Source organism: Plantactinospora solaniradicis, assembly GCF_042658085.1.
GTDB classification, from domain to species: Bacteria; Actinomycetota; Actinomycetes; order Mycobacteriales; family Micromonosporaceae; genus Plantactinospora; species Plantactinospora solaniradicis.
This window is the reverse complement of sequence record NZ_JBHSPR010000017.1, coordinates 297,211-352,706: the sequence shown is the minus strand read 5'-3', so window position 1 is coordinate 352,706 and position 55,496 is coordinate 297,211. Positions and strand designations below refer to the sequence as shown.

Annotated in this window: 57 protein-coding genes and 1 riboswitch (2 of these 58 only partly in view); of the genes, 37 read left to right on the top strand and 20 right to left on the bottom strand. The window is 70.7% G+C overall.

Features of this window, described 5'->3' with window-relative positions; translation table 11 throughout:
* On the bottom strand, positions 1-138 hold the beginning of the coding sequence (locus tag ACFP2T_RS21325; RefSeq protein WP_377424402.1) for a C39 family peptidase. It extends 1,224 nt beyond the left edge of the window; only the first 138 of its 1,362 coding nucleotides appear in the window; its start codon is at positions 136-138; the stop codon falls past the left edge of the window.
* Positions 139-415: 277 nt separating this feature from the next.
* Between ACFP2T_RS21325 and ACFP2T_RS21320 the strand changes: the two genes are divergently transcribed.
* The 9 genes from ACFP2T_RS21320 (at position 416) to ACFP2T_RS21280 (ending at position 9,697) form a co-directional block, all read left to right on the top strand.
* Entirely contained in the window at positions 416-2,299 is a 1,884-nt protein-coding gene (locus ACFP2T_RS21320) for a M14 family zinc carboxypeptidase (protein ID WP_377424533.1), read from the top strand.
* A 174-nt stretch (positions 2,300-2,473) separates the two neighbouring features.
* Complete coding sequence (locus ACFP2T_RS21315) at positions 2,474-3,259, top strand: helix-turn-helix domain-containing protein (RefSeq protein ID WP_377424400.1); 786 nt, start codon at positions 2,474-2,476, stop codon at positions 3,257-3,259.
* Positions 3,259-3,444: a DUF397 domain-containing protein gene (locus ACFP2T_RS21310; protein ID WP_377424398.1), complete on the top strand. Its 186-nt coding sequence runs from the start codon at positions 3,259-3,261 to the stop codon at positions 3,442-3,444. Before ACFP2T_RS21315 ends, ACFP2T_RS21310 begins: the two co-directional genes overlap by 1 nt.
* Before the next feature lie 120 nt (positions 3,445-3,564).
* Positions 3,565-4,092 (top strand): hypothetical protein, encoded by a 528-nt coding sequence (locus ACFP2T_RS21305; RefSeq protein WP_377424397.1) that lies wholly within the window; start codon positions 3,565-3,567, stop codon positions 4,090-4,092.
* 140 nt (positions 4,093-4,232) lie between these two features.
* The gene (locus ACFP2T_RS21300; RefSeq protein WP_377424395.1) at positions 4,233-5,033 is read left to right on the top strand and encodes an ABC transporter ATP-binding protein; all 801 of its coding nucleotides are present in this window, start codon (positions 4,233-4,235) and stop codon (positions 5,031-5,033) included.
* Between the two features lie 3 nt (positions 5,034-5,036).
* Positions 5,037-7,571: an FtsX-like permease family protein gene (locus tag ACFP2T_RS21295; protein WP_377424394.1), complete on the top strand. Its 2,535-nt coding sequence runs from the start codon at positions 5,037-5,039 to the stop codon at positions 7,569-7,571.
* 188 nt (positions 7,572-7,759) lie between these two features.
* On the top strand, positions 7,760-8,104 hold the full coding sequence (locus ACFP2T_RS21290; protein WP_377424393.1) for an ArsR/SmtB family transcription factor: 345 nt from the start codon (positions 7,760-7,762) through the stop codon (positions 8,102-8,104).
* The gene (locus ACFP2T_RS21285) at positions 8,101-9,222 is read left to right on the top strand and encodes an SRPBCC domain-containing protein (protein WP_377424391.1); all 1,122 of its coding nucleotides are present in this window, start codon (positions 8,101-8,103) and stop codon (positions 9,220-9,222) included. The genes ACFP2T_RS21290 and ACFP2T_RS21285 overlap by 4 nt, the downstream gene beginning before the upstream one ends.
* Positions 9,215-9,697, top strand: a complete 483-nt coding sequence (locus ACFP2T_RS21280) for a pyridoxamine 5'-phosphate oxidase family protein (RefSeq protein WP_377424389.1) — start codon at positions 9,215-9,217, stop codon at positions 9,695-9,697. Before ACFP2T_RS21285 ends, ACFP2T_RS21280 begins: the two co-directional genes overlap by 8 nt.
* Positions 9,698-9,751: 54 nt before the next feature.
* Here the strand turns inward: ACFP2T_RS21280 and ACFP2T_RS21275 are convergent, their stop codons facing one another.
* The 4 genes from ACFP2T_RS21275 to ACFP2T_RS21260 form a co-directional block, all read right to left on the bottom strand.
* On the bottom strand, positions 9,752-10,903 hold the full coding sequence (locus ACFP2T_RS21275) for a CU044_5270 family protein (protein WP_377424387.1): 1,152 nt from the start codon (positions 10,901-10,903) through the stop codon (positions 9,752-9,754).
* Positions 10,900-11,445, bottom strand: coding sequence for an RNA polymerase sigma factor (locus ACFP2T_RS21270; protein ID WP_377424386.1), 546 nt, complete (start codon positions 11,443-11,445; stop codon positions 10,900-10,902). The genes ACFP2T_RS21275 and ACFP2T_RS21270 overlap by 4 nt, the downstream gene beginning before the upstream one ends.
* An 80-nt stretch (positions 11,446-11,525) precedes the next feature.
* Positions 11,526-13,364: a DNA helicase RecQ gene (recQ, locus tag ACFP2T_RS21265; RefSeq protein WP_377424385.1), complete on the bottom strand. Its 1,839-nt coding sequence runs from the start codon at positions 13,362-13,364 to the stop codon at positions 11,526-11,528.
* A gap of 77 nt (positions 13,365-13,441) precedes the next feature.
* Entirely contained in the window at positions 13,442-13,864 is a 423-nt protein-coding gene (locus tag ACFP2T_RS21260) for a winged helix-turn-helix transcriptional regulator (protein ID WP_377424384.1), read from the bottom strand.
* A gap of 113 nt (positions 13,865-13,977) precedes the next feature.
* Here ACFP2T_RS21260 and ACFP2T_RS21255 point away from each other — a divergent pair, with 113 nt between their 5' ends.
* Positions 13,978-14,616 (top strand): NADPH-dependent F420 reductase, encoded by a 639-nt coding sequence (locus tag ACFP2T_RS21255; protein WP_377424382.1) that lies wholly within the window; start codon positions 13,978-13,980, stop codon positions 14,614-14,616.
* Between the two features lie 47 nt (positions 14,617-14,663).
* Here ACFP2T_RS21255 and ACFP2T_RS21250 read toward each other — a convergent pair whose 3' ends face one another.
* Positions 14,664-15,398: a phosphatase PAP2 family protein gene (locus tag ACFP2T_RS21250; protein WP_377424381.1), complete on the bottom strand. Its 735-nt coding sequence runs from the start codon at positions 15,396-15,398 to the stop codon at positions 14,664-14,666.
* Between the two features lie 29 nt (positions 15,399-15,427).
* Positions 15,428-16,276 (bottom strand): phosphatase PAP2 family protein, encoded by an 849-nt coding sequence (locus ACFP2T_RS21245; RefSeq protein ID WP_377424379.1) that lies wholly within the window; start codon positions 16,274-16,276, stop codon positions 15,428-15,430.
* Positions 16,277-16,472: 196 nt separating this feature from the next.
* Positions 16,473-16,563: riboswitch (cobalamin riboswitch) on the top strand.
* Between the two features lie 108 nt (positions 16,564-16,671).
* Here ACFP2T_RS21245 and ACFP2T_RS21240 point away from each other — a divergent pair.
* The 3 genes from ACFP2T_RS21240 (at position 16,672) to ACFP2T_RS21230 (ending at position 19,593) form a co-directional block, all read left to right on the top strand.
* On the top strand, positions 16,672-17,607 hold the full coding sequence (locus ACFP2T_RS21240; protein ID WP_377424378.1) for an ABC transporter substrate-binding protein: 936 nt from the start codon (positions 16,672-16,674) through the stop codon (positions 17,605-17,607).
* A 104-nt stretch (positions 17,608-17,711) separates the two neighbouring features.
* Positions 17,712-18,746 carry a FecCD family ABC transporter permease gene (locus ACFP2T_RS21235; protein ID WP_377424532.1) on the top strand — a complete coding sequence of 345 codons (1,035 nt, stop codon included), beginning with the start codon at positions 17,712-17,714 and terminating at the stop codon, positions 18,744-18,746.
* Between the two features lie 46 nt (positions 18,747-18,792).
* The gene (locus tag ACFP2T_RS21230; RefSeq protein ID WP_377424530.1) at positions 18,793-19,593 is read left to right on the top strand and encodes an ABC transporter ATP-binding protein; all 801 of its coding nucleotides are present in this window, start codon (positions 18,793-18,795) and stop codon (positions 19,591-19,593) included.
* A gap of 18 nt (positions 19,594-19,611) precedes the next feature.
* Here the strand turns inward: ACFP2T_RS21230 and ACFP2T_RS21225 are convergent, their stop codons facing one another.
* Positions 19,612-20,223 carry a dihydrofolate reductase family protein gene (locus tag ACFP2T_RS21225; RefSeq protein ID WP_377424376.1) on the bottom strand — a complete coding sequence of 204 codons (612 nt, stop codon included), beginning with the start codon at positions 20,221-20,223 and terminating at the stop codon, positions 19,612-19,614.
* 154 nt (positions 20,224-20,377) lie between these two features.
* Between ACFP2T_RS21225 and ACFP2T_RS21220 the strand changes: the two genes are divergently transcribed.
* Entirely contained in the window at positions 20,378-20,803 is a 426-nt protein-coding gene (locus ACFP2T_RS21220) for a hypothetical protein (RefSeq protein WP_377424375.1), read from the top strand.
* Positions 20,804-20,935: 132 nt separating this feature from the next.
* Here the strand turns inward: ACFP2T_RS21220 and ACFP2T_RS21215 are convergent, their stop codons facing one another.
* From ACFP2T_RS21215 to ACFP2T_RS21195, 5 genes are all read right to left on the bottom strand, one after another.
* Positions 20,936-21,673 (bottom strand): ABC transporter permease, encoded by a 738-nt coding sequence (locus tag ACFP2T_RS21215; RefSeq protein WP_377424373.1) that lies wholly within the window; start codon positions 21,671-21,673, stop codon positions 20,936-20,938.
* Between the two features lie 14 nt (positions 21,674-21,687).
* A complete protein-coding gene (locus tag ACFP2T_RS21210) occupies positions 21,688-22,665 on the bottom strand; it encodes an ABC transporter ATP-binding protein (RefSeq protein WP_377424371.1) in 978 nt (325 codons plus the stop codon).
* Positions 22,662-23,000 (bottom strand): winged helix-turn-helix domain-containing protein, encoded by a 339-nt coding sequence (locus tag ACFP2T_RS21205; protein WP_377424369.1) that lies wholly within the window; start codon positions 22,998-23,000, stop codon positions 22,662-22,664. Before ACFP2T_RS21205 ends, ACFP2T_RS21210 begins: the two co-directional genes overlap by 4 nt.
* Entirely contained in the window at positions 22,997-23,695 is a 699-nt protein-coding gene (locus tag ACFP2T_RS21200; protein ID WP_377424367.1) for a transporter, read from the bottom strand. Before ACFP2T_RS21200 ends, ACFP2T_RS21205 begins: the two co-directional genes overlap by 4 nt.
* 111 nt (positions 23,696-23,806) lie before the next feature.
* The gene (locus tag ACFP2T_RS21195) at positions 23,807-25,891 is read right to left on the bottom strand and encodes a HelD family protein (protein ID WP_377424365.1); all 2,085 of its coding nucleotides are present in this window, start codon (positions 25,889-25,891) and stop codon (positions 23,807-23,809) included.
* A gap of 269 nt (positions 25,892-26,160) precedes the next feature.
* Between ACFP2T_RS21195 and ACFP2T_RS21190 the strand changes: the two genes are divergently transcribed.
* The 3 genes from ACFP2T_RS21190 to ACFP2T_RS21180 all read left to right on the top strand — a co-directional run bounded on the left by ACFP2T_RS21190 (position 26,161) and on the right by ACFP2T_RS21180 (position 29,132).
* Positions 26,161-26,766: an ArsR/SmtB family transcription factor gene (locus ACFP2T_RS21190; protein ID WP_377424363.1), complete on the top strand. Its 606-nt coding sequence runs from the start codon at positions 26,161-26,163 to the stop codon at positions 26,764-26,766.
* 45 nt (positions 26,767-26,811) lie between these two features.
* Positions 26,812-28,209 carry an MFS transporter gene (locus ACFP2T_RS21185; protein WP_377424361.1) on the top strand — a complete coding sequence of 466 codons (1,398 nt, stop codon included), beginning with the start codon at positions 26,812-26,814 and terminating at the stop codon, positions 28,207-28,209.
* A gap of 74 nt (positions 28,210-28,283) precedes the next feature.
* Complete coding sequence (locus ACFP2T_RS21180) at positions 28,284-29,132, top strand: menaquinone biosynthetic enzyme MqnA/MqnD family protein (RefSeq protein WP_377424528.1); 849 nt, start codon at positions 28,284-28,286, stop codon at positions 29,130-29,132.
* A 72-nt stretch (positions 29,133-29,204) separates the two neighbouring features.
* On the opposite strand, the gene ACFP2T_RS21175 is transcribed toward ACFP2T_RS21180, so the two are convergent.
* Together ACFP2T_RS21175 and ACFP2T_RS21170 are read right to left on the bottom strand one after the other, a co-directional pair.
* Complete coding sequence (locus ACFP2T_RS21175; protein WP_377424360.1) at positions 29,205-30,155, bottom strand: serine hydrolase; 951 nt, start codon at positions 30,153-30,155, stop codon at positions 29,205-29,207.
* On the bottom strand, positions 30,152-31,108 hold the full coding sequence (locus ACFP2T_RS21170) for a hypothetical protein (RefSeq protein ID WP_377424358.1): 957 nt from the start codon (positions 31,106-31,108) through the stop codon (positions 30,152-30,154). Before ACFP2T_RS21170 ends, ACFP2T_RS21175 begins: the two co-directional genes overlap by 4 nt.
* 398 nt (positions 31,109-31,506) lie before the next feature.
* Between ACFP2T_RS21170 and paaA the strand changes: the two genes are divergently transcribed.
* The 6 genes from paaA to ACFP2T_RS21140 all read left to right on the top strand — a co-directional run bounded on the left by paaA (position 31,507) and on the right by ACFP2T_RS21140 (position 36,057).
* On the top strand, positions 31,507-32,586 hold the full coding sequence (paaA, locus tag ACFP2T_RS21165; protein WP_377424356.1) for a 1,2-phenylacetyl-CoA epoxidase subunit PaaA: 1,080 nt from the start codon (positions 31,507-31,509) through the stop codon (positions 32,584-32,586).
* A gap of 25 nt (positions 32,587-32,611) precedes the next feature.
* Positions 32,612-32,908: a 1,2-phenylacetyl-CoA epoxidase subunit PaaB gene (gene paaB, locus ACFP2T_RS21160; protein ID WP_377424354.1), complete on the top strand. Its 297-nt coding sequence runs from the start codon at positions 32,612-32,614 to the stop codon at positions 32,906-32,908.
* A complete protein-coding gene (paaC, locus tag ACFP2T_RS21155; RefSeq protein WP_377424352.1) occupies positions 32,905-33,651 on the top strand; it encodes a 1,2-phenylacetyl-CoA epoxidase subunit PaaC in 747 nt (248 codons plus the stop codon). Before paaB ends, paaC begins: the two co-directional genes overlap by 4 nt.
* Positions 33,648-34,136 (top strand): 1,2-phenylacetyl-CoA epoxidase subunit PaaD, encoded by a 489-nt coding sequence (paaD, locus tag ACFP2T_RS21150; RefSeq protein WP_377424351.1) that lies wholly within the window; start codon positions 33,648-33,650, stop codon positions 34,134-34,136. The genes paaC and paaD overlap by 4 nt, the downstream gene beginning before the upstream one ends.
* A complete protein-coding gene (paaE, locus tag ACFP2T_RS21145) occupies positions 34,133-35,257 on the top strand; it encodes a 1,2-phenylacetyl-CoA epoxidase subunit PaaE (protein ID WP_377424350.1) in 1,125 nt (374 codons plus the stop codon). The genes paaD and paaE overlap by 4 nt, the downstream gene beginning before the upstream one ends.
* Before the next feature lie 524 nt (positions 35,258-35,781).
* Positions 35,782-36,057 carry a hypothetical protein gene (locus tag ACFP2T_RS21140; RefSeq protein ID WP_377424349.1) on the top strand — a complete coding sequence of 92 codons (276 nt, stop codon included), beginning with the start codon at positions 35,782-35,784 and terminating at the stop codon, positions 36,055-36,057.
* Positions 36,058-36,354: 297 nt separating this feature from the next.
* On the opposite strand, the gene ACFP2T_RS21135 is transcribed toward ACFP2T_RS21140, so the two are convergent.
* The 4 genes from ACFP2T_RS21135 to ACFP2T_RS21120 form a co-directional block, all read right to left on the bottom strand.
* On the bottom strand, positions 36,355-36,966 hold the full coding sequence (locus ACFP2T_RS21135) for a GNAT family N-acetyltransferase (RefSeq protein WP_377424347.1): 612 nt from the start codon (positions 36,964-36,966) through the stop codon (positions 36,355-36,357).
* Between the two features lie 38 nt (positions 36,967-37,004).
* Positions 37,005-37,148, bottom strand: coding sequence for a hypothetical protein (locus ACFP2T_RS21130; protein ID WP_377424346.1), 144 nt, complete (start codon positions 37,146-37,148; stop codon positions 37,005-37,007).
* A gap of 215 nt (positions 37,149-37,363) precedes the next feature.
* Entirely contained in the window at positions 37,364-37,573 is a 210-nt protein-coding gene (locus tag ACFP2T_RS21125; RefSeq protein WP_377424345.1) for a type II toxin-antitoxin system HicB family antitoxin, read from the bottom strand.
* 50 nt (positions 37,574-37,623) lie between these two features.
* Entirely contained in the window at positions 37,624-38,142 is a 519-nt protein-coding gene (locus ACFP2T_RS21120) for a tetratricopeptide repeat protein (protein ID WP_377424344.1), read from the bottom strand.
* A gap of 138 nt (positions 38,143-38,280) precedes the next feature.
* On the opposite strand from ACFP2T_RS21120, the gene ACFP2T_RS21115 reads away from it, so the two are divergent.
* The gene (locus tag ACFP2T_RS21115) at positions 38,281-39,582 is read left to right on the top strand and encodes a phospholipase D-like domain-containing protein (RefSeq protein ID WP_377424343.1); all 1,302 of its coding nucleotides are present in this window, start codon (positions 38,281-38,283) and stop codon (positions 39,580-39,582) included.
* A 25-nt stretch (positions 39,583-39,607) separates the two neighbouring features.
* Here ACFP2T_RS21115 and ACFP2T_RS21110 read toward each other — a convergent pair whose 3' ends face one another.
* The gene (locus ACFP2T_RS21110; protein WP_377424342.1) at positions 39,608-41,011 is read right to left on the bottom strand and encodes a tetratricopeptide repeat protein; all 1,404 of its coding nucleotides are present in this window, start codon (positions 41,009-41,011) and stop codon (positions 39,608-39,610) included.
* A gap of 152 nt (positions 41,012-41,163) precedes the next feature.
* Between ACFP2T_RS21110 and mqnC the strand changes: the two genes are divergently transcribed.
* The 13 genes from mqnC to nuoI all read left to right on the top strand — a co-directional run.
* Complete coding sequence (gene mqnC, locus ACFP2T_RS21105) at positions 41,164-42,354, top strand: cyclic dehypoxanthinyl futalosine synthase (protein ID WP_377424340.1); 1,191 nt, start codon at positions 41,164-41,166, stop codon at positions 42,352-42,354.
* Positions 42,355-42,807: 453 nt separating this feature from the next.
* The gene (locus ACFP2T_RS21100) at positions 42,808-43,518 is read left to right on the top strand and encodes a demethylmenaquinone methyltransferase (protein ID WP_377424339.1); all 711 of its coding nucleotides are present in this window, start codon (positions 42,808-42,810) and stop codon (positions 43,516-43,518) included.
* A gap of 72 nt (positions 43,519-43,590) precedes the next feature.
* Positions 43,591-44,421, top strand: a complete 831-nt coding sequence (locus ACFP2T_RS21095) for a hypothetical protein (protein ID WP_377424337.1) — start codon at positions 43,591-43,593, stop codon at positions 44,419-44,421.
* 141 nt (positions 44,422-44,562) lie between these two features.
* Positions 44,563-45,840, top strand: a complete 1,278-nt coding sequence (locus ACFP2T_RS21090) for a geranylgeranyl reductase family protein (protein ID WP_377424335.1) — start codon at positions 44,563-44,565, stop codon at positions 45,838-45,840.
* 120 nt (positions 45,841-45,960) lie between these two features.
* Positions 45,961-46,326 (top strand): NADH-quinone oxidoreductase subunit A, encoded by a 366-nt coding sequence (locus tag ACFP2T_RS21085; RefSeq protein ID WP_196200262.1) that lies wholly within the window; start codon positions 45,961-45,963, stop codon positions 46,324-46,326.
* A 13-nt stretch (positions 46,327-46,339) separates the two neighbouring features.
* A complete protein-coding gene (locus tag ACFP2T_RS21080; protein WP_196200263.1) occupies positions 46,340-47,014 on the top strand; it encodes a NuoB/complex I 20 kDa subunit family protein in 675 nt (224 codons plus the stop codon).
* A gap of 73 nt (positions 47,015-47,087) precedes the next feature.
* On the top strand, positions 47,088-47,828 hold the full coding sequence (locus ACFP2T_RS21075; RefSeq protein ID WP_377424334.1) for an NADH-quinone oxidoreductase subunit C: 741 nt from the start codon (positions 47,088-47,090) through the stop codon (positions 47,826-47,828).
* On the top strand, positions 47,825-49,159 hold the full coding sequence (locus ACFP2T_RS21070; protein ID WP_377424333.1) for an NADH-quinone oxidoreductase subunit D: 1,335 nt from the start codon (positions 47,825-47,827) through the stop codon (positions 49,157-49,159). The genes ACFP2T_RS21075 and ACFP2T_RS21070 overlap by 4 nt, the downstream gene beginning before the upstream one ends.
* Positions 49,160-50,230, top strand: coding sequence for an NADH-quinone oxidoreductase subunit NuoE (nuoE, locus tag ACFP2T_RS21065; protein ID WP_377424331.1), 1,071 nt, complete (start codon positions 49,160-49,162; stop codon positions 50,228-50,230).
* Positions 50,227-51,546 (top strand): NADH-quinone oxidoreductase subunit NuoF, encoded by a 1,320-nt coding sequence (gene nuoF, locus ACFP2T_RS21060; RefSeq protein WP_377424330.1) that lies wholly within the window; start codon positions 50,227-50,229, stop codon positions 51,544-51,546. The genes nuoE and nuoF overlap by 4 nt, the downstream gene beginning before the upstream one ends.
* Positions 51,546-54,044 carry an NADH-quinone oxidoreductase subunit G gene (locus ACFP2T_RS21055; RefSeq protein WP_377424329.1) on the top strand — a complete coding sequence of 833 codons (2,499 nt, stop codon included), beginning with the start codon at positions 51,546-51,548 and terminating at the stop codon, positions 54,042-54,044. Before nuoF ends, ACFP2T_RS21055 begins: the two co-directional genes overlap by 1 nt.
* Before the next feature lie 2 nt (positions 54,045-54,046).
* The gene (nuoH, locus tag ACFP2T_RS21050) at positions 54,047-55,426 is read left to right on the top strand and encodes an NADH-quinone oxidoreductase subunit NuoH (RefSeq protein WP_377424527.1); all 1,380 of its coding nucleotides are present in this window, start codon (positions 54,047-54,049) and stop codon (positions 55,424-55,426) included.
* A gap of 1 nt (position 55,427) precedes the next feature.
* Positions 55,428-55,496: the start of an NADH-quinone oxidoreductase subunit NuoI gene (nuoI, locus tag ACFP2T_RS21045; RefSeq protein ID WP_377424328.1), read on the top strand. It continues 522 nt past the right edge of the window; the window shows 69 of its 591 coding nt (coding positions 1-69); the start codon lies at positions 55,428-55,430; its stop codon lies beyond the right edge, outside the window.

Below are 55,496 nucleotides of genomic sequence, written 5' to 3'. Positions count from 1 at the left end.
CTCGTCGTGGCTGATCGGCCGCTTGCCGGTCTGGTTCACGGTGGCTCCGGCCGGAACGGCGGTGCCGAGCAGGGCGAGTGTGGTGATGCCGGCGAAGACGAACGCCCGCCGGCTGGTCGGGAACGGGGGTCTGGCCATCGATGCTCCGCGGGGACGAAGGTCGGGGTCCTGTCCTGTCGTCACTATTCCGCTCGGCAGGAACTTTCGCCAGAGCTTCGAGCTAAGAAAATCTTTGCCGCGAGGAGGGTCAGACTGGCATTGGACGCCGACTGATCAATATTGATATGACCATGGAACAGATGGTGCAGTGTGCACTACGCAGTGCGATCCTCCCTACCCCCAGGAGGTTTTCATGCCCTTCCGCTCCCTGATGTCCCGGCCGTCGATCCGGCACCGGACCGTCGCCCGGCCCAAAATCGCGGGCCGGACCACTCCTCGCCGGATGGCGGTACTCGCCGGCACCGTCGTGATCGGACTTCTCGCGGCCGTCACCGGCCCGGTCGCCGCCAGCGCCCAGCCGGACCAGACGGCCGCCGCCGAACCGGACGCCGCCGCCGAGTACCGGGTGCTCGGTCCGCGCACCCTGGACGACCGCAACGCCGTCGCCCGCACGGGTACCGCGATCGACTACGTCGAGCACGGCGTGCTGCACGTGACCGCCACCGCCGCCGAGGTCAAGGCGATCACCGCGCTCGGCTTCGAGGTGGCGCCCGTGCCGGCGCCGCCGGACCGGGGACAGCCGAACGGCGATGTCGGCATCCTCGACTTCCCGCCGGCCGACTCGGCGTACCACAACTACGCCGAGCTGAACACGGTGATCAACCAGGTCGTCGCCGACCATCCGACGATCGCCCGCCGGACCAGCATGGGAACCTCGTACGAGGGGCGTGACCTGCCGGTCATCAAGATCTCCGACAATGTCGCGACCGACGAGAACGAGCCGGAGATCCTGTTCAACTCCCAGCAGCACGCCCGGGAACACCTGACCGTGGAGATGGCGATCTACCTGCTGAACCTCTTCACCGACAGCTACGGCTCCGACACCCGGGTCACCAACATCGTCAACACCCGGGAGATCTGGATCGTCCCGACCGTCAACCCGGACGGCAGCGAGTACGACATCGCCACCGGCTCCTACCGGTCCTGGCGGAAGAACCGGCAGCCGAACAGCGGATCGTCGAACGTCGGCACCGACCTGAACCGGAACTGGGGCTACAACTGGGGCTGCTGCGGCGGCTCGTCCGGCTCGACCTCCTCGGAGACCTACCGGGGCCCGTCGGCGTTCTCCGCGCCGGAGACCGCCCGGCTGCGCGACTTCGTCAACAGCCGGGTCGTCGGCGGTACGCAGCAGATCAAGGCCAACATCGACTTCCACACGTACTCGCAGCTCGTGCTCTGGCCGTACGGCTACACGACCGCGAACACCGGGCCGGGGCTGAACGCCGACCAGGAGCGGACGTTCCGGACCATTGGCCAGCAGATGGCGGCGACCAACAACTACACCCCGGAACAGTCCAGCGACCTCTACATCACCGACGGCGACAGCCTGGACTGGATGTGGGCGACGCACAACATCTTCGCGTACACCTTCGAGATGTACCCGGGCTCGTCCGGCGGTGGCGGTTTCTACCCGCCCGACGAGGTCATCCCGGCGCAGACCTCCCGGAACCGCGAGGCGGTGCTGATCCTGAGCGAGTACGCCGACTGTCCGTACCGGGCCGTCGGGCTGGAGGCCACGTACTGCGGGACCGGTGGCGGTGGCACCACCGTCTGGTCGGACAACTTCGAGACCGCGACCGGCTGGACCATCAACCCGTCGGGTACGGACACCGCCACCTCCGGCGCCTTCGAACGGGGTGCGGCCCAGGCGACCACCTCCAGCGGCGCCAAGCAACTCGCCCCGTACGCCGGCAGCAACGACCTGGTGACCGGTCGGCTCGCCGGTACGGCAGCCGGTGACTACGACGTGGACGGCGGCGTGACCAGCGCCCAGTCACCGGCGATCACCCTGCCGGCCAGTGGGACGTTGACGCTGTCGTTGGCCTGGTACCTCGCGCACGGGTCGAACGCCTCGTCGGCGGACTACGTCCGGGTCAGCGTGGTACACAGCGGCGGCACGACCCAGGTGCTCAACCAGGCCGGTGCGGCGAGCAACCGCAACGGCTCCTGGACGACCGCCACCGCCAACCTGTCCGCGTACGCCGGGCAGTCGGTCCGGCTCCTGGTCCAGGCTGCCGACGCCTCCGGAGCGAGCCTGGTCGAGGCGGCCGTCGACAACGTGACGATCAGCAGTTCCTGATCGTCCCCGCCCGTCCCGTGGTCTCCGGTTACCTCGTTCGGGGCAGCCGGAGACCACGATCTTTTCTGCCGGTGGTTCCGCCGCACACCAACCTGGACCATCCGCCCGTACGGCGGCAGAATGCCCCCAGCGCGTCACGCAGAGCATTCGAGTACTTACAAGAAAGGTAAGTACATGGACATGGATATGTGGATCCGGGCCTTGAAGGCGGCGCGAGCCAGCGCCCAGGTGTCCCAGGAGGCGCTGGCTCCCATGATCAAGTACAGCACCTCACTGATCGCCGGAATCGAAACCGGCCGACGCCGGCCGACAATGGAGTTCGCGAGGGCGGCCGACGAGGCCCTGGACACCGGCGGCCTGCTCGTCGAACTACTCGACAGGGAGAACCGGCAACTGCCGCCAACCTGGTTCGCCCCGTGGCGAGCCGTCGAAGAGCAGGCGTCCTGCCTACGGAGCTTCCACCCCTGCGTGGTCCCGGGCCTGCTACAGACGGAGGACTACGCCCGAGCCTTGATCTCATCGGGCGGGTTGCATTCGCCGGAGGAGGTGGACAACCTGGTGGCGGCGCGACTCGAACGGCAGGCCGTGCTGACCGGTGAACACCCGAAGCGGTTCGTGGGCGTGATCGACGAGATGGCCCTGCGCAGGTTGATCGGCGGTCGGGAGGTCACCCGGGCGCAGCTTGAGCATTTGGTCAACCTCGCCAAACAGCCGAACATCACCTTGCATGTCATCCCCGCCGACGCCGGGGCCTATCCCGGGATCGCCGGAGGATTCATGCTGGCCACGCTCCTGGACACTGACGTGGTGCTCTACCTGGAGAATTCGATGGCCGGTCAACTCGTGGATCGACCGGATGTGGTCGATACGATGTTGCGGAAGTGGGACACCGTGCTCGGCTTGGCGATGCCCGAGCAGATCTCCCTGGCGATGATCGAGAAGCTGGCGGGTGAGTTGTGATGACCAAGCCTGAATGGCGGAAGAGCAGCCGCAGCGGTGACAGTGGCGGTGAATGCGTGGAGGTCGCGGACAACCTCGCTGACCGGGTGCTGGTCCGGGACACCAAGGATCGGGAGGGTGGCACCCTGACCTTCGGCCCCGAGTCGTGGCGCGCGTTCGTCACCGAGGTCGCCCGGCGTCCGTAGACCGCAGCCAGCCGCCGCACGCCCTCACTCCCCAGGGGGATGGGGTTGCCCCCGCACGGGGAAGTGGTCCTTCCCCCAGGTCCGTGACCATGACTGCCAGGACCGAAGAAACGGGGAATCATGAGGCAGTCATCCACGGGTCAGAACTCGACGACAGCCCCACCGCGCTGGGCAGTCTGGGCAGCGTATGCCGTGCCGCTCTGCGTACTGCCGTCGGCGATCTGGCGGGCCACCCTGCTGTTCGACAGTGACTTCACCCTCGCCGACGGCGGCTGGTACCCCCTGCTGCTCTCGATCCTCTCCATGGGGCTCGGGCTGCTCACCCTCGGCCTCGTCCAGAGTTGGGGTGAGCGGATCCCCGGCTGGGTGCCCGGCATCGGTGGCCGGACCGTCCCGATCAGGGCGGCGACCGTCCCGGCGCTGGTCGGAGGCTCGTTGCTCATCGTGCTGTGCCTGTACGTCGCGTTCAACCTGACGTTCGATGTCGCCGCCCGCGGGCCGGTGCTGATCGGGCCGGACGACACCGAGCGTCCGCCACCCGGCTGGGACGTGTTGCCGTACTACCTGCCGCTGCTGGCGTGGGGACCGCTCGTGTTGGCGGTGGCCACGAACTACCGGCGGCGTCGCCGCCACGCCGCCCACGGATGAGCGGCACAGCCGTCCGGAAGACCCCCGCCATGGTGGTGCCTGCGCTACTCCGGCTGGGCAGTGCGCTTCATTGAGGCTGGTCTCTGAGCTTCCTACCGTCAGGGAGTCCCGAAAAAGACTCTCTGCGGAAGGCACCTGCCATGTCAGTGACCTCGGCCGAAGACGCCGTCAGCGTCGAACGTGTCAGCAAGACGTACGGCGGTGAGCAGCCCGTCGTGGCGCTGGCCGACGTCGACGCCCGGTTCCTCCGGGGGACGGCGACGGCGGTGATGGGGCCGTCCGGCTCCGGCAAGAGCACCCTGCTGCACTGCGCGGCGGGCCTGGACCGACCCACCTCGGGCCGGGTGCGGATCGGCGACACCGAACTGTCGTCCATGTCGGAGAAGCAGCTGACCAAGCTGCGTCGCAGCCGGGTCGGGTTCGTGTTCCAGGCGTTCAACCTGGTGGGCGCGCTGACCGTGGAGCAGAACATCCTCCTGCCGTCGCGGCTCTCGGGCCGCCGCCCAGACGGGGCGTGGCTCGGCGAGGTGATCGAACGGGTGGGCCTGGGCAACCGGCTGCGGCACCGGCCGGCGGAACTCTCCGGTGGCCAGCAGCAGCGGGTGGCGATCGCCCGGGCGCTGGTCACCCGACCTGAGGTGATCTTCTGCGACGAACCGACCGGAGCGCTCGACACGCAGACTGCGGCGGAGGTGCTGGCGTTGCTGCGATCGGTGGTCGACGAGGCCGGGCAGACCGTCATCATGGTGACCCACGACCCGGTCGCCGCGTCCTACGCCGACCGGGTCATGGTCCTCGCCGACGGCCGGATCGTGCAGGACATGCCGCAGCCCGGGGCCGAGCGGATCGCCGAACAGTTGGCGCTGCTCGGTCGCCGACAGCCCGCCGCGAGCCGGCAGCCCGCCGTGAGCCGGCAGCCGGTCGCGAGCCGGGAGGGCTGAACCGTGCTCGGACTGGCCGCGCAGATGCTGCGCTTCCGCAAGGGCAGTTTCGTGGCGACGTTCGTCGCGCTCGCCGCCGGCATCATGGTCCTGATGGCGTGCGGGCTTCTCGTGGAATCGGGGCTGCGCTACCACGGCCTGCCGCAGCGGTACGCCGAGGCGGTCGCCGTCGTAGCCCACCGCGACCTCACGGTGGCCGAGCCGACGCCGTTCGGCGAGGCCGAGCCCTCTACCACCACAGTGGCGCTGCCCGAAGGCGGCAGCGTCCCGGACTCGCTGGTCGCGGCGATCGCCGCAGTGCCCGGCGTGGCCAGCGCCGTGGGCGACCGTTCGATCGTGGCCATGTTGGCGGCGTCGCCAGGATCGCCCTCCACGGGCCACGGCTGGGGAAGCGCCGCCCTCGCCCCGTACCGGGTGGTCTCCGGCACCCCACCGCGATCCGACGGTGAGATCGCCGTCGACGCCCGGCTCGCCGCGGACGGGCGGCTGGGTCCCGGCGACACCACTGCGATCATTACCGGGGGGAACACCCGCGAGTACCGGGTGAGCGGTGTCGTCGAAGCGGCCGGTGCGGACGGCCCGAGAGCGGCACTGTTCTTCACCGACGCACAGGCGGCCCGGCTGGACCCGCACCAGGGCCGCGTCGACGCGATCGGCGTGCTCGCCGAGCCGGGTGCCGACCAGTCGGCCGTGATCGCCGCGGTGCGCCGGGTGGCGGCGGGCGCGGAGGCCGAGACCTACACGGGCGCCGAGCGGGGACTGGTCGAGCAGCCCGAGGCGGCAGCCGCGCGGGCGCTGCTCGTGGGGGCCGGCTCCGCGTTCGGCGGCTATGCCGCGATGATCATCATCTTCGTGGTCGCAGGGACGGTCGGTCTGTCGGTCCGGCACCGCCGCCGCGACCTCGCCCTGCTGCGGGCGATCGCGGCGACCCCGGGCCAGGTGCGGTTGATGATCCTCGGTGAGGTGGGCCTGCTCAGCCTGCTCGCCGCCGTGGTCGGCGTTCCGGCCAGCCTGGCCGCCACCGCCTGGACCCGGGACCAGCTCGTGACCCGGGGGTTCGTCCCCGACACCTTCACCATGCGCGGCGGCGTCCTGTCCGCGCTGGCGGTGACCGTGGCGGTGGCCGCCATCGCGCTGGTCTCCGCCTGGATCGCCGCGCTGCGCACCACCAGGATCCGGCCCACCGAGGCGCTGGGCGAGGCGGCCGTCGAGCCGGCAGCCGGCGGCCGGACCCGGATCGTGTTCGGCCTGGTCTTCCTGGCCGGCGCGGTGTCGCTGATCGGCCTCACCGGCGTCACCAACGGCCAGACCGCGATGGGCGCCGCGGTGGGCATGCTGTACACGTTCGTGCTGGCGATCGCGCTCCTCGCCCCGTGGATCAACCAGGCCGCCGCCCGGCTGCTCGCGCCGGTCCTGCGGATCGTCTGGGGGAACAGCGGATACCTTGCCGCCGCGAACATGCGGGCGAACGCACGCGGCATGGTCGCCGTGTTGACCGCGCTGGTGCTCTCCGTCGGCTTCGGCGGCACGGTCTGGTTCCTCCAGGACAACCTGGAGCGCCAGACGGTGGTCCAGAGCCACGACGGCACCCTCGCCCAGCAGGCCCTGATCGGCGGCGTCGGCCTGCCCGCGTCAGCCGCCGCCAAAGCCCGGCGGATTCCGGGAGTCCTCGCCGCGACGGGAGTACGCCGCACGTCGGTGATCGTGCCCAACACGTTCGGGGCCCAGGCGGTGGCCGCGCAGGGCATCGACCCGCAGGGTGCGGATCAGACCATGGATCTCCGGGTCCGGTCGGGGAAACTCGCCGATCTGAGCAGCGGCACCGTGGCGGTGTCGAGCTCACAGGCGGAGTCTTCGGGCTGGCGGCTCGGCAGCAACGCGCAACTGTGGCTCGGCGACGGCACACCGGTCACCTTGCAGGTCGTCGCGATCTACGACCGGGGCTGGGGATTCGGTGACGTCACCCTGAACAGCGAGACGCTGACCGGACACACCGTGACCAGCCTCGACGACCACGTCCTGATCCGTACCGAAGCCGGCGCCGACGTCGGTGCGGCCCTGGCGGACCTCGCGGCCGAGTACCCGGCGAGCACCGTTGTCGGCACGGACCGGCTCACCGGCGAGCTCGCCGAGGAGCTGGCGATCAGCGCCTGGCTGAACAAGCTGCTGATCGCCGTGCTGGTCGGATACGCGGTGCTCGCGGCCGCCAACACCCTGAGCATGGCGGCCCTGGCCCGAACCCGGGAGCTGTCCCTGCTGCGTCTGGTCGGGGTGACCCGCGGCCAGGTGAAGCGGATGGTCCACGCCGAACAGGCCGGCCTGCTGGGCGTGGCGATCTCCATCGGTGCGGCGATCGCGGCGGTCACCCTCTCCTCGATCGTCAACGCCGTCGCCGGGCAGCGCATCCCGTACGTTCCGGCTCCCGGCTGGATCACCATCGTCGTCGGCACCGTCGCTCTCGCGCTGGTCGCCACGATGCTGCCGATCGGGCGACTGCTGCGCACCCCACCGGTCGAGGGCATCGGCATCCGTGAGTAGGGCGTCTGGTAGGCCGGGTGGCCGGTGGGTGCGACTCCCACCGGCCGTCGGTCGCCGCCCTCGGGGGCCGAAGTGCCGCGCGGCCGGCCACTACGTGGCGCGGTGACCACCCATTTTCGGACTTGACGGAGCAGCGGGTCGGGCCCTATGGTCAACGAAAGCGTTGATAAAGGGATTGGTTGACAAACATGGCGGTTGATGATGCGGAAGAGCGCCTGGACCGCGCGTTCACCGCGCTGGGCGACCCGGTGCGTCGGGCGCTGATCGCGCGCCTCTCGCGGGGCGACGCGACAGTGAACGAACTGGCCGAACCGTTCTCGATCACCAAGCAGGCCGTCTCCCGGCACATCCAGGTGCTGGAGGCAGCGGGGCTGATCACCCGCAGCCGCGACGGCCAGCGCCGCCCCTGCCACCTCGACCCGGCGGCGCTGGAGGCGTTGACGAGCTGGATCGACACCTACCGCCTGGCCGTCGAGCAGCGCCACCGTCGGCTCGACGCCGTCCTCGACAGGATGAAGGAGCAGGAGAGATGAGCCTCAAGCCCACCACCATCACCGCCCGACCCGGCACGCCGTTCATCGACGTCGTACGCGACTTCGACGCGACCCCGGCGCAGGTGTTCCGCGCCTCGACCGACCCGGAACTCGTCGCCGAGTGGCTGGGACCGCGGAACGTGGAGATCCGGATCTCCGAGTACGACGTCCGTCCGGGCGGCCGCTACCGCTACATCCACCGCGACCCCGATGGCACCGAGTACGCCTTCCGTGGCGTCTTCCACACCGTCACCGCCGACGAGCTGGTCATCCAGACCTTCGAGTACGACGGCTGGCCCGGACAGGTGAGCCTCGAATCCACGACGTTCGAAGACCTCGGTGGCACCACCCGGTTGCACACGCACAGCGTCTTCCCGTCCGTCGAAGCGCGCGATGCCATGATCGAGTCCGGTATGGAGCACGGCATCCGGGACTCGATGGACCGCCTCGCCGAGGTGGTCGGGCCGGCGCCGGTCCCGCCTGCGCCGTCCACCCCACGTGGGCGCGTCGTCGTCGACATCTCGATGTCCCTCGACGGCTACGTCGCGGCGGCCGGTGTCGACGAGGAGCACGGGCTCGGCGTGGGCGGCGAGGTCCTGCACGCCTGGGCGGTGGACCAGAAGACGGCCCGCGACGCCGAGATCCTCGACGCCTCCGTGGCCCGTACCGGCGCGGTGATCATGGGCCGGCGCACCTTCGACTTCGTCGACGGGCCGAACGGGTGGAGCGACGAGATGGGCTACGGCGCCGAGCGCGACCAGTCCGCCGCGCCGCCGGTCTTCGTGGTGACCCACTCGGCGCCGGAGAAGGTGCGGCTGGGGGACCGGTTCAGCTTCGCCACCGACGGCCTCGATCGCGCACTCGCCGAGGCGAAGGCGGCGGCCGGAGACAAGGATGTCGTGATCATGGGTGGTGGGAACACCGCGTACGGGTTCCTCCGCGCCGGGCTCGTCGACGTACTCTCCGTGCACCTCGCCCCGGTCGTCCTCGGCGGGGGTACGCCGTTGTTCCCGGCCGGCGAATCGACCCCACTGCGACTGGAACTCACCGACTCGTTCCGCACCGCCACCGCCGAGCACCTGACCTACCGCGTGATCAACGGCGGCGAGGATGCCTGAACTCGCGGACATCGCCCGAGGCGTGATCGACGCCAACACCTACCTCGCCCTCGGCACCGCCGACGCCGCCGGCACCCCGTGGGTCAGCCCCGTCTTCTACACCCCCGACGGATACACCGACTTCTACTGGGTGTCCTCACCCGACACCCGGCACTCCCGCAACATCGCCGTACGCCCCGACGTCAGCATCGCGATCTACGACAGCCACTCGCCCATCGGCGGTGCCGAAGCCGTCTACCTGAGTGCCACCGCCACCGAGGTACCGGACGAGGAGATCGACGACCTCGCCGTCCTCTTCAACGGCCGACTGCCCGAACCGAAGCGCATCGGAATCGACGAACTCCGGGCGCCGGGGCGGATCCGCCTCTACCGCGCGACGGTCACCGAGCACTCCGTACTCGTCAGGGGCAGCGATCCGCGCTACGGCCGGGGCACCGACTCCCGGATGACGGTGACCATCGACGGTCAGCGATAGCTGGTGCGGGCCGAGCACTTGCTCGGCCCGCACCAGGCCTCCGGTGTGGTCGACTTAGCCGGTCGGTGAGCGCCTGCGGTCGGTGCCGGCCGGTGGGGTTTCGTCGCTGTAGGTGGCGTGGAGCAGCAGCGTCCAGCCCATCAGCGTTCCGGTCGCCGCCGGCTTCCGGCCGGTGCCGAGATTCCAGCTCTCCTCCGCGAGGGCCCGGCCGGTCTGCGGGTCGATGATCAGCCGGATCTGGCCCCACACGGTGTCACCCCGCCGGGTGTAGGCGACCGCCATCCCGGAGCGACCCTCCCGATCGGGCACCCGGCCGAGGAAGTCGACGCCCTCCAGGTCCGCGAGCATGCGGTATGCCGCGGCGCGTACTCCGGCCGGGGCGGCCAGCCCGGCCACCAGGTCCCGTCCGGCGAAGAACAGGGCCTGCCGGAGGTCTTCGGTGCCGCCGCCGCGCCGGTATCGGGCGGTCAGCGACGTCTTCAACGCCGCCGGGTCGGTCGGCAGGTTCGCCAGTTCGGCGGCGCTGACCGGCTGGCCGGCGAGGACCAGGTCACGGCCGGCAGGAATCACTTGAACGGACCTGGGCCCGGCCGTCGCGGTGTGCACGATATCGGGGTGGCCGGCTGGCGCGGGCTCGGTCCACCGGGTGGGCGAACCGGCGGCCCGCCAGACGGCCTCGTCGGCCGGGGTGATCGGCACGAAACCGATGTTCTGGACGACGTCGACACTCTGGTCACCGGGACGGGTGGCCTGCCACCGCTCGCTGCGCGCGCGCACCGCGACGCCGTACCGGCCGTTCGCCGAGTCGACCTCCCGGCGTTCGCCCTGCACCCGGGTGAGCACCAGGTAGCGTCCGGAATCCGGCTTCTCCGCGCCGGTCCGCTCGGCGGCGACCAGCAGCAGTTCCCGCGCGGACGTGGGGTCGGCCGGCGCCGCGACGGCCGGACCGGTCGCGCCCGGGTCGGTGGATTCGGGAGCGGCGCCGCCCCCGCTGGTCAGCACCAGCGCGCCGACCGTCAACGCGGCCGCCATCGGCAGCGCGCCGGCCACGACGAGCCGTCGGCGCGGCAGGGCCCGTCGGCGATCCGCGCTCGGGCGCGGGTACGCGGTGATCGTCATCGGGTCGACCCGGCTGCCCGGCTCGGGGTCGAGGCGGCCGGGGCGGGCCTCGGCCAGCAGCTTCATCACGTCGGGTCGGGTGCTCATCGGCTGTACTCCTCGGCAAGGGTGATCTTGGCGGCTCGGCGGTCGACCTGCTGGGCACCGGTCATGACCTCTCGCAGTCGTTTCCTGGCCCGGTGCAGGCGGACGAAGAACGTTGCCGTCGAGCAGCCGACGACCCGCGCGGCCTCCCGGGCGGAGAGCCCGTGCCAGGCAGTCAGGGTCAGCAGCTCCCGGTCGTCCTCGGTGAGCCGCGCCAGCGCGACGAGCACCGCCGCCCGGTCGGCGACGTGCTCGGCCACGTCCTCGTCCGCCTCACGGACCCAGGCACGCAGCTCGGCGGCCAAAGCCGACTGCCGGACCTCGTCGCGGTACCGCTCACGCCCGACGTTCCGGGCGACGCCGAGCAGCCACGGCAGCGGTGTCGCCGGTATCTCGTCCAGCCGGCGCCAGGCGACGAGGAAGGTGTCACCCACCACGTCGTCGGCGTGTTCACGTCCGGCGCGGCTCACCGCGTACGCGTACACCTGCCGGTGGTACGCGTCGTACATCGCGGTGAAGCGCCGGTTTGCATCGGCATCTGTCACAGGCTCCAGCTCCTCGTGCGGGAAGGTACGCCGTCACGAGTAGTGCGCGGAGCAGCCGGATTCTTACCGGAGAATGTGAGTCACACCGCGAGCGTGTCCAGGATCTGCTGGCCGTACTTGGCGAGCTTGTTCTCCCCGACACCGTTGACCCGGGCGAGGTCGGTCAGCGTCGCCGGAGGCTCGGCCGCGATCTGGCGCAGGGTCGCGTCGTGGAAGATGACGTACGCCGGAACGCCCTGCTCCTTGGCGGTGGCGGCACGCCAGGCCCGCAGCCGCTCGAACACCGGCTCGGCGTCCGGAGACAGCTCGACGGCGGCGGCGGACCCGGCGGTCCGGGACTTGGCCGTCCGGGAGGCTGCCGCCCGGGGCGCCTCCCGCCGCATCGTCACCTCACGCCGCTTGCCGAGTACGTCACCGCTCGATTCGGTCAGGGACAGCGTGCCGTAGTCGCCCTCGACCGCGAGCAGCCCCTGCGCGAGCAGTTGCCGGACCACGCCGCGCCACTCGGACTCGGTCAGCTCGGTGCCGATGCCGAAGACGCTGAGCGTGTCGTGCCGGTACTGGGCGACCTTGTCCGTCCTGCGGCCGAGCAGGATGTCGATGGACTGGCCGGCGCCGAACTTCTGGTCGCGCTCGCGATGCAGGCGCAGCACGGTGGAGAGGAGCTTCTGCGCCGCGACGGTCCCGTCCCAGGACTCCGGCGGGGTCAGGCAGGTGTCGCAGTTGCCGCACCCGGTGCTCTGCTGGCCGAAGTACCCGAGCAGTTGTACCCGCCGGCACTGCACCGTCTCGCAGAGCGCGAGCATGGCGTCGAGGTGGGCGGCCAGCACCCGGCGGCGGGCCCGGTCACCGTCGGAGCTGTCGATCATCTTGCGCTGCTGCACGACGTCGGAGAGCCCGTACGCCAGCCAGGCGGTGGACGGCAGGCCGTCGCGACCGGCCCGACCCGTCTCCTGGTAGTAGCCCTCGATCGACTTCGGCAGGTCGAGGTGGGCGACGAACCGTACGTCGGGTTTGTCGATCCCCATCCCGAAGGCGATCGTCGCGACCATCACCAGCCCGTCCTCGCGCAGGAACCGCTGCTGGTTGGTCGCGCGGGTGACAGAGTCGAGCCCGGCGTGGTACGGCAGCGCCGGAATTCCGTTCTGCACCAGGAATTCGGCGATCTTGTCCACCGACGCCCGGGACAGGCAGTAGACGATTCCGGCGTCGCCGGGATGCTCGGTCCGGAGCAGGTCGAGGAGCTGCTTCTTCGGCTCCCGCTTCGGCACGATCCGGTACTGGATGTTGGGGCGGTCGAAGCTGGCCACGAAGTGGCGGGCGTCGCCGAGGTTCAGCCGGGCGGCGATCTCGGCATGGGTCGCCGGGGTCGCCGTGGCGGTCAGCGCGATCCGGGGTACGGTCGGCCACCGTTCGTGCAGCATCGACAGCGCCAGGTAGTCGGGCCGGAAGTCGTGGCCCCACTGCGCGACGCAGTGCGCCTCGTCGATCGCGAACAGCGCGATCGTGCCCCGGTCGAGGAGCCTGAGCACCGACTCGGCCCGCAGCGCCTCCGGGGCGAGATAGAGCAGGTCGAGTTCGCCCGCGACGAAGGCCGACTCGACCAGCCGACGGGCCTCGAAATCCTGCGTCGAGTTGAGGAACCCGGCCCGTACGCCGAGGGTCGTCAGGGCGTCGACCTGGTCCTGCATCAGCGCGATGAGCGGCGAGATGACGACCCCGACCCCGTCCCGGACGAGCGCGGGGATCTGGTAGCACAGCGACTTGCCGCCACCGGTCGGCATGAGCACCAGCGCGTCACCGCCACCGACGACCTGGTCGATGATCTCCCGCTGGTTGTCCCGGAAGGTGTCGTAGCCGAAGACCCGACGCAGCACCTCCAATGCGTCGCCGGTGCGCTGGTCGGTCGGAGAAGTCACCCGGGGGATTCTACGAGGAGCCGGCCCGGTTGGCGGGCCAGGAAGGACCGGGCATCAGGCATGTCCGCGCGACGGCCTCACCGGCGAGGCCGAGCGGACCGGGACCGGGACCCGGACCGGGTGGACGTCTCGCGCGCCTCGAACCGCTCCTGAGCGTCGAGCACCGCGTCGGCGTACCTGGTGGCCCAGGCACCCATCGCCCGCATCGGCTCCAGCAGGGCGTTGCCCGCCTCGGTCAGGGAGTAGTCCACGCGGGGTGGGGCTTCCTGGTACGGCCGGCGGTCCACCAGGCCGTTGTACTCCAGACGGCGCAGCGCGTCGTTGAGCACCTTGGGGCTGATCCCGCCGATCCGGGTGAGGAGCACCGCCGGACGCGTCGGGCCGTACGCGGCGATCGTGAAGACCACGACGCTGTCCCAGCGGTTGGCGAGCACCTCGAACGCCAGCCGGGCCAGGCAGTCGGAGGTGTAGTCGTCGAGTTGGTAAGCCTGCCCACCCATCTGCCCATCCTGCCCGAGGTATCACGCACCGTTCGGTGTGCATCGACCCGCATATCGTCGCCGCACAGCGGTCGGCACCGAGCCGCCGTGGTGTGCGGGACGGAGCAGCGCGGATGAAGATCGGCATTCTCGGGACCGGTGGTATGGCGGCGGCGCTCGGCGGGGCATGGACCGCGGCCGGGCATGACGTGGTGATCGGCGGACGGAGTCGGGAACGGGCGCAGCGGACCGCCGAACTCGTCAGCGCCGCTGGGCATGGAAGTCTCGCGGCTGCGGCACGCCACGGCGACGTCACCCTCCTGGCGGTCCCGGCGGCAGACGCGTCGCAACTGGTCGGCTCGCTCGCCGGGGACCTCGCCGGACGTACGGTCATCGACTGCACCAACGCCGTCGTGCCGACCGACGAGGGTTTGATGCTCGCCACCGGTGGTGCCACGTCCGTGGCCCGGCAACTGGCGGCCGCAGCGCCCGACGCGTACGTGGTCAAGGCGTTCAACCTCTGTCACGTCAGCACCTGGACCCTGCGTCCGTCGACCTTCGAGAACGTACCGCTGGCGGTGCCCTACTGCGCCGACCACTCGGCAGCGGCCGCGGCGACGGAGACGTTGATCAGCTCGATCGGCTGCACCCCGGCGCCGTGCGGCGGGCTGGCGCGGGCGGCATACCTCGAGGCGACGGCGGCGCTCGCGATCGGGCTGTGGTGGGCCGGCGGGCAGCCACGCGCCGCATTCCCGGCTTCGGCGCAGGTGTGAATCCTGTCCCCGGGCCCGGTCGGGTGGCGGGACGGCCAGGGGCGGGTTCAGGCGGCGGAGGTGCTGGGCTGGCGCCGGCTGACCACCCGTTTGCCCGGTACGTGCCCGCGTCCCCAGCGGACCGTTCGGTCCAGGACGCCGCGCGCCATGATGACCAGGCAGGTTCCGGCGTTGACGAACGATCCGACGACGTCGCTGGGATGGTGCATGCCGCGGTACATCCGGGTCAGCGCGACGCCGATCGGCACCGCGACCAGCAACGACCACCAGGCCACCTTGACCGGGGTACGCCGGGCCCGGGTCGCCAGCACGAGGGCCAGACCGCAGTAGAGGGCGACGGACGCCGAGGTGTGGCCGGAGGGGAAGCTCGACGTCGGCGGTGAGGTGTCCATGTGCTCCACTGCGGGCCTCGTCCGGTCGATCGCCATCGTGGTGAGCAGGAAGACCAGGGCCTGGGCGCTCACCGCCCCGACGAGGAACATCGGCTCCCGCCACCGGCAACCGGAGAGCGCGAGGACGATCGCCACCAGTGCGGTGACCGCGACGACCGCCGACGTGCTCGCGATGGTGCTGAAGACCAGCGAGACGGCGTTCAGGGTGCCGTCCCGCTCCGCCTCGAACCGCCGGTTGACCGCGTCCTCGGCGGTGAGCGGCCAGACGTCGTTCAGCACCTTCGTGACCAGCAGTCCCAGGCCCACCATGACCCCGTAGAGGACGGCCGTCGGCAGCACGAGCCGGACGACGGCCTGCCGGAGCACGGTGGGAATCTCAGCAACGGACATCGCCCCTTGCTACCCGATGCCGCCTCCGGCTACGCCTGCGGGTGGGCTGCGGGCTCGGGCCGCGACCCGCCCTCCTCCTCGACGATGCTCTCCTCGTCAACGATTCCCTCGGTCACCGGCGAGGTCGGGCGGCGGCCCACGTGCCCGCGCCAAGTGGCGAACGCCGCCGTCGTGGCCGCCACCATGGCGGCCCCGAGCACCCAGCCGCCCAGGACGTCGCTCAACCAGTGCACGCCGAGCGCGATCCGGCTCAACCCGGTCAGCACGGTCAGCACCACGGCGGTCGTCCACAGCCCGCACCGCGCCGCGCGCCGCCGCCGGGCGTCGCCGGCCCAGTCGGCGAAGGGCAGCAGAGCCAACAGGAGTACGCCGGCCGCCAACGCCGCCGTCAACGCGTGGCCCGACGGGAAGGAGTAGCCCGGCGCGTGTGACACCGGATCCAGCAACTCGGGCCGGTTCCGGCCGAAGATCAGTTTCAGGGTGGCGCCCAGCACTCCGCCGGCCACCATCGTGGTGACCGCCCAGAGCGCCACCCGACGGGCGCCCCGCCACCACAGCCAGGCCGCCACCGCCAGGACCGCCACCCGTAACGGCCCCGGGCCGAAGGCGTCGGTCCAGATCTGTGTCGCCGACACCCAGCCCGGGTTCGCCACCGCATATTGGTGCAGCGTCTCCGCGATGCCCTGGTCGAGGCTCCGCAGCGGCCACCAGGCCGAGATGACGAGGATGGCGAGCACCGAGAACGGGACCAGGACGAGCAACGCGGCGGCGGAGGCCAGCGTCAGCCGCAGCCCCAACGACCGGTCAGGGTCGAGGCGTCTCTCCCACCATCCTCGGGTTCCCCGGTCTTCGTCCGTGCCTGGCTGTGCCGCTCGCATGGATCCCCGTTACCCGGCAATCCCGACAACGATGCGCAGCACGGTGTCCTAGGCGGCGATTTGATCGCTTCGACGGGTGGGGGCGGCGGTGGTCACCCGGCTTGTGATCAGCGGGAACGTCCAGCGGATGGTGCGATGCCACTGACGGGTGACGACGCGGGTGCGCTACGGTTTCCCCCGACCACCCCGCAGCGAAGCCGGTGCGAGACCGGCGCTGTCCCGCAACTGTGATGCCTCCCACACCCCTCGCTGCTCCGGCGCGGGCAGCCGGCGGAGGATGAGCCAGGTCGCCTGCGGCACGGTCGCGGAAAGCGCCTTCGAGGAAGGGCGCCCCGTGGGCGGGGGCACCAGCACCTGTCGGCGGAGCTCCAGACCTCTCCCCGACAGGAGGACCGATGAGAAGACGTACGCCCAGGTTGTTGACCGTGGTGCTGACCACGGCCGCGCTCGCCCTCGGTGCCTGTGCCAACGACTCCGCCCCGGAGCCGGGTACGGACGCCAGCGGCGCCGCCGCCACCTTCCCGGTCACGGTGGGCGCGCTCACCCTGGACAAGCGCCCCGAGAAGATCGTCGTACTGGGGCCGAGCGCCACCGAGATGCTCTTCGCGATCGGGGCCGGCGACCAGGTCGCCGCCGTCGACGACAACTCGAACTTCCCGACCGACGTGCCGAAGACCGAGCTCTCCGCGTTCACCCCGAACGCCGAGGCGATCGCCGCGAAGAACCCCGATCTGGTAGTGCTGACCAACGACCTGAACAAGATCGTGGACCAGCTCACCCAGTTGAAGATCCCGCACTACCTGGCACCCGCCGCGAAGACGCTGGACGACACGTACCAGCAGATCAGCGACCTCGGCGCGCTCACCGGCCATCCGGACGCGGCGACCGACCTGGTCCAGCGGATGAAGGACGACATCGACAAGCTCGTCAAGGACCTGCCGCAACGGTCGACGAAGCCGACCTACTTCTACGAACTCGGCCCGGAGTACTACAGCGCGACCAGCAAGACGTTCGTCGGATCGCTGTTCGACATGGTGGGCCTTTCGAACATCGCCGACCCGGCCGACGCCGACGGCACGAAGGGCGGCTACCCGCAACTGGCCGAGGAAGCTCTGATCAAGGCCAACCCGGACCTGGTCTTCCTGGCCGACACCAAGTGCTGCCAGCAGTCCGCCGAGACGGTAAAGGCCCGCAAGGGCTGGGCCGGGGTGACGGCGGTGAAGAACAACCAGATCGTCGCGCTCGACGACGACATCGCCTCGCGCTGGGGCCCCCGGGTGGTCGAACTGCTCCGGGCGATCGTCGACGCGGTGGCCAAGGTCCCCGCTTGAGCACAGCGGGCACCCCGGGTGCCACGGGCACGCCGGTACGTTCCGGGGAGCCGGCCGCGTCCGGCCGGCCGACCCCGCACGGCCGGCCGGTCCGACCCGCCGGTCTGCGTCGGCGCTGGCTGGTTGCCGGGTTCGCCGCCGTGCTGGTCAGCGCGATCGCCGGGATCGCGTTCGGCCCGGTCAGCCTGCCGCCGGGCAGCGTCGCGATCGAACTGCTGAATCTCGTACCCGGGGTGCACCTGCACAGCGGACTCAACGAGCGCGAGGTGGCGATCATCACCGAGCTGCGGCTGCCCCGGGTGGTGCTCGGGCTGCTCGTCGGCGGGATGCTGGCCCTGGCCGGCGGCTGTTACCAGGGCGTCTTCCGTAACCCGTTGGCCGATCCGCACCTGCTCGGGGTGGCCGCCGGAGCCGGCCTGGCGGTGACCGCCGTGATCGTGGCGCGCGGAGTGAGCGGCGCGGACGTCACCGTCGGACTTCCGGTCACCGTCCCACTGGCCGCCTTCGTCGGCGCGCTCGGCGCGGTGCTGCTGACGTACCTGCTCGGCGCGGCCGGTGGCCGGGACCGTTCCCCGGCCACCCTGATCCTGGCCGGGGTGGCGGTCTCCGCGTTCCTCGCCGCCGGGCAGACCTACCTGCTGCAACGCGACGCGGAGAGCATCCAGGAGGTCTACTCGTGGATGCTCGGCCGGCTGGCCACCGCCGGCTGGCACGATGTGCTGCTGATGCTGCCGTACACGGTGGTCACCGCCGTCGTGGTGCTGATGCACCGCCGCGAACTCGACGTGCTCGCGCTCGGCGACGACGAGGCCAGCAGCCTCGGCCTGCATCCGCAGCGCTCCCGGTTGCTTCTGCTCGCCGCCGCCTCGCTCGGCACCGCCGCCGCGGTGTCGGTATCCGGGCTGATCGGCTTCGTCGGGATCATCGTCCCGCACACCGTACGGATGCTGGCCGGGTCCAGTTACCGGGCCGTGCTGCCGCTCTCGGTGCTGTTCGGCGGCGCCTTCCTGACCCTGACCGACCTGGCCGCCCGTACGGCGGCGGCGCCGTCCGAGATTCCGATCGGCGTGGTCACCGCGCTGCTCGGCGGGCCGTTCTTCGCGCTGGTGCTGCGGACCACGAAGCGGGTGTCGGAGTGACCGGGCGGGTGTCGCGGTGACCGGGCGGGCCGACGCAGCCGCCGAGGTGACCGGCCGGACCGACGTCGCGGTCGAGGTGACCGGGCTCGGTGTCACCCTCGGCGGGGCGCGCATCCTGAGCGGTGTCGACGTCTCGGTCGCCGCCGGCGAGTGGGTGACGGTGATCGGACCCAACGGTGCCGGTAAGTCGACCCTGCTCCGCGCGGTCGGTGGACTGCTGCCGGCCAGCACCGGGACGATCTCCCTCTTCGGTACGCCGATCACCCGGCTCCGGCGCCGGGACCGGGCCCGGGTCGTGGCGACGGTGGCCCAGTCCCCGGTCGTACCGGCCGGAATGGCGGTGCTCGACTACGTACTGCTCGGCCGGACCCCGTACATTCCGCCGCTGGGCCGGGAGTCGGCGGCCGACCTGGCGGTCGCGTATGACGTACTCGACCGGCTGGACCTGACCGGCTTCGCCGCGCGGGCCCTGTCGACGCTCTCCGGCGGCGAGCGGCAGCGGGTCTTCCTGGCCCGGGCGCTCGCCCAGGGCGCCTCGCTGCTGCTGCTCGACGAGCCGACGAGCGCGCTGGACATCGGGCACCAGCAGGAGGTGCTGGAACTCGTCGACCAGTTGCGCGCCGACCACGGGCTGACGGTGCTGGCCACCATGCACGACCTCTCGGTCGCCGGGGAGTACGCCGACCGGATGGTGCTGATGGCCGCCGGCGAGGTGGTCGCCGACGGGCCGCCCCGCGCGGTACTGACCGACGAACTGCTCGCCGTGCACTACCGGGCCCGGGTCCGGGTGATCGACGGTGAACACGGCCCACTCGTCGTCCCGGTCCGGGCCCGCCGTAGCGGCTAGCGGTCTGCCGGATCCCGGTCAGTCTTGCCCGAACGTTCCGAAGGCGATTCCGCCGGCCGGCTCGTACGTGCAGATCACGGCTCCATTGGTGGAGACTTTGCTGTCGACGAGCTTCAGCCCGGCGGGGACGGTGCCCTCCGAGAACAGGCGCTTGCCCGATCCGAGGACGACGGGGAAGACCAGCAGGCGGAACTGGTCGACGAGGTTGTGTCGTAGCAGCGTCTGGATCAGGTTCGCGCTGCCGTGCACCTGCAACTCCGGCCCGTCCTCCTGCTTGAGGGCGGCGATGCCGTCGGCCACGTCTCCCTCGATCAGGACCGACCTGCTCCAGTTCAGGGTGGGACGACCACGCGACGCGACGTACTTGGTGGCGTCGTTGAGCGGCTTGGCGCCCTCCTCCTCCGAGGCGTGCGGCCAGTACGAGGCGAAGATGTCGTACGTCCTGCGGCCGAGAACGAGATCGAACGGTTTGCCGATGGTCTGCTCCATGGCCTGGGACACCTGCTCGTCCCAGTAGTTCACCATCCAGCCGCCGTGTGCGAAGCCGTTGTCGTCGTCCTCGCCGGGCCCGCCCGGGCCCTGCATGACGCCGTCGAGGGTCACGAAAGCGGTCACGATCAGCTTCCTCATCGTTCTTGTCCTTCCAGTCAGCTTGCCTCGATCGGCGCGATCTCGGACATGCCAGGAAGCCTGTCACCGAAAACTAGACCTGTCAAGACAAGAAAAGCTGTCGGCTGCGATTGACGGCGAGGACCGGGTCGGGTGCCGTGAGGGGGTGGCGAGGGTGCCAGGATCCGGGGAGGTCGGCACGGTCGGCGGTGGGGGCGGCGACGAGACCGACCAGGAGGTCTCCCACACCATCCTCTACCAGATGTCCCACTCCGGGGGTGCGGGGTTCAAGGTGCAGATCACCTACACCGACTCGACCGGCCAGGATGTGCCGGCCGAGTCCATCTCCGGGATCTGGTCGCAGGAAATCACGGTCCAGTACCCGGAGGTCCCGATCGTGGCGATTGCCGGCAACGCCGTTCCGGACGCCGCCGCGCAGCCTCCCCTCGGCAGTCAACTGCCGAGGGTGCAGTGCATCCTCTGGGTCGACGGCGCGATCGTCGACCAGCAAGCGTCGCTCCGGCCGACCTGTGAGGCCAGGTTGTCCGCCTCGGTGGCACCGCCCCGGTCCGGCTCGCCATCCGGACCGCCGTCGAAGTAGGGCGAGGTAGGGGCCGTTCCGGGGGTCCCGGAATGCGTGCTGGGCGCCGCGACTCGATGTCGCGGGGGCCCAGCACGGGGATTCGTCCCTTTCGGACGAACTATCGCCGTCCCTTTCGGACTGTCGGCACCGTCAGCTGAAGCGCCGGCCCTCGTCGCGCCGGTACGCCCATCCGGCGATCGCGGCCAGCACCACGGTCCAGACGCCGAGCATGATCAGCGAGAGCGGGTTGACCGGGAAGTCGCCGACCGCCGCCCACATCAGTTCCGCCGCGCCCCGGGTCGGCAGGTAGGGGGCGATGTTCTCGATGAACCCGGGCGACTGGTCGGGCGGAAAGAGCAGGCCGCCACCGAAGGCCAGCGGGAAGAAGACAATCTGGGCGACCACGATCGCGGCCTTGCTCGGCAGGGAGTACCCGATGGCGAGCCCCATCAGGGTGAACGGCACGGCGACGATGATGATCGTGCCGAGCGCGGCCAGGGCCGCCGGACCACTGATCCGGGCCTCGGTCGCCACCGCGGCGATGACCACCACCGGGATCAGCGACAACATGGTCAGCGCCAGGCCGGCGAGGATCCGGCCGGCGAACCGGGGAGCGGCTCCGGCGGGCAGCGTCCGCAGGTACGGATCCCAGGGTTGGGCCCGATCCTCGGCCACCCCGATCCCGTACTGGAAGATGTTGGTGCTCATCACCGCGAAGGTGACCATCGAGGCGGTGGCGTAGGTGGCCACGATCCGGTCGTTCCCGCTGAACGGTACGACGAAGAACAGCATCGACGCGGCCGGGAAGAAGGCGCTGCCGACCAGCGCGATCGGGATCCGGAACGTTTCCAGCAACTGGTATCTGGCATGTACGAGGGACAGTCGCACGACCGGATTCTCCTTCAGACGTCTGCGGGTTGGGCGGGGCGGGCGTCGGTCTCCACGGCGTCGGTCTCCACGGCGTCGGACCGCGCGTCGGAGCCCACGGCGATGGGCGTCTCCACGGCCTCGGGGCCGGCGTCGTCGGTGATGGCCAGGAAGGCGTCCTCCAGGGAGGTGGGCCTGATCTCCAGCCCGGAGAACGCGACCCCTCTGCCCACCAGGTCACGGACGAGTTGGTCCGCGTCGGTGGTCAACAGGTGGGTGACGCCGTCGATCTGCTCGACGCCGCGTACGCCGGGCAGTGGCGGCAGTTCCGGGGCCACCAGGCTGACCCGGCGTACGCCGACCAGGTCCCGGATCGCGGTGACGCTGTCGTCGGCCAGCACCCGGCCCCGACCGAGAACCACCACCCGATGGGCGAGCGCCTCGATCTCCTCCAGGTAGTGGCTGCTGAGCAGCACGGTGCCGCCGTCGGCGTGGAACTGGCGGATGCCGTCCCACAACTCGCGGCGGGCGGTCACGTCCAGCCCGGTGGTCGGCTCGTCGAGGAAGACGAGGCGGGGGCGGCCGACGAACGCCAGCGCGACGGCCAGCCGGCGCTTCTGCCCGCCGGACAGCCCGCCGGTCTGCCGCCGGGCGAGGTCGTCGATGCCGAACCGGCCGAGCAGCTCCGCCCGGGGCACCGGATCGGAGTAGTGCGCGGACACGTAGTCGACCACCTCACCGACCCGGAGCGTGGGCGGCAGGCCGGTCTCCTGCGGCGTCATCCCGATCTGCCGCCGGGACGCCGGGTCGCGGGGGTCGCCGCCCAGCAGTTCGACCCGGCCGGAGCTGGTCCGGCGCAGCCCCACCAGCAGGCTCAACAGGGTGCTCTTGCCGGCTCCGTTGGGGCCGAGCAGGCCGACGAGTTCACCGGCGTACAGGTCGAGGTCGACCCGGTCGAGGGCGGTGACGTCGCCGTACCGGCGGGTGGCCTGGACGGCTCGGGCGAGGATCATGGGGTCTCCTCCGGTTGCGCGGGATCGAGCGTCTGGGGCGTATCGAGCAGGGCGCGGACCGCCAGGGTGTATTCCTCGAAGGCGAACCGGCCGCGCCGGGTGAGTGCGACCAGAGTGGTCGGGGTACGGCCCTGGTGGGTCTTGATGATCTCGACGTATCCGGCCTCTTCGAGCTTGCGAAGGTGCACCGAGAGATTGCCGGCGGTCATCTGGAGGACGTCCTGGAGCCGGGGGAAGGTGATCTGGTCGCCGTCCCGGAGCGTGGCGAGAGTGGCCATCACCCGCAGCCGGGCCTGGGCGTGGATCACCGGGTCCAGTTCGCGGGGCGTGCTCACCGGTTGCTCCGGGAAGTCTGGGTGAGCTTGACGCCCCGGGTGCGGTCGCGGAGCAGGAACACGACGCCGGCCACCAGCATCCCGCCGCCGCCGGCGACCGAGATCACCAGTGCGTGCCAGCCCGGCCCGGCGATCACCCCGACGATGTTGATCACGCTGATCCAGACGCCCAGCCGGAACAGGTTGCGGTCGAGCCAGATCGCGCCACCGGCCATGTGCAGGGCGCCGGTGAGCCCCACCGAGACGCCGGCCCAGAGCAGTCCGGCGAGGTCTTCCGGCAGGTGGTCGGAGACCGGGCCGAGGACCGTCATGACGCCGGCGAAGCCCAGGCCCCAGGCCAGGCCGTACCACTGGCCGCGCCGTCTGGAGTCGCCCGCCACCTGCCCGTACGTCCGGGCGCCCGTGACGCCGGAGATGATGCCCGCAGCGATCAGCAGGGTGAAGAGCGTGGCCAGCGGCAGCCAGAGGGGCATTTCGACGAACATCCGGCCGTTCGGCCCCGAGAACAGGAAGAGCAGGCCGAAGCCGATCAGCCAGGCCAGGCCCCAGGGCCAGTAGTACCAGAGCAGGTTGGGACTGAGCTTGCGGGCCGCCTCGGCCTGCTGCTCCGCGATCAGCCGGAGCGCGGCGGCCGGATCGGCCGGCGGCAACTCGTCGTGGTCGTGGACAGATTCATTGTCAAAGCTCCTGGTCACGTAAATGACTTTACAACACAAACTCCACGACTGCATCAAGTAGTTTGACGGATCCCGTTTCGCCGCCAGCCAGCCCTGGCGGCACTGACCTCTTACAGTGGTGCGGGCTTCTTACAGTGGTGCGGGCAACGGCTCGGTGTGCAGCACGGCGAGCCGGGAGACGGCCCGGGTGAGCACCACGTAGAGCCGGTGCAGGCCGCGCGGTTCGGCCGCCACGATCCGGGCCGGTTCCACCACGATCACGTGGTCGTACTCCAGGCCCTTGACCAGGCTGGCCGGGACGACCGTGACCCGCGCGGCGGTCTCGACCTCGTCGGCGGTCGCGGCCCTGATCCCAGCGCCGGCCAGCGCCGCGCGCAGCCCGTCGACCCCGGCGTCGGCAGCGATCACCGCGATCGAGCCGTCGTGGTCGAGCGCCGCCCGTACCTCGGTCACCGTCGCGTCCGACAGGTCGGTCACGGTGCGGATGTCGAGCGCGCCGTCGCGGCGCAGCGACTCGGCCGGCGGTACGTCCACGGCGAGCGCCGGCAGCAGCCGGTTCGCGAACGCGACCACTGCGGCCGGTACCCGGAAACCGATGGTCAGCGGCACCACCGAGGCGTCCGGCTTGCCGAGGTGCCGCAGGGACTCCCGCCAGTTGGTGGCGGCCCACGGTGCGGTGCCCTGGGCCAGGTCGCCGAGCAGGGTGATCGAGCCGTGCTCGCTGCGGCGGGCGATGGCCCGGCACTGCATCGCGGAGAGGTCCTGTGCCTCGTCCACCACCACGTGCCCGAAGCTGGGCAGCCGCTCGATCAACCCGGCCGCCTCGTCGACCAGTACGGCATCGGCGGCGCTCCACTTCGCCGCCTTTGCCGTACGGGGCGGTTTCGGCCAGGTCAGCAGCGCCTGCTCTGCCTCGGTGAGCAGATCGGCGGCGGCGCCCGCCAGCGCGTCCGGATCGGCGAGCAGCCGATGCACCAGCCCGTCCGGGGTGACCGCCGGCCAGCACCGGTCGAGGAACTCGGTGACCGGCTTCGACCGGCCCATCCGGCGCAGCCACACCTCGCCGGGTGACTCGGCCCGGCGTGCCTCGGCCTGCCGTTGCAGCAGGCTGACCACCCGGGCCCGGACCCGCTCCCGACCGGTGCCGTACGGCAGCCCTTCCCGGCGGGCCTCCTCGACCACCCGGCGCAGTGCCTCCGTACTCACCCGCCACCGGAACGAACCGTCGGAGACCGTGATCGGCTCCTCCGGGTCGTGGATCAGGCCGGCCAGGGCGCGGCGCAGCACCTCGGCCATCCGCGCGTCGTGCTTGACGACGGCGGCAGCCGGCTGATCGGTGCCCCGGATCGGCAGGGCGCCGGACCGGGTGGTGCCGTCCGACCGGTACGGCGAGGTCACCAGGTCCTCCACGGTCGCCTGGGTCACCTCGACCTCGCCCAGCGCCGGGAGCACCGCCGAGATGTACGACAGGAACGCCCGGTTCGGTCCGACGACCAGTACCCCGGACCGGCGCAGCCGTTCCCGGTGCAGGTAGAGAAGGTAGGCGGCCCGGTGCAGCCCGACCGCCGTCTTACCGGTACCCGGAGCGCCCTGCACGCAGATCGAGTCCGCCAGGTCGGCACGGACGAGTTCGTCCTGCTCCGGCTGGATGGTGGCGACGATGTCCCGCATCGGCCCGACCCGGGGCCGTTCGATCTCGGCGGTGAGGATCCGGCTCCTGGTGCCGTACTCCTCGCCCCGGTCGAGGTGTTCGTCCTCGAAGCTGGTGAGCTGGCCGGCGCCGAAGCCGAACCGCCGTCGGGTGCTCACCCCCTGGGGGTCGCGGACGCTGGCCCGGTAGAAGGAGCGGGAGAGCGGCGCCCGCCAGTCCAGCACCATCGGCTCGCCGACCGAGTCGGTGACGTGGCGCCGCCCGATGTGGTGACTGGCGTCGGCGAAGTCGAGCCGGCCGAAGAAGAGTGGGGTGTTCGGGTCGTCGGCCAGCTCGGCGACCCGGCGGGACAGCGTACGGCCGAGGGTCTCGGCGGCGTAGGCGTCCCCGGCGACGTCCTGGCCGGTGCGAAAGAGTGCCTCGGCGTGCTCCCGCATCCGTCGTAGGGCGGTCCGGGAGGCGTCCAGGTGGGCCCGCTCGGCGGCGAGTTCCTTGTCGAGGTCGTCGGGGGCGTGTGCGGCGGCGGGGTGTTCGATGGGTGAGTCGAAGGCAGGCAGGGTCATCCGACGGACCTCTCGGTGCGCGATTATCGGCTCGGTTGACCTGGGCCGCCCGGCGCTCCGTCAGCGCGGTACCGGCAGTGCCCGGTGGTGGAAGGGCGTGCGGTTGGCACGCGAGCGTTCGATCGTACGCCTGGCAGGCTCGCGCGGCGAGGCATTTGACGCGGCCGAGGTCGGGGACGCAATCATGGGCGCATGACCGAGCGCAGCGAGGCCATCGTCTGGCCCAGTCTGCCAAGTCATGGCGCCGACGAGCGCAGCGAGGAGACGACATGGCCGAGCAGCGAGGAGGCGACGTGACCGAGCAGCCGGTCGAGCAGCGTCCGATGATGATCAGCGATCCGCAGGTGATGCGGGCGCTGGCGCATCCGGCCCGGCTGGGGATCATGGAGCATCTGACCTCCACCGGGGCGGCGGTGACCGCCACGGAGTGCGCCGAGATCGTCGGATTGTCGCCCAGTGCCGTCAGCTACCACCTGCGGGAGTTGGCGAAGTTCGGTCTGGTCGAGCAGGCGCCGAGCCGAGGGGACGCCCGCGAGCGGCTGTGGCGCACCTCCGTGGGTTCCTGGGGGGTCGAGGCCGGGCAGGACGCGTCGCCGGAGGCACGGGACGCCGAGGCGACGCTGATCGAGGTGTACGCCGCCCGCGATCTCCAACGGGTCCGGGACTGGGTTCGGCGGTCCCGGGACGAGCCGAAGGAGTGGTACGACGCCGCCACGATCAGCGGGCCGGTGCTGATGCTGACAGCGGAGGAACTGACCGCGTTGAACGAGGCGGTGCGGGAGCTGACGAAGCCGTACCGGCGGCGTGACCGTGTCGATCCGCCGGAGGGGGCTCGGCCGGTGATGATCCATTACGCGGCGCTGCCATTGGAGTGACGGGCCGGGGTTGTGCCGGAAGATGTGAAGGATTACTTTCGAAGTATGTCCTTCACATCTTCCGGCCGGGCTGCGTCCGTCGCCGGAGAGCTGCCGGCCTCCCGATGGCGGGACGTCTACCTGGCCGCGGGCGCCCGCGCCGCATCGAGTTGCGGGGACTTCCTCGCCGCGACCGCGCTGGCGCTCGCCCTCCAGTCCGCCGGGGCAGGCGGCCTCGCGGTCTCCGGAGTGATGCTGGCCGCCGCCGTCCCGCTGGTGCTCCTCGCACCGTTGACCGGACGGTTGGCCGACCGGGTGGACAGCCGGAGGCTGCTCGTCGCGGCCGGCGTGGGACAGGCGGCGGTCTGCGTCGCGCTGGCCTACGCCGAGCGGGCCGAAGTGATCATGGCGCTCGTCGCGCTGCTCTCCTGCGGCCTGGCGGTGACCCAGCCGACCCTTGCCGCACTGCTGCCCGAGATGGTGCGCCGGGTCGACCTGCCCAGGGCAAGCGCGATCAACCAGACCGCCGGCTCGGTCGGCATGCTGGTCGCGCCGGCACTCGCCGGGCTGCTGGTCGGCAACTTCGGCACCCGGCTCCCGCTGCTGCTCGACGCGGTCAGCTACCTCGCGTTGGTCGCGGCGGGACTGCTGCTGCGTACCCGGCGGGGTGGTCGACGCCGCGCGCCCGGCACCGCGACGTCGGTCGTCGGCGACACGTCGGCGGTGGTCGGTGGCCGCGATCCGGCCGGTCCGGCGTCTCCCGCGGTCGTCGGTGGCCTCGGCCCGTCGGTCGGGACCTGGCGGTTACGGCGTGATCCGCTGCTCTGGACGATGGTCCTCGCGATCGCCGCGACGGTGGCCGGGGTCGGTGCGGTGAACGTGATCGAGGTGTTCTACATCCGCGAGACCCTGCACGCCTCGACGACCGTCTTCGGCCTGGTCAGCGGCGCCTGGACGGCCGGCATGCTGCTCGGCGCCTGGCTGCTGGCCCCCACGGCGCGGCGGGCCCGCGACGACGGCGCCCTGGTGCTCTGGGTGCTGGCCATGCTCGGCCTGGCCTGCCTGCTCGTCGGGCTCGGCGCGACCGTGCCGGACGCCGGCTGGCTGGTCCTGCTCTGGCTGGTCGGGGGCCTCGCCAACGGCGGACTGAACGTCTTCAGCAACCTGGTGATGGCGGGCCGGGTGCCGCCGGAGCAGCGGGGTCGGGCCTTCGCCGCCCAGGGCGCCGCGATCCAGGGCGCCGGGATGTTCGGCTACCTGATCGGTGGCGTACTGCTGGCGGGGTTCGCGCCCCGCCCGCTGGTCGCCGCCGCCGGCCTGGCGGGGCTGGCCGTGGTCGCGGCGGTGACCCCGGTCGTGTTGCGGGCCGCGCGGTCCGAGCGAGGCCGGACGATGCGGGATTGGCCACTTCCCGACGGGGCAGCGCAGCGGCCGACCGAGCCGACGGTTACCGTCGGATCATGACCGAGCGGAGCGAGGGCATCAGTCAGCTCAGTCGGGTAAGTCATGGCGAGGACGAGCGCCAGCGAGGAGACGACATGACCGAGCTACGGCGACCCCGAGTAGGCCATATCCAGTTCCTGAACTGCCTGCCGATCTACTGGGGCCTGATGCGCTCCGGTGCGCTCATCGACGTCGACCTGCACAAGGACTCGCCCGAACGGCTGAGCGCGGCCCTGGTCGGCGGCGATCTCGACATCGGGCCGATCTCACTGGTGGAGTACCTCAAGCACGCCGACGAGCTGCTGCTCCTCTCCGACCTCGCGGTCGGCAGCGACGGGCCGGTGCTGTCGGTCAACGTGGTCTCCACCCGGCCGCTGGCCGAACTGGACGGCGCCAAGGTCGCCCTCGGCTCCACCTCCCGGACCGGCGTGCTGCTCGCCCGGATGCTGCTCGCCGACCGGTACGGCGTGGATCCCGAGTACTTCAGCTGCCCGCCCGACCTGACCACGATGCTGCTGGAGGCTGAGGCCGGGGTGCTGATCGGCGACGTGGCGCTCCGGGCCCTCTACGAGGCGCCGGGCCGTGGGCTGTCGGTCACCGATCTCGGTCAGGCGTGGCGGGAGTGGACGGGCCTGCCGATGGTCTTCGCCGTCTGGGCGGTACGCCGGGACTTCGCCGCCGAACATCCGGGGCTGGTCAAGGACGTGCACGAGGCGTTCCTGCGCTCCCGGGACCTCTGCCTGGCCGAACTCGACGAGGCTGCCGAGGCGGCCGCCCGCTGGGAGCCGTTCGACGCCGCCACCCTGGCGTCGTACTTCCGGGCACTCGACTTCTCGCTCGGCGAGCGGCAGGTGGCGGGTCTGCGGGAGTTCGCCCGCCGGGCCGTCACGCTGGACGGCCTTCCGCCGCTGCCGGCCGACGGCCCCGCCTTCTTCGCCGGCTGACCTCGGGCTTCCCGCCTCCTTCGCCGGCTGGCCGTCCGGCCCACGACCCGATCCGGTGGCTACCGGGTCGGGTCAGTCCGTACGGAGCTGCCGGGCGACGTCCTCGCAGATCTTCGCCCCGTAGGTGTAGCCGAGGTTGATCGCGTAACGGGTCTCCACCGCCATCGTCCAGCCGTCGCCGATGGCCAGGCAGTTGACCGTGTACTTCTGCTCCCGGGTCCGGTCCACCCAGCCGTTCTTGACCGCGATGGTCTTCTGCTCGGCGGCGGGGAACGCCTTGCGGATGCCGAAGTTGCCGACGCCGCGTACCGCGCGCATCTCGCCGAGCAGGTACTTGGTCCACTTCGGGCCGGCGGCGCGACCGTCGGCGATGCACGCACCCATCCGGGCGGTGTCCCGGGCCGAGAGGGCGGTACGGCTCCAGCCGCCGTCGGCGGCCGGGCTGCTGTCGGTCAGGTCGCAGATGCTGATCAGTCGCTTGATCGAGGCGGTGCCGCCGTTGACCTCGTAGAGGGTCTGTGCGGCGGTGTTGTCGCTGTCCCGGATCATGATCGAGACCTGGTTCATCCGGGTGTCGCTCGGGGTGTCACCCTTCTCGGCCGCCCGGCGCAGGAAGTCCGCTCCGATCCACGCCTTGATCATCGAGGCGGTCGGGTTGGTCTCGTCCATGTTGGCCGAGCCGGAGATCTTGCCGGTCCGGGTGTCCATCAGCGCCCAGTTCCACCAACCGTCTTTGTCGATCTTCACGTTCGCCGGTGCCACCGGCAGCGCCGGCAGGGTGGGGCTCGGGGTCGGAGTGGGGGTCGGCTTCTTCGTCGGCCCACCGGTCGCGGACGGTCCCGTCGTACCGGACGACTCGCCCCACTTGGCGGCGGCCGTGCTGGCGAACGGCGAGCCCGGCATCAGCCGGAGTCCGACCAGTACCAGCACCAGGAGTACGCCGGAGATGAACGTCAGCCGGAGCACGGTGGACCGGTTGGATCTGGCCGCTGCCCTCGCCCGCCGTTCGTCGGAGCCCATCATGCCGCCTTGGTGCTGAGCGGCTTGGGAACCTTGAGCGCGGCTCCGGGCTGTGGGGCGACGAGTTGGCTGGCCACGTTCGCGCAGACGTTGGCGCCGTAGCCGAGACCCTTTCCACCCGAGTAGCGCATCATCACGGAGAGCACCCAGTCGTCGCTGACGGCCAGGCAGTTGAGGTGCCACTTCCCGTCAGCGTTGATCAGTGTCCAGCCGTTCTTGATGCTGACCGGACCCTGCGCCAGCACGCCCTTCGGCAGGCCGTCGATGATCCCCCACTTGCCGCCGCCCTGCCTCGGCTGCTGGTCCTTGACCGAGCCACGCACCTTGGACATCTCCGTGAGCACCCATTCCGTCCACTTTGGCCCGGCTGCGGTGCCGTCCTTGACGCACTCTCCCATCCGTACCGCGTCCCGAGGGGACATTTTGGTATAACTCCACCAGATGGAGTTTTCTCCGGGCGGAATGACCTTGGCGGTCTCGGTGAGCTTGCACATCTTGATCAATCGGTCGAGCGAGCTGGTCCCGCCGGCCGCCTTGTAGAGGGCGTTCGTGGAGTCGTCGTTGCTGTCCCGGATCGACGTGCTGGCCATCTTCAGGTAGCTGGCCGACGGCTTCTTGCTGCCGAGCTGGCGCAGGTAGTCGGAGACGATCCAGACCTTGATCATCGACTCGGTCGAGTTGGTCGAGGTCATGTTCTGTGCGCCCGAGATCTTTCCGCTCTCCCGGTCCAGCAGCGCCCAGGAGAAGAAGCCGTCGACGCCGCTGATCTTCACCGGGGCGGGGGCCAGGGTCGGCGGGGGTGGTGCGGAGGGTTCGATCCCGGCCGGCGTCGGAGTGGCCGAGGGTGAGTCGCCACCGGCGGACCCGTTCAGCCGGGCGTACGCGGCGGGCACGAGCAGGACGCCGCCAAGCACGACTGCCGTGATGGCGAGCACCAGAGTCACGCGGGAACGCATGAAGACGGGGCTCCAAGAGTGAGGGCCGGGAGGCCGCTGTGGGTACAGGGCACTGTGCGTCTTGCTGTGGGTCGTCGTCAGCGCGGTCCCCGCCAGCCCCACACCGGCGGCGTGTCCGCGACCGAACTGCCGGGGGAGGCGGCAGGACGGAACGGGGAAAGTTTACGTGCCTGAGCCCGATCCGCCAGATGGTGCAGCCGTGGCGTTCGAGATCGGCGACCAGAAATATGCTGATAAGTGGTGGTAGATCCCGAATATTGGGGTCGGTGTGACCAGGGTCATTCACCCACCAGTACGGACATTTGGTCCACCCGCACTGAGCAGTCGGGTGTCGGCTCTGGGCCGCATTTCTATTACACATCTTGGTTACCGGCTAGTTGGGCTGTAACACTTGGTCCGTGTACGGACATGACTTTCCCGGCCCGGATGACGGACCCGCCGACGGCCTGCTCGATCAGGTCGAGGCGGCGGAGGCGGCGCTGCGGGCCGCCGCCGATCGTGGTCGTCCCGGCGTCGCGGACGGCCCGGCCGTCGACACCGACCCGCAGCACTACTTCACCGCCCTCATCGAGGCCGACCAGAAGATCGAGCCACGGGACTGGATGCCGGACGCCTACCGGAAGACCCTGATCCGGCAGATCGCCCAGCACGCCCACTCCGAGATCATCGGGATGCAGCCGGAAGGGAACTGGATCAGTCGGGCCCCTTCGCTGAAGCGCAAGGCGATCCTGCTCGCCAAGGTGCAGGACGAGGCCGGCCACGGGCTCTACCTGTACGCCGCCGCGGAGACCCTCGGGGTGACCCGGGACGAACTGGTCGAGCTGCTGCTGACCGGTCGGCAGAAGTACAGCTCGATCTTCAACTACCCGACCCTCGGCTGGGCCGACGTCGGCGCCATCGGATGGCTGGTGGACGGCGCGGCGATCGTCAACCAGGTGCCACTGTGCCGTTGCTCGTACGGGCCGTACGCCCGCGCGATGATCCGGGTCTGCAAGGAGGAGTCCTTCCACCAGCGGCAGGGCTACGAGATCCTGCACACGCTCGCCTCCGGCACCCCCGCCCAGCGGGCGATGGCCCAGGACGCGGTGGACCGCTGGTGGTACCCGTCGCTGGCGATGTTCGGCCCACCGGACACCGACTCCACGCACTCCCAGCAGTCCATGGCCTGGAAGATCAAGCGGTTCTCCAACGACGACCTGCGACAGCGGTTCGTCGACATGTGCGTCCAGCAGGCCGGCGTACTCGGTCTCCGACTGCCCGACCCCGCCCTGCGCTGGGACGAGCAGCGGCAGGCGTACGACTACACCCAGCCGGACTACGCCGAGCTGATGCGGGTGATCTCCGGCGACGGGCCGTGCAACCGGCAGCGGATCGACCATCGCCGCCGGGCACACGCCGACGGGAGCTGGGTCCGGGAGGCCGCCGCCGCGTACACGGCCAAGCGGGAGCAGGCCGGGCGGACGGCGGTGGCGGCATGAGCGAGCAGCACAACGAGGGGGCGGCATGAGCGCGGTGGAACGGAACGGCTGGCCGCTCTGGGAGGTCTTCGTCCGGCCGAGGCGCGGGTTGTCGCACAACCACGTCGGCAGCCTGCACGCGCCCGACGCCGAGTTGGCGCTCCGCAACGCCCGGGACGTCTACACCCGCCGGCAGGAGGGCGTGTCGATCTGGGTCGTCCCGGCACAGACGATCACCGCGTCCAGCCCGGACGAGAAGGACGCCTTCTTCGAGCCGGCCGCGGACAAGGTCTACCGGCATCCGACGTTCTACGAGGTACCGGAGGGGGCGGCGCACCTGTGAGCCCCACCGACGTACCCACCCAGACGCGGCTGGACCACCTGCTCGGGCTCGCCGACGACGCACTGGTCGCCGCGCAGCGCCTCGGCGAGTGGGTGGCCGCCGCGCCGGAACTGGAGGAGGACGTCGCGCTGGCCAACATCGCCCTGGACCAGCTCGGCGCCGCCCGACTGCTGCTGACGTACGCCGGGGAACTGGAGGGGGCGGGCCGGGACGAGGACGCGCTGGCGTACCTGCGCGACGACCGGGAGTTCCGCAACGCCCTGCTGGTCGAGCTGCCGAACGGCGACTTCGCGGTCACCATGGCCAAACTGCTCTTCCTGTCGGCGTACCAGCTCCCGCTCTACACCGCGCTGAGCGGATGCGCCGACGCGCGGCTCGCCGCGATCGCCGGCAAGACCCGCAAGGAGGTCGCGTACCACCTCGACCACGCCAGCCTCTGGACGGTACGCCTCGGCGACGGCACCGAGGAGTCGCACCGGCGGATGCAGGCGGCCGTGGACGAGATCTGGCCGTACACCCACGAGCTGTTCACCCCCGACCCGTCCGCGCCGGTCGACCCGGCCGGGCTGCGCGATGCCTTCCTGGCCAGTGTGGAGCCGGTGTTGGCGACGGCGACGCTGGACCGCCCGGCCGACGGCTGGGCCCCGGCCGGCGGTCGGACCGGTGTGCACACCGAGCACCTGTCCTACCTGCTCGCCGAGATGCAGGTGCTGCACCGGGCCCATCCCGGAGCCCGTTGGTGAACGCGTCCAGCGATCCGACCTGGCGGGCCGCCGCGTCGGTGGTCGACCCCGAGCTGCGGGTGCTGACGATCGAGGAACTCGGCGTGCTGCGGGAGGTGGTGACGGAGCCGGACAGTGGTCGGGTCACCGTCACCATCACCCCGACCTACACCGGCTGCCCGGCGATGGACGTGATCCGGGCCGACATCCGGGCCGCGCTGGCCGCCGCCGGACATCCCGAGGCCGAGGTCGTCACCGTGTACGCCCCGGCCTGGAGCACCGACTGGATCTCCGGAACCGGTCGGGCCAAACTGGCCGCCGCCGGCATCGCCCCGCCGGGTCCCGCCGGGACCGCCGGGCCGGTGCCGCTGACCCTGAGCGTCCGCTGCCCACTCTGCGGCGCCGCCGACACCGAACAGGTCAGCCGGTTCGGCTCGACCGCCTGCAAGTCGCTGTGGCGGTGCCGGGCCTGCCGTGAACCCTTCGATCACCTGAGGGCGTTTTGAGCGTAACGATCAACCGGCCGGTCCGTCGCCGCCCGGTCTTCCATCCGTTGTCGGTCCGGGCGGTCGACCGGCTGACCGACGACGCGGTCGCGGTCACCTTCGAGGTGCCGGCCGAGCTGCGGGCCGCCTTCGCGTTCCGGGCCGGGCAGCATCTCACCGTGCGCCGGTTCACCGACAGCGGCGTACCGGAGACCGGACCGACCGAGGTGCGGCGGTCGTACTCGATCTGCTCGACCCCGGCCGAGCTGGCCGGGACCGGGCGGCTGCGGATCGGGGTGCGGGAGGTGCCCGGGGGCGCGTTCTCCAGCTTCGCGGTCGGCGCGCTGCGGGCCGGGGACACGGTGGACGTACTGCCGCCGCTGGGACAGTTCAGCACGGCGTTCGCGCCGGACCGGGTCCGGCACTACACCGCCGTCGTCGCGGGGTCGGGCATCACCCCGGTGCTGTCGCTGGTCGCGACCGCGCTCGCCGTCGAGCCGGCCAGCACCGTGACCCTGGTGTACGGCAACCGGTACGCCCGGACGGTGATGTTCGTGGAGGAGTTGGCCGACCTGAAGGACCGGTACCGGGAGCGGCTGCACCTGGTGCACGTGCTGTCCCGGGAGCCGGGCGAGTCGCCGCTGCTCTCCGGCCGGATCGACGCCGAGCGGCTCGGCCGGCTGTTCGACACCATCGTGCCGGCCGAGCAGGTCGACGAGTGGTTCCTCTGCGGCCCGTACGGCCTGGTGCTCGACGCGCGGGCGGCGCTGGCCGCCCGGGGCGTGCCGACGGAGGCCGTACACGCCGAACTGTTCCATGTGGACGCCCCGCCCGCGCCGCCGGTCCGGCCCAGCGCGACGGCGACCGGCAGCGAGGTGACCATCCTGCTCGACGGCCGTGCGTCGAGTTTCCGGATGGGCCGCGACGAACGGGTGCTGGACGCCGCACTGAAGGTGCGCGGCGAGCTGCCGTACGCCTGCAAGGGCGGGGTCTGCTCGACCTGTCGGGCGCGGGTCGTCTCCGGCGAGGTGACGATGGCCCGCAACTACGCCCTGGAGCCCGACGAGGTGGCCGCCGGATACGTGCTGACCTGCCAGTCCAGCCCGATTACCGACACCGTGGTGGTCGACTACGACGGTTGAGTGGGCGCTGCGGTGTCATCGGGGCCCGACACACGTCGAGTTGCCCCGCTGTGCGCTCGCCATCCGTCAGCCGGTTGCTGGTGGCCGAGGTGCAATCCACAGAATGGGGCGGCTTCCTACAGGGACAGCACATTGACCGGTACACCGGTGTAACGCGTGGCGTCCGGAGTGAGGATCGGCAGCCCGGTCGAGAGAGCATGATTCGCGGCGTGTACAGCGGGCCAGGAGAGTTCTGGGTGATTGACTCGAAGCGTGTCGAGATGATCGGTCCGGGTGAGGCCGGAGCGGTGCTCGACCGGGTCATCGCTCGCCGCACGCTGCCAGTCCAGCCCCGATCACCGAAACCGTCGTAGTCGACTACGACGCCTGAGCCGCCTTCGTTTCGATGAAGGCGGACATAGATCACCATCGACGGATTGGCGGGCTTGCGCGGATGGCGGCAAGCTTCGGTGCGTCACGGACTATAGATCGAAAATTGACTATCTTCGGGTGCAGTCAAAGCGCGCTCACTCTGTGGAGGTCCCATGCGTAGAGTCCGGACGATTGTGGCGCTCGCCAGCGCCAGCGGTGCACTGCTGGTCGGCCTCGGTGCCCCGGCGCAGGCTGCGGCGCCGGCCGCCCGCCCGGCGGCGGTCGCCGGTCCCGATAACTACCACTTCGGGACCTACTACACCTTGGAGGCGTGCCGCTACTTCGGCGACAGCCTCGTCGCCGGTGGAGCGTGGCGCTACTACAGCTGCCACTACGAGTGGCGGACCGGTGAGCCGCAGGGCTACTACTACTTGTACATGTACAACTGACGCTCCCTGACGGCGTGGTCGGACGGGACGGGTCGGCGCAAGCTGGCGATGCCGAGGCTCACGACGGCCGCCGGCCCGTCCGTCCGACAGCGGAGTCCACGGCGGAGGACGGAGTGTTGGCGGCCGGGGTTCGCCACGCTGCTCGATGCTGGCCGTGCTCTGCTGGCGGGCGTCCCGATGTCGTCTCCGGGTGTCGGGCCGTTCTTCGGCACGTGGTTCCCCGAGCGGCGGCTGACCACCGTGGTATCCCGTCCTCCGGACGGTGCCGCACCGGCGATCCACGAGGTCTGCGAGGCCCTACTCGCCGGCCGTGACCGCTACGGGGTCGGCGGGTAGCAGCACCGAGAGCACCCGGGTGTGCGTCCGGAAACCGGCGTTGTCGTACATCCGGCGGGCCGGGTTGCCGTCCACCACCGACAGTCCGAGGGTCGGTAGCCCGGCCTCGCGGGTGCCGCGCAGGGCGTGCGTCAGCAGGGCTCGGCCGAGTCCGATCCCCTGGGCGTGCGGCGCCACCGCGATGTTCAGGATCCAGCCGCAGACGTCGTCGGTCCACGGCACCGGGCCGGCGCACAGCACATGTCCGGCGCTGCGCCGGTCCGGGCCCACCACCCGGGCCGAGGCGGACCGCAGGGGCGGGACCGGATCGTCGGCGTCGAACATCGCCCGGATCTGCCAGGTGTGGCCGGACTGCCACCGCCCGTCCGGATGGTCCGGACCATACGCCGCGTCGCACGCCCGCGCGAGGTCGTCGTCCCAGCCCGGTGCGGCCAGCGTCCAGCCGGCGGGCAGTACCGGCGGCGCCGGCAGTTCGGCCAGGTCGTGCCGCAGTTCCGTGGCGGCCCGGCGGTGTTCGAGTCCGCCCGCCACCAGGGCGTCGGCCAGCCCCTCGTCCCGCTTGTCCAGGCGCATCCCGGCGAAATCTCGCCGGGCCTGCGCGGCAACGGCGGTCAGGGCGGCCCCGGCAGCGGCTGTACGTCGGCGGCGACGCATTGGCCGTCGTCGTCGTACATGCGCAACCGGGCGAGCGTGGTGCCGTCGTTGGCGTCCAGCAGCGAGTCGAGGGGATTCTCGGGGTGTGGGCGTACGGGCATCGGTGCACCGTAGTCGGGCCCGACCGATCGCCTCGACCGAATTCGCCCCGACCCTGCGGAACGGGTGCTGGCCGCCGCCCGTGCGGCTCAGGCTGTCGATGTTGTGGTGATCGACTACGACGGGTTGGGGTGCCTCGATAACAACGGGGCCCTCCGGCGTCCCGTGAGGGATAGCCGGAGGGCCCTTCTCGCTGTCCGGGGTGCTTTTGATGCCGCTATGCGGCCACCAGGCGCGTGCGGATGTGGACATCGCGCAGCTCAGGGGGCGGCACGAACTCGAGATCCGTGGCCGTTACCTCGTGGGTGGCGTCGGAGAGGTAGAAGCCGATGGCTTCGGCAAGGGCATCGCGCAACTCGTCGATGTCTCGACCGGAGGCGTGCAGACCAGGTAGGGCTACGACGAGCCGGCCGCGGTCTGTGGACAACTCGGGTGGCTGTGGATAACGCCCTGATCAAGGATCGGTGTGCTAGGCCCCTAGCCCTGGTCGTCCTCAACGACCCGGGGGCGCAGCCGATCCGGTTTGGCGTGCACCTGCGTAGAGGTCAGCTGCTGTGCCAGCTGATCCAGGCCGCCCTTGATCAGCTGCCCGTACTCGTCGTCGCCGAGCGCGCCGATCCCCGCCTGTGCACGCTGGAGGTACTCGCGGGCGCGGTCGAGATCGCCGAGCTTGCGGTAGCACTCCGCCAGGTTGAGGTGCAACGACGGATACAGGCCGGCCACCGACATCGGCACCCCGGCCTGGGCGACCCGGTCGTCGGTGAGCAGGTCGGCCGCCGCCAGGGCTCGCTGGTCCCAGAGCAACTCCTGGTGGACGTCGTCCTGCACATCGGCCATCGCGTGCGCGAGGACGCAGACGTGCAGGGGGTCGCCTCGCTCCCCGCCGATCTCATCCCAGATCTGCGCGAACAAGTCGCGGGCAGCCTCAGGCTGGCCCTGATGATGATGCAGCTGCACGCCTTCGTTGATGCGGGTGAGCGCGGCATCGGTGATCATCGGCTGCTCCTGCACATTCTCTCGCGACAAGGCATGGATCGTACTTTGCCTGGGTGAGGTGTTGGACCGACGCCGGTTGATGAAAAATATCTACGCAGATCGTTGCCTCGATGAAGGATCTGTACTAACAAGGTAGCCATGAGGATGCTCCGTACGCGTCGTGTCCAGGTCCGGATCGGGCTGGCGTCCTGTGTGGCGGTCGGCCTGCTGGCGGCGGCGCTGCCCGTTCCGCCCGCCGTGGCGGCCAGCCGGATCGCACCGGCCGCGCCGGCCGGCCCGTCGGCGCCGCTCGACGCCGGTGACGGCGCGGTCATGGCGGCCGATCCGTTCTCGGCCTACACCCGGTTCAACATCCCGGCCGAGGACGGCACCCGGGACCGGACCATCGAGGACGAGCTGGTCCGGCTCGCCGACGGCGCTCCGGCCGGCGGCTACATCCGGGGCCTCATGTACAGCTGGAGTTCCCCCGTGGTGGCCGAGGCGCTCAAGCGGGCGCAGGCCCGGGGCGTGATCGTCCGGGTGGTCCTGGACGAGACCGGCGGCGGGGTGAACACCGGTGCGGACAACGCCGCGATGGCGGTGCTGAACTCGGCCAACCTCGACGACCTGGTGATCTGCGGCAAGACCTCGTCGACGGTGTCCGGCTCGACTGCCTGCATCGGCAACAAGAGCAACTCGATCAACCACAACAAGGTCTTCACCTTCTCCACCAGCGGCACGATGAAGCGGGTGGTCTTCGTCAGCTCGCAGAACCTGACCTTCAGCCAGAACAACCTGTTCAACAGCGCCCTCGTCGTGCACGAGGACTACGAGCTGTACGACCACTTCACGGCGTACTTCAACGACATGCGGGCGCAGCGCAAGAACAACGACTACTTCAACGCCGCCAACGGCTACTACAAGTCGCCGACCACGGCCGTCACCGTCTACCACTCGCCCCGGGCGGACAGCGACACCCTGGCGAACCGGCTCGCCGAGGTGGACGCGTACGCCAGCGGCTGCTCCGTGGACGTGGCGCACGCCCAGTTCACCGACGCCCGCCCGCAGGTCGCCAGCGAGCTGCGCCGGATCGGCCGGATGGGCTGCCGGGTACGGGTGGTCTACGGCTCGATGGGCAGCACCGCGTACGCCACGCTGAACGGGCAGCCGAACGTCTCGCTGAAGAAGTACTACGACGCCGAGGCCAGCAACTACGACGGCCGGGTGGTCACGCTGCACTCGAAGAACATCATCATCCGGGGCACCTTCGCCGGGGTGGCCGGGCGGAGCGTCGTCTTCACCGGCTCGCACAACGTCACCGACCCCGCGCTGACCGACCACGACGAGACGCTGGTAAAGATCGAACATCCGACCGTCTGGAACGACTTCCACAACAACTTCGAGACGCTGTGGAGCCGGGCCAAGTGCGTGAACCCGGACAACGGAAGCTGCACCACCTGACCCGCCGTCGGCCTCCGGGGCGGCGTCAGTCCTCGACCGCCCCGGAGGATCCGGGAAGGCCCCGCCGGTCACACTCGTCCGGCGCCACCTCGCGGACGAACGCGTAGGTGCTGTCGACCCAGTCGCGCTGGTCGGCATCGAGAATCAGCCCGGCGGCCAGGCCGTCGAGTTCGGCCATCGTGTCCACCGCCTCCGTCCGGCGCCCACCCTCGGCGTGCAGGCACGCCAGCTCGGTCAACCCGCCCAACAGCAGTCCCTCGCACCACTGCCGTTCGGGGGCGGGGGCGAACGCGGCGTACTGGACGAGCCGGCGGGCGATCGAGACCGCCTCGTCGCAGGCGGGCAGGGCGTCCGGGGTCGAGCCGGCCGCCCTGGCGCGTTCGGCGAGCGCCAGCAGGGAAGCGGCCAGCCTGCCCTCGTAGTACTCGGCATCGACCGCGACCAGCCGCCGGCCGGCGTCGACCGCGGTCTGCTGGGCCGCCAGCGCCGCGTCGTCGTGACCACCGAGGTCCCGGTACAGGCGGCTGAGTTCGATCGACGACTTGGCCAGGTCGTTGTCGCCGTCCGGCAGGCGTTGCCAGAGTGCGACCGCCTCCCGCAACGGGGGCACCGCCTCGATGTCGCGATCGAGTCGGCGGAGTTGCCGGGCCAGCACCACCAGTACGTGGGCCAGCTTGTCCAGGTCGTCGTCCAGCGCGTCGGTGGCGACGACCCGCCGGAGCTGGGCGACCGCCGGCCGCGCGTTCTCCACCGCCTCGGCCGGCCGGTCCAGTTCCCCCTGCCAGGACGCGACCCGGAACAGCAGGTCCGCGTAGTGCCGCCGACCCCGGGCGACGTGCAGGCGGTCCTGGATCCGTAACGTCAGCAGCGGCTGGGTCGCGGCGGTGATCGCCTCCTCGTACCGCCCGACGACGCCGAGCGCCATGGCCAGTTCGTACTGGGCCATGAACAGGGCCTTGCCGTGCCGGACCGCGAGTGGGCCGGCGAGGGACGCGTACAGCTCCGCCGCCTCCCGGACGACGACCACCGCCTCGTCGGAGTTGCCGACGGAGAGCAGGTGCCGGCCGAGCCGCCGCAGTGCCTCGGCCCGCCCCGCGCTCCGCTGGTCGCCGAACGCGGCCACCGCCGCCCGGGCGGTCGCCACCGCCTCGTCGGCGCGGGCGGCCCGGGAGAGCGCGTCCGCCAGCTGCGTCAGCGCGTCGCCCCAGTCGGCACCGGTGACGTCCCGGCCCAGCGCCACGGCCTCGGCCAGGGACTCGGCGGCGAGGTCCGGCTTCCCCTCGCGGTGCAGCCGGTCGGCCCGGTCCGCCAGCGTCCGCACCAGCTCCGGTCCGTCGGCGACCGGCCCGGGAACGGGCCGGTCGGGGGATCGCCCCGGTACGACGTCCGCCAGCCGCCGACGCAGCCGTCCCCACGTGTCGGTGAACATCCTTCGATAATCGGTGCCACCCGCAACGCGCCCCTCGTCGACGCACCCCGCGACGCCCGCCGGAGAGGGTTCCCGGCGGCCCGAGGGTGGGCCCGCCGACATCCACGGGCGGCGGGTGCTGGCCCGACCTGGCGCGGCGTACCCTCGGTTCCGTGACGTTGAGCCGGGAAATCGACAGCATCCTGCAGCGCGGCGCGGACGGTGGGCGGATCACGCCCGAGGAGGCGCTGCTGCTCTACACCGAGGCGCCCCTGCACCCGCTCGGCGAGGCGGCGGACGCGGTACGCCGGCGGCGGTACCCGGACAACATCGTGACGTACCTGATCGACCGCAACATCAACTACACGAACGTCTGCGTGACCGCCTGCAAGTTCTGCGCCTTCTACCGGGCGCCGAAGCACAAGGAGGGCTGGACCCACCCGACCGAGGAGATCCTGCGCCGGTGCGGCGAGGCGGTCGAGCTGGGTGCGACCCAGGTGATGTTGCAGGGTGGCCACCACCCCGACTACGGCGTCGAGTACTACGAGGAGCTGTTCTCCTCGGTCAAGAAGGCGTACCCGCAGCTCGCGATCCACTCGATCGGGCCGAGCGAGATCCTGCACATGGCGAAGGTCTCCGGCGTCTCGCTCGACGAGGCGATCAGCCGGATCAGGACGGCCGGGCTGGACTCGATCGCCGGTGCCGGCGCCGAGATGCTGCCCGACCGGCCGCGTAAGGCCATCGCTCCGCTGAAGGAGTCGGGTGCCCGCTGGCTGGAGGTGATGGAACTCGCCCACCGCCAGGGCATCGAGTCCACCGCGACGATGATGATGGGTACCGGCGAGACGAACGCCGAGCGGATCGAGCACATGCGGATGATCCGGGACGTGCAGGACCGTACCGGGGGCTTCCGGTCCTTCATCCCGTGGACGTACCAGCCGGAGAACAACCACCTGAAGGGGCGTACCCAGGCGACCACCCTGGAGTACCTGCGGCTGATCGCGGTGGCCCGGCTGTTCTTCGAGACCGTCCCGCACCTGCAGGCGTCCTGGCTGACCACCGGCAAGGACGTCGGCCAGCTCGCCCTGCACATGGGGGTCGACGACCTCGGCTCGATCATGCTGGAGGAGAACGTCATCTCCTCGGCCGGTGCCCGGCACCGGTCCAACCTGCACGAGCTGATCTGGATGATCCGCTCCGCCGGCCGGATCCCGGCCCAGCGGGACACGCTCTACCGGCATCTCGCGGTGCACCACACCCCGGCGGACGATCCGACCGACGACCGGGTGGTCTCGCACTTCTCCTCGATCGCGCTGCCCGGTGGCGGCGCCGGCCGGAGCCTGCCGCTCGTCGAGGCGCGCTGACCCGGCCGTAAGTATTGACCTTGGTCGAGCCGAATCGGGCGTCCCGGTTACCGTCATCCGTTCGGTCCATCGCCGGTTGGGCGGAGGGCCGATCATTTGCTCCGATCCGCTGACCTAATGGCGAGTACGCCGCTCAGAAGGCCCTCGAACCTGGACATTCTTGGAAGTCGGGGCCGGTTCATCGGTCATAACAGTTGGATCAAGGAACCGCGACGTACCACGCGCAACCGATAACGTCCGGGACGTACTTCCTGATTACCGCACCCGGTCCTGGCCGGGTAGGTCAGGATGCGTACGACCAGGGGTCGTCCTCTATCGGTCCATGAGGGCCGTTCACATAACGCACGGCATGACGGGCGAGACGGGTAACCGTCTCGCCCGTGGTGTATCCGGCGCCATGCCCGGCGCCCCCGGGCCACTCCCGCGGCCCGATGGCTGGCAGACTCGTCCGGCGTGACCCGTACCCCGTCCGGACGCCGGGCCAGCCTGGACAAGCAGCCGCACGAGGTCGCGGCGATGTTCGACGAAGTGGCGTCCCGCTATGACCTGACCAACACCGTGATCTCGTTCGGGCAGGACCGGGGCTGGCGTCGGGCCACCCTGGCGGCCCTCGACCTCAAGCCGGACGACCAGGTGCTCGACGTGGGCGCGGGCACCGGCGTCTCCACCGCCGAACTGGCCACCTCCGGGGCGTACGCGGTGGGGCTGGACCTCTCCATCGGGATGCTCCGGGCCGGGCGACGGGTCCGGCCGGAGGTGCCGCTGCTGGCCGGCGACGCGCTGCGGCTGCCGTTCCCCGACGAGTCGTTCGACGCGGTCACCATCTCGCTGGCCCTGCGGAACGTCGTCGACACCGAGGCGGCGCTCCGGGAGATGGCCCGGGTGACCCGGCCGGGTGGACGGCTGGTGGTCTGCGAGTTCAGCACGCCGACGAATCCGGTCTTCCGGACCGTCTACCTGTCCTACCTGATGCGTTCCCTGCCGACGGTGGCCCGGGCGGTGTCCAGCAACCCGGACGCGTACGTCTATCTCGCCGAGTCGGTCCGGGCCTGGCCGGATCAGGCGGGCCTGGCCGGCCTGATCGCGCGGGCGGGCTGGGAGCGGGTGGCGTGGCGGAACCTGACCGGCGGGATCGTCGCCCTGCATCGGGCGATCAAATCCTGAAGTTTCGCCGGTTGAAATGGCTTATAGTCGGTTTAATCAGCAAAGGGGCTTTTGAGCCCGTAGGCTGCGCCCATGACGGGCGCAGACCGGCAGGTCGACGGCGAGGAGCGGTCGACCGACAAAACGCCGGAGGCGGTGAATTCGCCGGAGAGCGCGAATTCGCCGCAGGCCGCGAACTCGCCAGAACCGCAGGCCGCGAACTCGCCAGAGCCTGAGGCCGTGAACTCGCCAAAATCGGAGGCCGCGAACTCGACGGAGAGCGCGAGCGACGAGGCGCCGGGTCCGGAGGCCGAGGCGGCCGAGTTGATCGCCCAGATCCGGGAGTTGGCCGGGCCCGACCCGGTCGCCGTGCGGACCGTGGTCGCCGAGGTGCTGGCCGCGCTCGACCGGGTCAGCGGCGGATCGCTCCGGGAGCAACTGCCGTACGAGAGCGAGCGGGCGACCGAAGCCGACGAGCGGATGCCGGAACTCGACGACGGCCCCTACCCGACCGATCCGGTGTCGGAGCGGGACGGGAACGGCGGCGACCTGCTGCGGGACCGCTCCTCGGCCGGCGACCCGTACGCCGCCGGATTCGCCACCCAGTCGAGCCGGTCGAACGGGGCCGGGGCGCCCCGGGCCGACGGCTTCCCGGTGGAGCCGCATCCGGTCACCCCGACCCCGCCGGAACCGCATCCGGCGCAGCCGCAGCCGGGTCAACCGCAGCCGGGTCGGCCCGGTCCGGCCGACCCGCATCCGGCGGGCCCCGGCCCGGGGGATCCACATCCGGCCGCCCCGGGACCGACCGATCCGCACCCCGTGGATCCGCACCCGGCCGACCCGCATCCGGGGGAGCCGGGACCGGTCACGCCGGGACCGATCGAGCGCCGGCCCGCGCAGCGGGACGGAGAGGATCGCGCCTGAATGCACCGCCGAACGTAGCCATCACGCCTACCTCGGCAAGTTAGGTTCACCTAACCGGTTGCCGGCCACTTCGCGGTCTTAGACTCCTCCCCGGACCAGGCTTGTGAAGCATTTCACGAGCGATCGGGAGGGGAGGCGCGGATGACGGCGATCGAAAACGACGCGGATGTCATCGTGGTGGGCGCCGGTCCGGGCGGATCGACCACCGCCTATCACCTGGCCCGACACGGCGTACGCGTACTGCTGCTGGAGAAGACCGAGTTCCCCCGCGAGAAGGTCTGCGGCGACGGACTCACCCCCAGGGCGGTCAAGCAGCTCGTCAAGATGGGCATCGACACCTCCCCCGAGGCCGGCTGGCTGCGCAACCGGGGCCTGCGGGTCATCGGCGGCGGCATCCGGCTCGAACTCGACTGGCCCGAGCTGGCCAGCTTCCCCAACTACGGACTCGTCCGGACCCGGCTCGACTTCGACGACCTGCTCGCCAAGCGCGCGGCCGGGGCCGGCGCGGAGCTGCGTACCGGGGTCAACGTGACCGGCCCGGTGCTCGACGGCTCCGGCCGGTCGATCGGGGTCAACGCCGAGATCGGCCCGGACAAGGCTCCGGCGAGCTTCCACGCGCCGCTGGTGGTGGCCGCCGACGGCGTCTCCGGGCGGCTCCCGCTGGCGCTCGGCCTCAACAAGCGGGAGGACCGGCCGATCGGGGTGGCGGTCCGTCGCTACTACCGCTCGCCGGCCAAGCACGACGACAACTACCTGGAGTCGTGGTTGGAACTGCGCAGCAAGGAGAACCCCGACAAGCTGCTGCCCGGGTACGGCTGGATCTTCGGGATGGGCGACGGCAGGGTCAACGTCGGGCTGGGCGCGCTGAACTCCTCGGCCGCGTTCGGCAAGACCAACTACCGGCGGTTGCTCACCGACTGGCTGGCCAACACCCCGGCCGAGTGGGGCATGACCGACGAGTCCAACGCGGACGGCCCGATCCTCGGCGCCGCGCTGCCGATGGGCTTCAACCGGGTGCCGCACTACACCCGGGGCGTGCTGCTGGTCGGTGACTCCGGCGGCATGGTCAACCCGTTCAACGGCGAGGGCATCGCGTACGCGATGGAGTCCGGCGAGCTCGCCGCCGAGGTGGCGGTGCAGGCGCTGGCCCGACCTGCCGGCGCCGAGCGGGAGCGCGCCCTGGCCGGATACCCCGCCGAGTTGAAGGCCCGCTACGGCGGCTACTACCGGCTCGGCAACATCTTCGTGAAGATGATCGGCAATCCGCAGGTGATGCGGATCGCCACCAAGCACGGGATGCCGCATCCGACCCTGATGCGGTTCGTGCTCAAGCTGCTGGCGAACCTGACCGATCCGCGCGGCGGTGACGCGATGGACCGGGTCATCAACGCGATGACGAAGGTGGCTCCGGCAGTGTGAACGGTCGCCGGGTCCGTGCGCGGGCCACGGCGGCACCCCGGGCAACGTCGCCCGAAGGACTGTGAATAGTGTGAATTTGGAAATTGACCGAGGGCCGGGAAGGACGAGCAGGAGAAAACGATGTCGCTCTCGCCGTACGTACCCATCATCGGGCTGTTCGCCCTCGCTGCGGGGTTCGCGCTGTTCTCCGTCGCCTCAGCCCGTCTCGCCGGCCCCCGGCGCTACAACAAGGCCAAGCTCGAGGCGTACGAGTGCGGTATCGAACCGAGCCCGCAGCCGGTCGGCGGCGGACGGTTCCCGATCAAGTTCTACCTGACGGCGATGCTGTTCATCGTCTTCGATATCGAGATCATCTTCCTGTATCCGTGGGCTGTCTCCTTCGACGTGCTGGGGACATTCGCCTTCGTGGAGATGGTGCTGTTCATCGTCGCGGTCTTCGTCGCGTACGCCTACGTGTGGCGTCGCGGCGGCCTGGACTGGGACTGAGGGAGGTCGTCAGATGGGTATCGAGGAAAAGCTCCCGGCCGGCATCCTGCTCACCTCGGTCGAGAAACTGGTCAACTGGTCCCGGAAGTCGTCCTTCTGGGGCGCCACCTTCGGGCTGGCCTGTTGCGCGATCGAGATGATGGCGGCCGGCGGGTCCCACTACGACCTCGGTCGATGGGGCATGGAGGTCTTCCGTGCCTCGCCCCGGCAGGCCGACCTGATGATCGTGGCCGGCCGGGTCAGTCAGAAGATGGCCCCGGTGCTGCGCCAGATCTACGACCAGATGGCCGAGCCCCGTTGGGTGATCTCGATGGGCGTCTGCGCCAGCAGCGGCGGCATGTTCAACAACTACGCGATCGTCCAGGGCGTCGACCACATCGTGCCGGTGGACATGTACCTGCCCGGCTGCCCGCCCCGCCCCGAGATGCTGATCGACGCGATCCTCAAGCTGCGCGAGAAGATCGGCCACGAGCCGCTCGGCCCGAACGGGCGCAAGATGCTGGAGGCGCGCCGCGCCCGGGGTGACATCCCAGTGGTCGCACCCGGTTCGATGCCGTCGTCGTACCACAACGACAAGGCCCGGCGGGCCGAGTGGACGAAGGCGGTGGCCGAGGGCCGCGAGGAGCAGCTCCGGATCGAGAACTGGATGAAGGCGCAGAACCACCTCGTCGGAAGGACCGACCGATGAGCGAGCGGAGCGAGCGAATCAGCCGGCTCAGTCTTACAGCTCATGACGTCGACGAGCGCAGCGAGGAGACGTCATGAGCGAGCCCAGCAAGCCCGGCCAGAATGGTGGCGGCGTGCCGGTGGCCCGGCCGCCGGTCGGCGCGACCAGCGGGGCGCCGGCCGAGTTCCCGCCGGCCACCGCCGCCGGGCGCGGCATGTTCGGCATCCACGGCAGCGGCGACACCTCCGGCTTCGGTGGCCTGGTCCGGCAGCGGGTCGGCGTGGTGGACAGCCCTCGGCCGTACGGCGGCTACTTCGACGAGGTCCGGGACGCGCTGGAGGAGGCGTACCCCGGCTTCGCGGACGCGATCGAGAAGATCGTGGTCGACCGGGGCGAGCTGACCCTGCACGTCCGCCCGGAGCGGATCGCCGAGGTCTGCCAGGTGCTGCGCGACGATGCCGCCCTGCGCTTCGAACTCTGCTCCTCGGTCTCCGGAGTGGACTACCTCGGCACCGACCAGCGCCGGCTGCACGTCGTCTACCAGCTCACCTCGATGACCTACCGCCGGGTGATCCGGCTGGAGGTGGCGGTGAGCGCCGAAGACCCGCACGTGGCCAGCGTCACCGCGGTCTACCCCACGGCCGACTGGCAGGAGCGGGAGGCGTACGACATGTTCGGCGTCGTCTTCGACGGCCACCCCAGCCTGACCCGGATCCTGATGCCGGACGACTGGGAGGGCCACCCGCAGCGCAAGGACTACCCGCTCGGCGGTGTGCCGGTCGAGTACAAGGGCGCCGAGATCCCACCGCCCGATCAGCGGAGGTCGTACCAATGAGCACCTCGACGAACCCGAGCTACGCCGAGTCCCGGGAGACCACCGAGGGTCGGGTCTTCACCGTCACCGGTGGCGACTGGGATTCCGTGGTCAGCGGGCACGACCCGATCAACGACGAGCGGATCGTCGTCAACATGGGTCCGCAGCACCCGTCGACGCACGGCGTGCTCCGACTGATCCTGGAACTCGAGGGCGAGACCGTCCGCGAGGCCCGGGCGGTGGTCGGCTACCTGCACACCGGGATCGAAAAGAACATCGAGTACCGGAACTGGGTGCAGGGCAGCACGTTCGTCACCCGGATGGACTACCTCTCGCCGCTGTTCAACGAGACCGCGTACAGCCTGGCGGTGGAGAAGCTGCTCGGCATCACCGACGAGATCACCGAGCGGGCCACCACCATCCGGGTGCTGATGATGGAGCTCAACCGGATCTCCTCGCACCTGGTCTGGATCGCCACCACAGCGATGGAACTCGGCGCGGTCAACGTGATGCTCTACGGCTTCCGCGAGCGCGAGTACGTCCTCGACATCTTCGAGATGATCACCGGCCTGCGGATGAACATGGCGTACGTCCGGCCGGGCGGGGTCGCCCAGGACGTGCCGGACGAGGCGATCGTCAAGATCCGCGAGTTCCTGAAGCTGCTGCCGAAGAAGCTGAAGGAATACGAGGACATGCTCTCCGGCCAGCCGATCTGGACGGAGCGCACCAAGAACGTGGCCGTGCTGGACGTGACCGGTTGTGTGGCGCTGGGCGTCACCGGCCCGGTGCTCCGCTCGGCCGGCCTGGCCTGGGACATCCGCAAGACCATGCCGTACTGCGGCTACGAGAACTACGAGTTCGCCGTGCCGACCACCGAGACCGGCGACGTCTGGGGCCGCTACCTGGTCCGGATGGCCGAGATGCGCGAGTCGCTCAAGATCGTCGAGCAGGCGCTGGACAGGCTCCGCCCCGGCCCCATCATGGTTGCCGACAAGAAGATCGCCTGGCCGGCGCAGCTCGCCATCGGGGTCGACGGGATGGGCAACTCGCTGGAGCACGTCGCCAAGATCATGGGTCAGTCGATGGAGTCGCTGATCCACCACTTCAAGCTGGTCACCGAGGGCTTCCGGGTGCCCCCGGGGCAGGTCTACGTCGGCATCGAGTCGCCCCGCGGCGAGCTGGGCGTGCACGCGGTCTCCGACGGAGGCACCCGGCCGTACCGGGTGCACTACCGCGAGCCCAGCTTCGTCAACCTCCAGGCGCTTCCGGCGATGGCCGAGGGCGGCCTGATCGCCGACGTGATCGCGGGCGGCGCGTCGCTGGACCCGGTGATGGGTGGGTGTGATCGCTAAATGACTGAGACTCAGCTCAACGGCGCGACGGCCGGACCCGGCCCAGTGCCGGGCCAGCGGACCGGCGGGCGCAGCGCGGACCTGCACGCGAAGCTGGACGACCGGGCGGCGGAGATCGTCGCCCGCTATCCGGCCGACCGGTCCCGCTCGGCGCTGCTGCCGCTGCTGCACCTCGTGCAGTCCGAGGAGGGGTACGTCTCCCCGGCCGGCGTCGAGTTCTGTGCCGACGTACTCGGACTGAACAAGGCGCAGGTCGGCGCCGTGGCGACCTTCTACACCATGTACAAGCGCCGGCCGACCGGCGACTGGCTGGTCAGCGTCTGCACCAACACCATGTGCAACGTGCTCGGCGGGCAGCAGGTCTACGACGCCCTGACCGAGCACCTCGGCGTCGGGCACGACGAGACCACTCCGGACGGCAGCATCACGCTGGAGCACGCCGAGTGCCTGGCCGCCTGCGACTACGGCCCGGTGATGACCGTCAACTACGACTTCTTCGACCAGGTCGACCCGGACAGCGCGGTCGGCGTGGTCAACGAGCTGCGGGCCGGCAACCGGCCGCAGCCGAGCCGGGGCGCCCGACTCTGCACGCTCAAGGAGATGTCGCTGCAACTGGCCGGGTTCAGCGACCCGCGCCAGGAGGCGGTGGCCGACGGCGTGGCCGGCGACCCGACGCTGCGCGGGCTGCGGCTCGCCCAGCAGCACGGCATCTCGGTGGCCGGCTACGACCCGAACACCCCGATCAAGGGCCGGGACACCGGCGACGCGTCCGCCCCGGCGACCACCCGACCGGCCGCCGCCACCGGCAGTACCGCGCCGGACGTGAAGGCCCCGGACGACAAGTCGCCGCAGGTGCGTACCGCCGAGACCCGGGCGCCGGACGCCAAGACCCCGGCACCGGACGCACCCGGCACCAAGGCGCCGGTCGACGGCGTACCGGCCGGACCGGGCGACGCCAGGGCCGCCGAGGCGGCCGGGTCCGCCGCCAACCAGCCGGCCAGCGACGGCAAGCCGGCCGGCGACGGGTCGGACGCACAGGAGCGCTCGCTCAAGGAGGCCGATAAGCAATGAGTACGACGCCTCGGCGGGAGACGCTGGAGAAGCTGACCCCGGTGCTCACCAAGCGCTGGCTGTCGCCGGACGCCTGGCAGCTCGACGTCTACCAGCGGTTGGACGGGTACGCCGCGCTGCGCAAGGCGCTCGGCGCGCATCCGGACGACCTGATCCAGTTGATCAAGGACTCGGGCCTCCGTGGCCGGGGTGGGGCCGGCTTCCCGACCGGACTCAAGTGGGGCTTCATCCCGCAGGGCGACGGCAAGCCGCACTACCTGGTGGTCAACGCCGACGAGGGCGAGCCGGGCACCTGCAAGGACCTGCCGCTGATGACCCATGACCCGCACTCGCTGGTCGAGGGTGTCATCATCGCCTCGTACGCGATCCGGGCCAACCGGGCGTACATCTACATCCGAGGCGAGGCGGTGCACGCCGCCCGGCGGCTGCGCAACGCCGTCGACGAGGCGTACCGGGCCGGCTATCTCGGCAAGAACATCCTCGGCACCGGCTTCGACCTCGACCTGGTGGTGCACAGCGGCGCCGGGGCGTACATCTGTGGCGAGGAGACGGCGCTGCTGGACTCGCTGGAGGGGTTCCGGGGCCAGCCCCGGCTCCGCCCGCCGTTCCCGGCGACCCACGGCCTGTACGCCTGCCCGACCGTGGTCAACAACGTCGGCACCATCGCCAGCGTGCCGTACATCGTGCTGGGCGGGGCCGCCTGGTGGAAGAGCATGGGCACGGAGAAGTCGTCCGGGCCGATGATCTACTCGCTCTCCGGCCGGATCGTCAACCCCGGCCAGTACGAGTGCGGGCTCGGCATCACGCTGCGGGAGCTGATCGAACTGGCCGGTGGCATGCAGCCCGGTCACAACCTGCGGTTCTGGACCCCCGGTGGCTCCTCCACCCCGCTGCTCGCCGCCGAGCACCTGGACGTACCGCTGGACTTCGAAGGGGTGGCGGCGGCCGGCTCGATCCTCGGCACCACCGCGACGCAGATCTTCTCCGACCAGGACTGCCCGGTCTACGCCACCTACCGGTGGCTGGAGTTCTACCACCACGAGTCGTGCGGTAAGTGCACGCCGTGCCGGGAGGGCAACTACTGGATGGTCCGCACCTACCGGCGGATCCTGGCCGGTCAGGGCACCCACGAGGACCTGGACACCCTGCTGGACACCTGCGACAACATCCTCGGCCGTTCGTTCTGCGGCCTCGGCGACGGCGCGACCAGCCCGGTGACCTCCTCGTTGCAGTACTTCAAGCAGGACTACCTCGACTACATCGAGGGCCGGACGGCTCCCAAGCTGTCGGAGAAGACCCTGGTAGGAGCGCACTGATGACGGACGTTGCCAAGAAGACCGACACCGTCACGCTCACCATCGACGGCATCGAGGTGACGGCGCCGAAGGGCGCGCTGCTGATCCGGGTCGCCGAACAGTTGGGCATCGAGATCCCACGGTTCTGCGACCATCCGCTGCTCGCGCCGGCCGGCGCCTGCCGGCAGTGCCTGGTCGACGTGGAGGGCCAGCGCAAGCCGGTCGCCTCCTGCACCCAGGCCGTGGCCGACGGCATGGTGGTCCGTACCCAGCTCACCTCTCCGGTCGCCAAGAAGGCGCAGGAGGGGATCATGGAGCTGCTCCTGGTCAACCACCCCCTCGACTGCCCGATGTGCGACAAGGGCGGCGAGTGCCCGCTACAGAACCAGGCGATGTCGACCGGCCGCCCCGAGACCCGCTTCCACGAGCAGAAGCGCGAGTACGAGAAGCCGATCAACATCTCCAGCCAGGTGCTGCTGGACCGGGAGCGGTGCGTACTGTGCCAGCGCTGCACCCGGTTCTCCGAGGAGATCGCCGGCGACAAGTTCATCGACCTGATGGGCCGGTCCAGCGCCGAGGAGATCAACGTCTACCGGGACGAGGTCTACGGCGGCGAGGAGGGCGACGAGGGCGACGTCCCGTTCAACTCGTACTTCTCCGGCAACACCGTGCAGATCTGCCCGGTCGGCGCGCTGACCGGCGCCCAGTACCGGTTCCGGGCCCGCCCGTTCGACCTGGTCTCCACGCCGAGCGTCTGCGAGCACTGCTCCGCCGGCTGCGCCCAGCGCACCGACCACCGCCGTGGCAAGGTCATGCGCCGGCTGGCCGGTGACGACGCGGCGGTGAACGAGGAGTGGAACTGCGACAAGGGCCGCTGGGGCTTCCGGTACTCGACCGCGAACGAGCGGATCACGAACCCGCTGATCCGGGACGCCAAGACCGGTGAGCTGCGGGAGGCCTCCTGGAGCGAGGCGCTGGCGTACGCCGCCGACGGGCTGCGCGAGGCTCGCGACTCGGGCCACGGGGTCGGCGTACTGACCGGCGGCCGGCTCACCGTCGAGGACGCGTACGCCTACGCGAAGTTCGCCCGGGTGGCACTGTCCAGCAACGACATCGACTTCCGGGCCCGCCCGGTCTCCGCCGAGGAGTCCCAGTTCCTGGCCAGCACGGTGGCCGGGGCGACCGAGGTGACGTACGCCGACGTCGAGCGGGCGCCCGCCGTCGTGGTGGTCGGACTGGAGCCCGAGGAGGAGTGCCCGATCCTCTTCCTGCGGCTGCGGAAGGCGTACTCCAAGCGGGGCCTGAAGGTGCTCGCCCTGGCGCCGTTCGTGACCCGGGGCCTGGCGAAGCTCGGCGCGACGGTGCTGACCGCCGCGCCCGGCGAGGAGGCCGGGCTGCTGGCCGGGGACGCCGCCATCGCCGAGGCGCTGCGCCAGGCGGGTGCGGTGCTGCTGGTCGGCGAGCGGCTGGCCACCGTACCGGGCGGGCTCTCCGCCGCGGCGGAACTGGCCGACCGTACCGGCGCCAAGCTGGCCTGGGTTCCCCGGCGTGCCGGGGACCGGGGTGCGGTCGACGCCGGTTGCCTGCCGAACCTGCTCCCCGGCGGACGCCCGGTGACCGACGCCGCCGGCCGGGCCGAACTGGCCGGGGCCTGGAGCCTGGCCGCCGGGGTCATCCCGAGCCAGCCCGGCCGGGACACCGACGGAATCCTCGCCGCCGCCGCGTCCGGTGCGCTCGGCGCGCTGGTGGTGGCCGGTGTCGACCCGGCCGACCTGGCCGACCCCCGACTGGCCGACGAGGCACTGGACAAGGTGCCCTTCCTGGTCAGCCTGGAACTGCGGCACAGCGCCGTCACCCGCCGCGCGGACGTGGTCTTCCCGGTCGCGCCGGTGGTGGAGAAGGCCGGCAGCTTCCTCGACTGGGAGGGCCGGCTGCGGACCTTCGAGGCGGTGCTGAACACTCCCGCGATGACCGACGGCCGGGTGCTCGACGCGATCGCCGCGCAGCTCGACGTGCAGCTCGGCACCGGAGACGTGAACAGCGTCCGCCGCGAGCTGGGAGCCCTGCCCGCGACCCGGGGCAGCCGGACCGCCGCGCCGGCCGTGGCGCCGGCCGAGCCGGCCCGACCGGGTCCGGGCGAGGCCGTGCTCGCCACCTGGCACCAGATGATCGACGCCGGCACCCTGACCGAGGGCGACCCGCACCTCGGCGGCACTGCCCGGCCCTCGGTGGTCCGGCTCGGCAAGGCCGCCGTCGAGGCGCTCGGTGTGGCCGAGGGCGACGCGGTCACGGTCGGCACCGACCGGGGCGCGCTCACCCTGCCGGTGGCGATCACCGACATGCCCGACGGCGTGGTCTGGCTGCCCACCAACTCGCCCGGCGCGACCGTGCGGCGCAGCCTCGGGGCCGCGTCCGGCACGATCGTCCGGCTGACCGTCGGGGCCGGGCAGCCGGCCGCCGACGTGGCCGGTCGTCCGGGGCCGCTGCTGAACATCACCAGCGCTGGAGGTTCCCGATGAACCTGGCCTATCTGGCCCAGGACCCGACACTTCAGGACTTCGGCAAGGATCCGTGGTGGCTGGTCCTGATCAAGATCGTGTTCGCCTTCGTCTTCGCCGTGCTGGCCACCCTGCTGGGCGTCTGGTTCGAGCGCCGGGTGGTGGCCCGGATGGCGCAGCGTCCCGGTCTTAACCAGATCGGCCCGTTCGGCCTGCTCCAGACCCTTGCCGACGGTCTCAAGATGGCCTTCAAGGAGGACATCCTGCCGAAGGCGGCCGACAAGGTCGTCTACTTCTTCGCGCCGACCATCTCGGTGATCAGCGCGGTCACCGCGCTGTCGGTGGTGCCGTTCGGCCCGATGGTGAGCATCTTCGGCGAGCGGACCCCGTTGCAGGTCACCGACGTCTCGGTGGCGGTGCTGGTGCTGCTGGCCTGCTCCTCGATGGGCGTCTACGGCATCGTGCTCGGCGGCTGGGCGTCCGGCTCGACGTATCCGCTGCTCGGCGGTCTGCGGTCGAGCGCGCAGATGATCTCGTACGAGGTCACGATGGGCCTGTCCATCGTCGCGGTCTTCATGACCGCCGGCACCATGTCGACCAGCGGCATCGTCGCCGCCCAGGGTGACGGCACCCGGCTGAACCTGTTCGGCGCGGTGGACCTGCCGGCTCCGGGCTGGTACGCCATCCTGCTGCTGCCGAGCTTCATCATCTTCTTCATCTCCACCGTCGGTGAGACGAACCGGGCGCCGTTCGACCTGCCCGAGGCCGAGTCCGAGCTGGTCGCGGGCTTCATGACGGAGTACAGCTCGCTGAAGTTCGCGCTCTTCATGCTCAGTGAGTACGTCGCCATGGTCACCATGTCGGCGGTCACCACGACGCTCTTCCTCGGCGGCTGGCGGGCCCCCTGGCCGCTGACCCTCTGGGACGGTGCCAACTCCGGCTGGTGGCCGCTGCTCTGGTTCATGGGCAAGGTCATCGCGCTGGTCTTCGTCTTCATCTGGCTCCGGGGCACGCTGCCCCGGCTCCGGTACGACCAGTTCATGCGGCTCGGCTGGAAGGTCCTGCTGCCGATCAACCTGGTCTGGATCCTGGTCCTGGCCGGCATCCGCACCCTGCAGAAGGAAGACATCAGCGAGTCCTACCGCTACACGATCATCGCCGGTGCGGTGCTTGTCGTACTGCTGGTGACGCTGCTCTGGCCCGCCAAGAAGCAGCCGCCGGCCCGGACGTTGCAGGAGAAGGTCAACCGGCGACCGTCCGGCAGCTTCCCGCTGCCGCCGATGGATCTCCAGGTGCCACCGAGTCCACGCACGAGGCGGGCCGTCGCCGAGCGGGAGCCGGCCAACGTGGGCGCCGGACAGCCGGGCACCACCGGCGCCGGTCACGACGAGAAGGAGGTGTGACGTGGGCGCGATCACCGGTTCTTTCAAGGGTTTCGGGGTCACCTTCTCGCACATGTTCAAGAAGGTCGTC

Bases quoted from the DNA above. Each gene is read 5' to 3' on its own strand.
- ACFP2T_RS21280 (WP_377424389.1), top strand. From the start codon at position 9,215: ATGCCTGAACTCGCGGACATCGCCCGAGGCGTGATCGACGCCAACACC.
- ACFP2T_RS21110 (WP_377424342.1), bottom strand. From the start codon at position 41,011: ATGTTCACCGACACGTGGGGACGGCTGCGTCGGCGGCTGGCGGACGTC.
- ACFP2T_RS21140 (WP_377424349.1), top strand. From the start codon at position 35,782: ATGCGTAGAGTCCGGACGATTGTGGCGCTCGCCAGCGCCAGCGGTGCA.
- ACFP2T_RS21305 (WP_377424397.1), top strand. From the start codon at position 3,565: ATGAGGCAGTCATCCACGGGTCAGAACTCGACGACAGCCCCACCGCGC.
- ACFP2T_RS21090 (WP_377424335.1), top strand. From the start codon at position 44,563: ATGACGGCGATCGAAAACGACGCGGATGTCATCGTGGTGGGCGCCGGT.
- ACFP2T_RS21175 (WP_377424360.1), bottom strand. From the start codon at position 30,155: ATGATGGGCTCCGACGAACGGCGGGCGAGGGCAGCGGCCAGATCCAAC.
- ACFP2T_RS21180 (WP_377424528.1), top strand. From the start codon at position 28,284: ATGACCGAGCTACGGCGACCCCGAGTAGGCCATATCCAGTTCCTGAAC.
- nuoE (WP_377424331.1), top strand. From the start codon at position 49,160: ATGACTGAGACTCAGCTCAACGGCGCGACGGCCGGACCCGGCCCAGTG.
- ACFP2T_RS21285 (WP_377424391.1), top strand. From the start codon at position 8,101: ATGAGCCTCAAGCCCACCACCATCACCGCCCGACCCGGCACGCCGTTC.
- ACFP2T_RS21315 (WP_377424400.1), top strand. From the start codon at position 2,474: ATGGACATGGATATGTGGATCCGGGCCTTGAAGGCGGCGCGAGCCAGC.
- ACFP2T_RS21120 (WP_377424344.1), bottom strand. From the start codon at position 38,142: ATGATCACCGATGCCGCGCTCACCCGCATCAACGAAGGCGTGCAGCTG.
- ACFP2T_RS21135 (WP_377424347.1), bottom strand. From the start codon at position 36,966: ATGCGCCTGGACAAGCGGGACGAGGGGCTGGCCGACGCCCTGGTGGCG.
- ACFP2T_RS21095 (WP_377424337.1), top strand. From the start codon at position 43,591: ATGACGGGCGCAGACCGGCAGGTCGACGGCGAGGAGCGGTCGACCGAC.
- ACFP2T_RS21290 (WP_377424393.1), top strand. From the start codon at position 7,760: ATGGCGGTTGATGATGCGGAAGAGCGCCTGGACCGCGCGTTCACCGCG.
- ACFP2T_RS21185 (WP_377424361.1), top strand. From the start codon at position 26,812: ATGTCCTTCACATCTTCCGGCCGGGCTGCGTCCGTCGCCGGAGAGCTG.
- ACFP2T_RS21310 (WP_377424398.1), top strand. From the start codon at position 3,259: ATGACCAAGCCTGAATGGCGGAAGAGCAGCCGCAGCGGTGACAGTGGC.
- ACFP2T_RS21075 (WP_377424334.1), top strand. From the start codon at position 47,088: ATGAGCGAGCCCAGCAAGCCCGGCCAGAATGGTGGCGGCGTGCCGGTG.
- ACFP2T_RS21210 (WP_377424371.1), bottom strand. From the start codon at position 22,665: ATGATCCTCGCCCGAGCCGTCCAGGCCACCCGCCGGTACGGCGACGTC.
- ACFP2T_RS21170 (WP_377424358.1), bottom strand. From the start codon at position 31,108: ATGCGTTCCCGCGTGACTCTGGTGCTCGCCATCACGGCAGTCGTGCTT.
- ACFP2T_RS21255 (WP_377424382.1), top strand. From the start codon at position 13,978: ATGAAGATCGGCATTCTCGGGACCGGTGGTATGGCGGCGGCGCTCGGC.
- ACFP2T_RS21250 (WP_377424381.1), bottom strand. From the start codon at position 15,398: ATGTCCGTTGCTGAGATTCCCACCGTGCTCCGGCAGGCCGTCGTCCGG.
- ACFP2T_RS21130 (WP_377424346.1), bottom strand. From the start codon at position 37,148: ATGCCCGTACGCCCACACCCCGAGAATCCCCTCGACTCGCTGCTGGAC.
- nuoF (WP_377424330.1), top strand. From the start codon at position 50,227: ATGAGTACGACGCCTCGGCGGGAGACGCTGGAGAAGCTGACCCCGGTG.
- ACFP2T_RS21190 (WP_377424363.1), top strand. From the start codon at position 26,161: ATGGCCGAGCAGCGAGGAGGCGACGTGACCGAGCAGCCGGTCGAGCAG.
- ACFP2T_RS21115 (WP_377424343.1), top strand. From the start codon at position 38,281: ATGAGGATGCTCCGTACGCGTCGTGTCCAGGTCCGGATCGGGCTGGCG.
- ACFP2T_RS21080 (WP_196200263.1), top strand. From the start codon at position 46,340: ATGGGTATCGAGGAAAAGCTCCCGGCCGGCATCCTGCTCACCTCGGTC.
- ACFP2T_RS21225 (WP_377424376.1), bottom strand. From the start codon at position 20,223: ATGAGGAAGCTGATCGTGACCGCTTTCGTGACCCTCGACGGCGTCATG.
- ACFP2T_RS21070 (WP_377424333.1), top strand. From the start codon at position 47,825: ATGAGCACCTCGACGAACCCGAGCTACGCCGAGTCCCGGGAGACCACC.
- ACFP2T_RS21245 (WP_377424379.1), bottom strand. From the start codon at position 16,276: ATGCGAGCGGCACAGCCAGGCACGGACGAAGACCGGGGAACCCGAGGA.
- paaB (WP_377424354.1), top strand. From the start codon at position 32,612: ATGAGCGCGGTGGAACGGAACGGCTGGCCGCTCTGGGAGGTCTTCGTC.
- ACFP2T_RS21260 (WP_377424384.1), bottom strand. From the start codon at position 13,864: ATGGGTGGGCAGGCTTACCAACTCGACGACTACACCTCCGACTGCCTG.
- ACFP2T_RS21195 (WP_377424365.1), bottom strand. From the start codon at position 25,891: ATGACCCTGCCTGCCTTCGACTCACCCATCGAACACCCCGCCGCCGCA.
- ACFP2T_RS21240 (WP_377424378.1), top strand. From the start codon at position 16,672: ATGAGAAGACGTACGCCCAGGTTGTTGACCGTGGTGCTGACCACGGCC.
- ACFP2T_RS21085 (WP_196200262.1), top strand. From the start codon at position 45,961: ATGTCGCTCTCGCCGTACGTACCCATCATCGGGCTGTTCGCCCTCGCT.
- ACFP2T_RS21055 (WP_377424329.1), top strand. From the start codon at position 51,546: ATGACGGACGTTGCCAAGAAGACCGACACCGTCACGCTCACCATCGAC.
- ACFP2T_RS21300 (WP_377424395.1), top strand. From the start codon at position 4,233: ATGTCAGTGACCTCGGCCGAAGACGCCGTCAGCGTCGAACGTGTCAGC.
- ACFP2T_RS21275 (WP_377424387.1), bottom strand. From the start codon at position 10,903: ATGAGCACCCGACCCGACGTGATGAAGCTGCTGGCCGAGGCCCGCCCC.